We start from the raw sequence: 57,671 nt of genomic DNA on the forward strand, positions 1-57,671 counted from the left end.
TAAGAATTGTTCTTCAATAGATGTCCCGATATTAATCACTTTGTTACCCGCGATTAAACGCGTAATCATGAACAGTGACAAAGCTGGAATAAACGTGACTTGAATTCCAGAGAGTACGCCTTCTTTCGTCAAAGGTAAAATGACTTTTAAAAACGTCGTCCAACGATTGGCACCGAGGTCTGTAGACGCTTGAATTAAATTCTCAGGAATCGTCTTCATGCTATTGAAAATCGGTAAAATCATAAATGGGATATAAATATAACTCGCAACGATAATAAACGCAGACGCAGTAAATAATAGTTCCATATGAGGAAGATGCATCACATTTAATATTTGATTGATAATACCATCATGACTCAAAATCCCGATAAATGCATACGTCTTGAGAAGTAAATTAATCCACGTCGGAATAATTAATATTAAAATCCACATGTTTTGATGTACAGATTGACGAATAAAATAGGCTGCTGGATAACTGATAATCAATGTGACGAGCGTAATGATGGCCGCATATAGAATAGAAATCCCCATCATTTTGACATAACGCATACTTAAAATCTGTTGATAGTTCGTCAAACTGAAATGGCCTTGATTATCTAAAAATGAGAAATATACTAATAAAATTACTGGAATGATAATAAAACCTACCATCCAAATCATATAAGGAACCATTAAGTATTTATTTAATTTTGTCATCGTTTAGTCCTCATAACTTTCAATACGTTTATCAAATTCCGCTTCTGTTTCACCTGGCACCATGATATGAATCGCATCTGGTTCAAAATACAAACCGACTGTATCTCCAACCTTCGCTTTCTTTGTCGTTTGAATCATCCATTCATAACCTTCTTGGTCCTGACATGTGACTTCATAATGCACACCTCTAAACAAGGTAGACTTCACAACTGCTTTAAATAAACCTTGAGTTTGATTTGTAATTAAAATATCTTCAGGACGAATGACTACTTCGATTTTAGTCCCTTCAGGGATTCCCATATCCACACATTCAATTTCTTTATCATAAATATTTACTAAACGATCTCGCACCATCGTGCCTTCGATAATATTAGATTCACCGATAAAGTCAGCCACAAAGCGATTGACCGGTTCATCATAAATATTAATCGGTGTATCAAATTGTTGGATTTTACCTGCTTTGATAACCGCAATATAATCACTTAAGGCTAGTGCTTCTTCTTGATCATGTGTGACAAAGATAAATGTGATGCCTAAACGTTTTTGAAGTGCACGTAACTCATACTGCATTTCTGTACGCAACTTTAAATCTAAGGCAGATAGAGATTCATCTAACAATAAGATCTTAGGTTCATTCACAATGGCACGCGCAATGGCCACACGTTGTTTTTGTCCGCCACTCATTTCATCAATCGTACGTTGTTCATAACCTTCTAATTTTACGAGCTTCAACGCTTCAGCCACTTTCGATTTAATCGCTTTGTTTGATAGTTTTTTCAATTTCAAACCAAAAGCAATGTTTTCATACACATTTAAATGTGGAAATAACGCATAATCTTGAAAGACTGTGTTTACTTGACGTTTATTAGCTGGAATCCCATTGATATTACGGTTTCCGTATAATACGTCTCCTGAATCTGCTTGTTCAAAGCCTGCAATAATTTTTAAAATGGTTGTTTTACCACATCCCGAAGGACCTAGTAAGGTATAAAATTTTCCTTCTTCGAAATCAATAGAGATATCGTCTAAGATGGTTTTGCCATCGTATTGTTTACTCACTCCTAATAACGATAATAGCGACATATGTTCTTTCCTCCTATAAGTACGATGCAGTAACCACCATCATGGCTTTCGTTTCTGTATCAGTTTGATTAGACAACTGATGTTTATCATGTGCTTTAAAATAAAGCGCATCTCCTGCTTTGGCATGATAGACATGTTCTCCAAGTGTTAAAGTCAGCTCTCCTTCTAAACAATATATGAATGTATCTGAATCAGAAGGTTTAAAATTTTTATATGCAGTATGCGGATGTAATTGAATAAATAACGGTTCCATTTCAAATTCATTCGAACGGGCAATCGGCCACGTTAAAATATAACCTTCATCATATTCGTCATAGACCGTTTGTTCATCCTTTGGATACAACACCTTCTCAGCTTCTTTTTCTTTAAAAAAAGTCTCTGGTGATGTTCCGAGCACTTCTAATAATTGTAGAAAGGTTTCCATACTTGGTGAGGATTGTCCGCTTTCTATTTGTGAAATATAGCCTTTAGATAAATCTGTCCGCTCTGCTAATTCTTCTTGTGTCAGCTGTTTGATTTTACGTAAATTACGTAATTTCAATCCAATATTCATGAATGACCTCACTCTCTTGCTTAAAAAATGACATAAAAAAAGCACAGTTCTGTTTAGTATTAGTAAACTTTAAGTTTAACGCTTACTAAAAATAACAGAACTGCACCTGATTTACAATATAATTTTAATCATTTGCACTAAATTTTTTAGTTTCAGTTTCGTTTTTGATACGTTTGATCGCACGATAGCTATTATAGCCGCTGCCTTTTTCAAAATCATCTAAGATATTCTTCTCATCTGCTTTACCTGGAACGACCTTTTTAAAGTTGCGATAAGCATTCATAAAGTCATCTCTGTCGACTTGACGTTCATAATAATCTTCAACACGATTAAAGAAATGAATCACATCTATCATTTCTTCTTGAGACCAATCGACATCAATAGGATATTGATATTCCATATATATTCCTCCTATCTATTTGATTTCAGCCATATTATAACATGTATGATAAAAAAACCGCCGAGCTTAAAAGCCCGACGGTTTCAGTTTATATGCTTATTCTAATGTTGGGTGTTATTACATAGTGTGGATTGGTAATCCAAGTGCTTTTTCAGCTGCTTCCATGCTCATTTCACCTAATGTTGGGTGAGCATGTACTGTTAATGCGATATCTTCAGCATTCATACCAGCTTCAATTGCTAGACCTAATTCAGAGATGATGTCAGAAGCACCTGCACCAACAATTTGTGCACCTACTAATGTGTCATCTTCTTTAAGTGTGATCAATTTAACGAAACCAGTAGTATCGTTTAATGATAACGCACGGCCGTTTGCTGCGTAAGGGAATTTAGAAGCTTTATATTCTAAACCTTCTTCTTTCGCTTGCGCTTCAGAAAGACCTACTGTTGCGATTTCTGGTTCAGTGAAGCATACTGCAGGCATACCGATGTAATCAACTGCTGATTTTTCACCAGAGATTGCTTCAGCTGCTACTTTACCTTCATAGCTTGCTTTATGAGCAAGTGGTAAACCAGGAACGATATCACCGATAGCATAGATGTTATCAAGTGAAGTACGGCTTTGTTCGTCAACTTCTAATAAACCGCGGTCTGCGAATTTAAGACCTAATTCTTCAAGACCCATTTCATCAGTGTTTGGACGACGACCTACTGTAACTAATACGTAATCAGCGTCGATTGTTTTTTCTTCGCCTTTAGCTTCGTAAGTTACTTTAACGCCGTTTTCTGTTTCTTCAGCAGATTTAGCCATTGCTTCAGTAACAATTTCCATACCTTTTTCTTTCATTTTTTTCTTAACAGGTTGTGTTAATTGTTTTTCGAAACCGCCTAAGATATCTTTAGCGCCTTCTAAGATAGTAACTTCTGTACCGAAGTTCGCAAATGCTGTACCTAATTCAGAACCGATGTAACCGCCACCTACAACAACTAATTTCTTAGGTGCTTCTTGTAAGTTTAACGCACCAGTTGAATCGATTACGCGTTCGCCGAATTTGAAATTAGGAATTTCAATCGGTCTAGAACCTGTTGCGATAATCGCATGTTTGAAGTTGTAAGTTTGAGCGCTTTTTTCGTCCATTACACGTAAGCTGTTTTTGTCGTGGAAGTAAGCTTCACCTTTGACAATTTCAATTTTGTTTCCTTTTAATAGACCTTCAACGCCGCCTGTTAATTTGTTAACTACAGACTTTTTGAACTCTTGAACTTTTTCGAATTTAAGTTCAACGTCTTTAGCGATGATACCTAGATCTTCAGAGTTTTTAGACTCTTGGAATACGTGTGATACGTGTAATAACGCTTTAGATGGGATACATCCTACGTTAAGACATACACCGCCTAATTCGCCTTTCTCAACGATTGTCACTTTTTGACCTAATTGTGCTGCGCGGATTGCGGCAACATAACCGCCAGGACCTGCTCCGATTACAATAGTATCTGTTTCAATTGGAAAATCACCAACTACCATGTTTTACCCCTCCATTAATAATAATTCTGGATTATTTAATAAACGTTTGATGTGGTTCATTGCGTTTTGACCAGTAGCTCCGTCAATTTGTCTGTGGTCAAAGCTTAATGATAATGCTAATACAGGTGCTGCAACAATTTCCCCATCCTTAACAATAGGTTTTTGTGCAATACGACCAATACCCAAGATAGCAACTTCTGGGTGATTGATTACTGGTGTGAACCATTGGCCGCCTGCTGAACCGATGTTACTGATTGTGCATGATGCACCTTTCATTTCGTCAGAAGTCAATTTACCGTCACGTGCTTTAACAGCAAGTTCGTTAATTTCATCTGAGATTTCGAACATTGATTTACGATCAGCATGTTTAACAACCGGTACTAATAAACCGCGGTCTGTATCTGCAGCGATACCGATGTTCCAGTAGTGTTTGTGTACTACTTCACCGTTTGCATCATCAAATTCAGTATTTAATGCTGGGTATTTCTTAAGTGCTGATACTAATGCTTTAACAACATATGGTAAGAATGTTAATTTAGTACCTTGTTCCGCAGCAATTTCTTTGAATTTCTTACGGTGATCCCATAATGCTTGAACTTCCACTTCGTCCATTAATGTTACGTGAGGCGCAGTGTGTTTAGAGTTAACCATTGCTTTCGCAATCGCTTTACGCATTGCAGGGATTTTTTCACGAGTTTCTGGGTATTCGCCTTCAGCTGATACTGGTGCTGCAGCTGTTTCTTGTGATGCTGCTGCTTCAGTTGCTGGAGCTTCGCTAGTTTCTGCACTTGGTGCATCTCCGCTTAAGTAAGCTTCAACGTCAGCTTTAGTGATACGGCCGTTTTTACCAGAACCTTGAACTGCTTTGATATTTACATTATTTTCACGTGCAAATTTACGTACAGAAGGCATTGCTTTAACTCTTCTGTTTTCATCTACTTCTTCGTCAGCAGCTGGTGCTACGTTTGAAGTATCTTGTTCTGAAACTGATTGTGCTTGATCTTTAGTTTCTTCTTGGCCTGCATCTTCTTCTTGAGCAGAATCGTTACTGTGTCCGCCTTTGAATGACATTTCTTCAGCGTCTGGAGAATCAATTTTGATAATTGTGTCGCCAACGACTGCTACAGTTCCTTCTTCTACAACAACTTCTTCGATTGTACCGTTAACTGGAGAAGGGATTTCTACAACAGATTTGTCGTTTTGTACTTCACATAGAATATCGTCTTCTTGGATTTCGTCTCCAGCTTTTACAAACCACTTAACAATTTCACCTTCGTGGATACCTTCACCAATATCGGGTAATTTAAATTCAAATGCCACGTTCTTGTCCTCCTAAAAGTCAATTTAAGTCACATAAACCAGCACAAAACAATTGATTAAAACAAAAGTGTCTTCAAGTCTGTACATAAGCCTTGATTAAACTACTGATAATATAATCAATTTGATGTTCTAGTTTATAGTTTGACATAAAACTTGATTTCGTTTCAATGAAATCTATCTTCAATTTATTTTTACTACTTCATAACAAACCATTTGCCCTTGCAAAGTACATGAGATCGCAAGAGCAAATTTGGTTGTCTGACTTATGGAAAGCTGAAGTGTTGCTTCAACTATACCCATAAGTTCATTTAAATATGCCGACTCACGCTCTATTAAACAATTAGAAGTTTAAAGTAGCTTTTGCAGATTCGACGATATCGTTTTTGTTTGGTAACCAAACATTTTCCGCTTCAGTAAACGGATAAACAGTATCTGCTGCTGCAACACGTGCAATCGGAGCTTCTAATGAAAGGATTGTGCGCTCAGATAGTTCAGCTGCTACTTGTGCACCTACGCCAGCTTGACGTTGTGCTTCTTGAACTACTACTGCACGGCCAGTTTTTTCAACTGAAGCTACTAATGTATCGAAATCGATTGGTTGTACTGTACGTAAGTCGATAACTTCCGCTGATACACCATCTTTTTCAAGTTCTTCCGCTGCTTTTAATGATTCTTGAACCATTGCACCGTAAGCGATAATTGTGATGTCATCGCCTTCTTTTTTAACGTTCGCTTTACCAAGTTCAATTGTGTATTCCTCTTCAGGAACTTCTTCACGGAATGAACGGTATAATTTCATGTGCTCTAAATATACAACTGGGTCATTGCTTCTGATTGCAGAAATCAATAAACCTTTTGCATCATATGGGTTAGATGGGATAACTACTGTTAATCCTGGTGATTGTGCCAAGATACCTTCTAAGTTATCTGCGTGTAATTCTGGTGTGTGTACACCACCACCGAATGGCGCACGGATTGTAACAGGTGCAGTTTTTGTGTTACCTGAACGGAATCTTGTACGTGCAATTTGACCTGCAACAGAGTCAAATACTTCGAATACGAAACCTAAGAATTGGATTTCCATTACTGGACGGTAACCTTCTACCGTTAATCCAAGTGCTAAACCGCCGATACCTGATTCAGCAAGCGGAGTATCGAATACACGATCTTCACCGAATTCTTTTTGCAGACCTTCCGTTACACGGAATACGCCACCGTTAACACCAACGTCTTCACCAAAAAGCAAAACATTTTCATCGTTTTGAAGTTCAGTTTTAAGTGCGTTGTTAATCGCTTGTACCATTGTCATTTGTGCCATGGCTTACTTCGACTCCTTCTCTTTGTAAATTTCATACTGTTCTTTTAAGTTTTGAGGCATATCTTCGTACATGATTTCCATCAAGTCAGTAACAGTTTGTTTTTCAACTTTATCAGCTGCTTTAATTGCAGTTTTGATTTCGTCTTTTGCACGTTCGATTACTTCGTTTTCTTTTTCTTCATTCCATAAGCCTTTAGCTTCTAAGAATGCTCTGAAACGAACTAATGGGTCTTTTTTCTCCCAATCAGAATCTTCATCTGAAGTTCTGTAACGTGTTGGGTCATCCCCAGCCATTGTATGTGGACCATAACGGTAAGTCATAGTTTCAATTAATGTTGGGCCTTCACCGTTAACTGCACGATCACGTGCTTCTTTAGTTGCTTGATATACAGCTAATGGGTCCATACCGTCAACTTGAATACCAGGGATACCTACTGCGATTGCTTTTTGAGCTAATGTGATTGCAGCTGTTTGCTTGCTTCTTGGTGTCGAAATCGCGTAGTTGTTGTTTTGAATTACAAAGATTGCCGGCACTTTATAAGCCGAAGCAAAGTTAATACCTTCGTAGAAGTCACCTTGTGATGAACCGCCGTCACCTGTATAAGTGATAGCTACTGCTTTTTTACCGCGTTTTTTAAGACCTAATGCAACACCGGCAGTTTGAATATATTGTGCACCGATGATGATTTGAGGACTGAATGCGTTTACACCTTCAGGGAATTGGTTTCCTTTAAAGTGTCCTCTTGAGAATAAGAATGCTTCTGTAAGTGGTAAACCGTGCCAAATGATTTGTGGAACATCACGGTAACCTGGAAGAATCCAGTCTTCTTTCTCTAATGCATATTGTGAAGCTAGTTGTGAAGCTTCTTGACCAGCTGTTGGTGCGTAGAAGCCTAAACGTCCTTGTCTGTTTAAAGAAACAGAACGTTGGTCTAGGACACGAGTCCATACCATTCTTTCCATTAATTCAACTAATTGCTCATCAGTTAAATCAGGTACTAAGTCTTCATTCACTACTTTACCATTTTCGTCCAATACTTGGACCATCTTAAATTGTGCTTCAGTATCTTTCAATACTTGCTCAGCGTCGAATTGGGCTTGTAACTTCGGAGCCATTCAATTCACCATACCTTTCCCGTATAATAGAAAATTCATTTCATCCATAAATTAGTATAGCATAGTTTTGTATAACTGTTAAATGAATTGTAAAACTTCTGTATCACTTGTGTTAAGTACAGTTATAAGACCTGTACCAGTCATTATACTAAAACTGTATCAGTGTTGTTTATTTGATTTGTTGAGCCGCTTCCATTTGTTTTCCGCGCTCGTCACGAGTTTTGCTATATTTTTTAATTTTGTCATTTACCTCTTTATAAGAGTCGTCAATTGCTTTTGTTTTTTCATCAATCTGTGATTGTTCTGCTTGACCGTTAGTTTTTACAATGTATTCAAATAAATCTTTTTCTTTGTCTAAACTATTGTTGTAAGCTTTCGCATATTCATCATGCGCTTTATAGTTTTTCTCAAATGCTTTGTTTGTTTTTTCTATGCCGGATCTTCTTTTATCGTTTCTAATATCCTTTGTCCGCTTTTTAGCCTCTTCAAACTTTTTCTCAGATGCATCAAAAGCTTTTTCTTCTTTTTTAAATTCATCTTTACGTTCATTTACATTACTTACAATATCTTTAGAAGTTTTTACAACCTTCTGTGTATCTTTACCGTTGATTTTCTTAGCTAAATCATTTTTCTCGTTTGTAAGTTTATTTAGTTTTTCACCGACTTTTACGGCTTCGTCTTCTTTTTGTACGGCTTCTTTCAGTGTCTTGTTGTACTCTTTAATCTGATGGCTGTCTGTTGAACAAGCACCTAATAATAGAGAGGATGCAATCACTAAACCAAATGTGCTTTTAATTTTCATGCTTCAAATTACCTCCTTGGGGATTTCAATAATGATGTTAATTAATTTTAAGCGATTTCGCAAATACTTTTCTGTTCTATCCAGAAGTTTTTTGTTATATTTTATAATAAGGACGGTGTATGACATGATTACTATGAAAGATATAATCAGAGACGGACATCCGACACTTCGTGAAAAAGCTGAAGAAGTTAAATTTCCTTTATCAGATGAAGATCGTAATAAAATCAAAGAAATGCATGAATTCTTAGTCAATAGTCAAGATGATGAAATTGCACGTAAATACAATTTACGTTCAGGTGTAGGTATTGCTGCACCACAACTTAACATTTCAAAGCGTATGCTTGCTGTGCACTTGCCAGATGATGGTAACGGCAAATCATACGAGTTAATGTTAATCAATCCGAAAATCGTCAGCTACAGTGTACAAGAAGCATACTTGCCTACAGGTGAAGGCTGCTTAAGTGTAGATGAAGATATTCCAGGACTTGTGCATCGCCATCATCGTATTACAGTTAAAGCTAAAGATATTGATGGCAATGATATCAACTTACGACTTAAAGGCTATATTGCTATTGTTGTACAACATGAAATCGATCATTTAGACGGTATTATGTTCTATGACCACATTGATAAAGAAAATCCACTTCAACCTCACGAAGATGCTATCCGTCTGTTTGATGAATAAACATAAATTGAGAGGTCGCATAAAGTGGCCTCTTTTTTTGTATACACTGCTATTTCCTTATTATATGAAGATATCTTTACGACAATGATACGTAACATTTAAACGTTCTAAACCTTCTTTAAGTTCAGGCAGCATACTTTTATCCACCCACTCTGGATCATGGTTATGTCGTATAAAATGATGATTATCTGAGACATTATCTACAACTTCTTCGTATTCAAAGAACATCACGATTTCTTTCCCACGCTTTTCAAACAAAATACCTTGAAACAATTTATCTCGTCTTTCCTTTTCTCTTTTTACATCTTCAATAATTCTTTTAGCCTTACTCATTTTCCTCACCTGCTTTTAGTCACTAAATCATTGGACCCGCTTCGTTTTCTCTTTTATATATTTTACCACACTTATTTTGACTTTCTCTTTTTGATAAACATTCCCCTAGCTTTCCTTGTCGCTAAGTAAAACCGCTTTATTTATTGAATTACATCATGTAAAATAAATAATAACTGTATATGTATGGAGAAATCTTCATGCATGACTAACTAGAACGTCATTTATAACAAACCTAGCAAACATACTGGGCAGTTAAGCTGGTATGTTGTATTTATTTTAAGAAAGAACACAATGATGAAACAAACCACAAAGAATAAACTAGGCTTGTATGAACAATAAATTAAAACAACTGAACATATTTTTAGGAGGAAACAATATATTATGGCAATTTACAAAGTATTTTATCAAGACGACAGAGCAGAAGTAATCGTGCGTGAGAACACACAAACGATTTACGTAGAAGGAAATTCAGAAGAAGAAGTAAGAAAATATCTGAAAGACCGTAATTACAATATCGAGTTCATTACTAAATTAGAGGGCGCACATTTAGAATATGAACAAAAATCTCCAGACTATCAAGTGGAGCATATCCAATAATGAAACAACTCAAAAATAATGAGGTCGGTGTATACGCAATCGGCGGTCTCGGCGAGATCGGTAAAAATACGTATGCAGTGGAGTATAAGGATGAAATCGTCCTAATCGATGCGGGTATCAAATTCCCAGACGACAATCTATTAGGTATCGATTATGTCATCCCGGATTACTCATATCTTGTTCAAAACAAAGATAAAATTATCGGCCTATTTATTACCCACGGACACGAAGACCATATCGGCGGTGTGCCCTTCTTATTAAAAGAACTTAACGTACCGATTTATGGCGGTCCTTTAGCACTTGGGTTAATCAGAAACAAATTAGAAGAACATCATTTATTAAGAACAGCTGAATTGAATGAAATTACAGAAGACAGCGTCATCAAGTCAAAACACTTCAATGTTTCATTCTATTTAACAACACACAGTATTCCAGAAGCATACGGTGTTATCGTTGGAACACCTGAAGGTAATATTGTACACACGGGTGACTTCAAATTTGATTTCACACCTGTCGGTACACCAGCTAATATTGCGAAAATGGCGAAACTCGGTGAAGAAGGCGTTTTAGCCCTTTTATCTGATTCAACGAACTCACTCGTTCCAAACTTTACTTTAAGTGAACGTGAAGTCGGCCAAAACGTCGATAAAATCTTCCGTAAATGTACAGGAAGAATTATCTTTGCGACATTCGCATCTAATATTTACCGTGTTCAACAAGCTGTAGAAGCTGCGATTAAATATAACCGTAAAATTTTAGTATTCGGCCGTTCAATGGAAAACAACATTAAAATTGGTATGGAGCTCGGTTATATCAAAGCGCCACCTGAAACATTTATCGAACCAAGCAAAATCAACTCTGTTCCTAAACATGAACTCTTGATTTTATGTACAGGTTCTCAAGGTGAACCGATGGCTGCGTTATCACGTATCGCAAACGGTACACACAAACAAATTAAAATTATTCCTGAAGATACAGTCGTCTTCAGTTCATCACCTATCCCAGGTAATACGAAAAGTATCAACCGCACAATTAATGCTTTATATCGTGCAGGCGCTGATGTTATTCACAGCAAGATTTCAAACATCCATACTTCAGGTCACGGTTCTCAAGGCGATCAACAATTAATGTTACGCTTAATCCGTCCGAAGTATTTCATGCCGATTCATGGTGAATACCGTATGTTGAAAGCACATGCGCAAACTGGCGTTGAGTGCGGTGTAAATGAAGACAACATCTTTATTTTCGATAATGGTGATGTCTTAGCCCTAACAAGAGATTCAGCACGTAAAGCTGGACGTATTCCTTCTGGCGATGTATTGGTAGATGGAAGCGGTATCGGTGATATCGGTAATGTAGTCATCCGTGACCGTAAATTACTATCTGAAGAAGGTTTAGTAATTGTCGTTGTAAGTATCGACTTCAACACAAACACATTACTTTCAGGTCCAGATATCATCTCACGTGGTTTCGTTTATATGCGCGAATCTGGTCACTTGATTTACGATGCACAACGTAAGATCAAAACTGAAGTCATTTCTAAGTTGAACCAAAACAAAGACATTCAGTGGCATCAAATCAAATCATCAATCATTGAGACATTACAACCTTACCTGTTTGAAAAAACAGCACGTAAACCAATGATTTTACCAGTGATTATGAAGGTCAATGAGAACGGTGAACAAATCACACCGACGAAAAAACCTAAATCATCTAGACCTAAACGTACAAATAAAAAACAAAACCCAAAACAAAATCAAGAACCAAAACAACACAATAGTAAAGAAAATCATAAGCATGCGACAAACAAACGTCCTTCAAATAATGGTCAGAAAAACCGTAAACCAAGAAATCATAAACCACACCATAAAAAAGAAGGCAACGCTAAACCAAAACAACACGAAGAAAAGTCTAAACAAGACTAAGCTCCTATAAATTAAAGATAAATATAGGAAAAGCACATTCCACGCGGAATGTGCTTTTTGTTTGTATAAGGTTGTGTTAGTGGACAAGTTTTTTCTCGAAGCGATTTAAGTCGTTGTCGTGTCCAATCATAATTAAGATATCGCCAAGTTCAATATTCATATTCGGATCTGGAGAAATAATAACATCTTTATCACGTTTAATCGCGATAATATTGATACCGAAGTTTGCACGGATATCTAAATCTACAATCGTTTGACCCGCAATACGTTCATTCGCTTTGGCTTCAACAATTGAATATTCATCCGCAAGTTCCAAGTAATCCAAGACACTGGCACTCGCAATATTATGCGCAATTCGACGTCCCATATCTCGTTCAGGATGGACAACTAAGTCAGCACCGATTTTATTTAAAATCTTCGCATGGTAATCGTTTTGGGCTTTCGCAATAACCTTCTTAACGCCTAATTCCTTAAGAATCAGAGTTGTCAAAGTACTCGTTTGAATATTTTCACCAATCGCCACAATGACTTGATCAAAGTTACGAATCCCTAAACTTTTCATTACCGCTTCATCTGTTGTATCTGCGACTACCGCATGTGTCGCGATTTCACTATACTCATTTACGCGGGCTTCACTTAAGTCGATAGCCATCACGTCCATGCCTAACGCATTTAATTCTCGGACTATACTGCCGCCGAAACGACCTAACCCTATCACAACGAATTCTTTTTCCATTTCTCTTACAACCTCCGCAAAAATAAAGATGAGACAAGGCTCTGTTCAATCATAGACAACCTATGATTGTGCCTCGCCTCACCTTAGACTTAATATTAATAATAACCTTCATCATTCTTACCTTCAACATAATCTTTGTTGAAGATGAATAATCTCATTAAGAAAATCAGTGATGGAACAAGCATCAATAATCCAACGACCGCCGCAATGGTTAAGGCCCATGCCATCGGGTCATCTGTTTTGTGAATGTCTCCATTGATATATGGATACAAGATGTATGGCCATTTACTTAAACCATAACCTGTCACGGCTGTAGCCATTTGAATCACAACTAACATAAATGCTGTTCCCGGTGATTTTTTCATTATAGATAAAATCCAAGCTGCTAACAAGCATAATATACTGATTAAGAATAACCACCAGTATTGATTAACCGCAACATCAAAGTGTTGCTTGTTTTGACTGCGTAATGTGATGAAAGTAAATAATGATACTAAAGCCATCGGAGGACCCCAGAAAACAAACCACATACGAATAATATTATAGGCCTTCATGTTTTCTGCTTTACGCGCATAATACGCAAGGAATCCTGATGAAATATACATTACTGAAACTAAAGCTAAGAATACAACTGCCCACGCAAATGGACTAAAGAATAAATCTAACCAATTTAAATCGACACCTGTACCTGAGCTTGTTTTATGAATATAGCCGCCTTCTGAGATAACAAGTCCCATACTTAATGCAGCCGGAATGAATAATCCAGATACACTATGCAAGACGAGCCAAGAGAATTTCGAATCTGGTCCATAGTTTTGGAATGCATAGAAACTACCGCGAATCGTAAGTAAGATTAAAGCGATAGATCCTGGCACTAACAGAACCGAACCATAATAGTACGCGAAATCTGGGAAGAAACCGACAATTCCTACGGTAAAGAATACTAAGAATACGTTTGTGACTTCCCAAATCGGGTTCAGATAACGACCGATAATCGGTACTAATGTGCTTTCAGTACCTCTTAATTTCGATTGTAAAATGAAGATACCTGCACCAAAGTCAATTGAAGCAATAACGATATACAAGAATAAGAACAGATACAAAACGATCATTCCAAATGCTGTAATACTCATGATGCTTCACCTCGGCTCTCTTCTAATTTTTCCACATCTTTATATGGCGGGTTATTCTTGAACATACGGATTAATACATATGCTGCAGTGAATAAGATGATGAAGTATACGACACCAAATGCGATGGTAACACCTGGTAAACCGCCTGCATGTGTAGCTGCTTCAGACACTCTCATGTAACCTCTTAAAATCCAAGGTTGACGGCCCATTTCTGTTAGGAACCATCCGAACTCAATCGCAAGCATAGCTGCAGGACCTGTTAATAATATGCCATACAGCAATATTTTGTGTGTTGAGAACTTATGCCATTTCTTAACTAGTCGTGTTAAGACATAAATACCTGAAACAACGAAACAGAAGATACCGCTTGTCACCATTAAGTCAAAGAAGTAATGGACAATTAACGGCGGCTGTTCATTTTTAGGGAATTCATTTAATCCTTCAACTTCTGTATTGATATTGTTGTCAGATAAGAAGCTGAGTAATGCTGGAATTTTAATCGCACCATGCACTTCTTGATTTTTCTCATCTAGTACACCAAACAGAACTAAGTCTGCACGTTTTTCAGTATCATAATGCCATTCATATGCTGCTAGTTTTTCAGGTTGTTCATTGTGTAAGAACTTCGCTGATAAGTCCCCAGCAAGCATAGAACCTAGTGTAAAGACTAAACCGACAATCATAGTCAGTTTCAATGCTTTCTTATGATATTCTCTGTCTTTTTCAAATTTATTTTTCAATAATTTAAATGCTGCAATCGCCGCTAAAATAAAGGCCATTGTCATAATTGCTGTAGTAATTACGTGGAAGGCTCTGACACCAAATGATGAGTTGAACATTGCTGCTACTGGATCAACATGAATCATTTTGCCGTTTTTCAATTGGAAACCTTCAGGCGTATTCATAAATGAGTTCACTGATGTGATGAAGAAGGCAGATAATGTACCGCCTAATACCACTGGAATACTCATAATCAAATGTGTCCATTTGTTTTTGAATCGTTCCCAAGTGTAGAAATAAATACTAAGGAAAATTGCTTCAAAGAAGAATGCGAAGACTTCCATGAATAATGGCAAGGCAATCACGTGTCCTGCAATCTTCATAAATTGTGGCCAAAGCAATGACAGCTGCAACTCGATAATCGTACCTGTTACAACCCCTACCGCAACAGTTACCGCATAACCTTTGGCCCATCTCTTAGCTAATGTAATATATTTTGCGTCATTTCTTTTAACACCAAGAAATTCAGCAATTGCGAACATAAGCGGCATCCCCACACCGATAGTCGCGAAGATAATATGCACAGCTAAGGTCATGGCAGTTAAAAATCTGCTCAGTTCTACTGCTTCCATAATATCACCCTGTTTTTCTCTATATTTTTGTTACTGTCTAATGCCCGCAACGTCTCAGATGAAATGTGGAGGAAATTGTTTACACAAAATCCAAAAAAACTTGGAACATTCAAATATAGGCGATTGGCTTGATTTTTAATCGTTCCTTTAATACAGTAAACACATCAATAAAATGTAAAGGAAGATAAAACATGCCGAATGTAGTCATTTATACACAAAACGACTGTCCACCTTGTCAGTTTGTGAAAAATTATCTCGATCATCATCACATTGCATACACTGAGAAAAATATTTCAAACTCACAATACCGCAATGAAATGATAGATTTCGATGCATTTTCAACGCCATTTATCTTAATCGGTGACACACCTATGTATCAAGTGGACATAGATAAAATCAACACATTACTCGATATCGATAAAGACTGACTTAAAAATGAATGCACTCTATTTTAAATTACCTTTAAGGTAAATGATTCAAACAATTATGCTGTAATCTGCGTTCATAGACACAGTACCTTATATGTTACGCTCTCATATGCTAGTTTACAATTATTCTAATCAAGATTTTCATAATATTTATACAGAATTTAAATCTTTGTCACAAATTTGTAAAACACACAGTATATACCTCGCAATTAAATTCTTTGTAAGTTGATTACATTACTCGAATAATAAGTAAATGTTTGTACACTAATAAAACCGCGATGAAAATGAATTGGACATTCATTTCATCACGGTTTTTATTAATATTTTATCAATGATTATGCATGTTTCGTATAGTCTTCTACTAAAGCAACAACTTCTTCTGATGTTGCACAGTTCACTGCTTTCGCTGCTAAGTCTTTCATTTGCGCTTCGCTTAAGTTTCTGATTAAACGACGTGCTTTAAGGATTGAAGTTGCACTCATAGAGAACTCATCTAATCCAAGACCTAACAATAATGGAATTGCAGTTTGGTCTCCGGCCATTTCGCCGCACATACCTGTCCATTTACCTTCAGCATGAGACGCTTCGATAACACGTTGTACCAAGCGTAAAATAGCTGGGTTATATGGTTGGTATAAATAAGACACACGTTCTGACATACGGTCAGCTGCCATTGTATATTGGATTAAGTCATTTGTTCCGATACTGAAGAAGTCTACTTCTTTCGCAAAGACATCAGCAAGTGCTGCTGTCGATGGAATTTCAACCATGATACCGACTTCGATATCATCTGAAACTTCAACACCTTCATTTTTAAGGTTTTGACGTTCTTCTTCTAATAATGCTTTCGCATCACGGAATTCTTGAATTGTCGCAACCATTGGGAACATAATGTTTAATTTTCCGTATACTGAAGCACGTAATAACGCGCGTAATTGCGGACGGAAAATTTCTGGTTGTGCTAAGCACAAGCGGATTGCACGATAACCTAAGAATGGGTTCATTTCTTCAGGTAAGTCTAAATAAGGTAATTCTTTGTCTCCACCGATATCTAATGTACGAACAACCACACGTTTGCCTTTCATTGCTTCAAGAACTGCTTTGTATGCCTCAAATTGTTCGTCTTCAGTCGGCATTTGATCTCTACCCATATATAGGAACTCAGTACGGTATAATCCGATACCTTCTGCACCATTTTCAACTACACCAGGTAAATCGTTTGGTGTACCGATGTTTGCAGCTAATTCTACATGATGACCATCTTCTGTTACAGATTCAGCATCACGTAATTTTTGTAATTCTTGTTTATCTTTGAAGAAGTTATCACGTTTTTCTTGATATTGTGCTACAACTTCGTCACTTGGGTTAACAATAACATCACCTGTCATACCATCAACAATAATGATGTCGCCCGCTTCAACTTCCTCAGTAATCGTTTTAGTACCAACGACTGCTGGGATTTCTAAAGAACGGCTCATAATTGCAGAGTGAGATGTTCTGCCTCCAATGTTTGTCACAAATCCTTGCACATATTGTTTGTTCAACTGTGCAGTATCTGAAGGTGTCAAGTCATTCCCGATAATAACGACACTTTCATCAATGATACTTGGGTTTGGTAAATCCACACCTAAGATGTGTGCTAATACACGTTTAGAAACGTCGCGAATATCCGCTGCACGTTCTGCCATGTATTCGTTGTCCATTGATTCAAATATTGTGATAAATTGATTTGAAACATCTGTTAACGCTTGAGCAGCATTAACGTTTTCATTTTTAATTTTTTCTTCAATAGGTTGGATAAGTTCTGGATCTTCAAGCACTAATAAATGTGCATCGAAGATAGCCGCTTTATCTGCGCCTAATTGTTGTTCGGCATTGTTTCTGATTTTAGTCAATTCAACTTTTGATGTGTTAAGTGCGCCGTTAAATTTAGCAACTTCAGCCTCTGTATCAGTCACTGTTCCGTTATCAAACGATAGGTCAGGTTCTACTAATAGATAGGCTTTTGCGATTGCGACACCATCAGATGCCGCAATCCCTCTAATATTTTTAGTCATATTAGTTAGTTAAACCTTCTTTAGATAAAACGTCAGTGATAGCTTGAATTGCATCAGCTTCGTCGCTTCCGTCAGCATAGATAGTAATGTCAGCATCTTTACCTACGCCTAAGCTCATAACACCCATAATTGATTTTAAGTTGACTTTTTTACCGTTATATTCAAGTTGAATATCTGAATCAAATTTTGAAGCTGTTTGTACAAGCATTGTAGCTGGACGAGCATGAATACCTGTTTCGTCGATGATAGTGTATGATTGTTGTTCCATAATAATCTTTCTCCTTCGCATCCATTAATTGGTGAGTGACTCACCTGAACATTATTACACCTTAACATTACCAAAATATGACGCTAAATTCAATTTGTTTAATCCATACAGGGCAATGAATTTAGCGTTTTTGTGAAAATATGCACAATTTAATTGACAACTCGGTTTTAAATTAATTTTTTGGCAACGTTTTCACATTTATCGATGTGCTCGTCACCTAATTTTTTCATGAAATAATAACTGATTGATGCTGCGATCGCTTGACCGACAACCGGGAACCATCTTGTTTGTTTCGCAGCTGTACGTTTAGCAACATCTTTAACGACCATTTTCAAGATACCTTTTGAAACCGTACGTCCGATGAATTGACTGCCTTGGATTGATGCTGCGACTAATACACGTTCTTTTAAATCATCACTCATACGGTTCACTTCTTTATGATCTAAACCGTAAATTTTATTAATATCTTCTATAATATCTTTCATCAGCTTTAAATCGACCCCAAAATCTAATCCTGGAATCGGAATGACACTTGCTGAAGATGACAATAATGCTTTCTTTCTTACTAATTCTTCAGCGCGTTCACGTCTTTTTGCTAAATCCTTTTTATTCTTCGGTAAACGCCCTTTACCTACGACCGGATCAATTTTCAACATTTTATTTCCAATTTTGTCTGTAGATTTTTTTATGAATTTATCTTTAATCCCCATAATAGTCCTCCTCGATTATTACTTCTTCCACTTTTTCTGATACCCGAACAAAGACTACTTTTAAATATTTTGATGGTTTATAGTGCGGATGTGTTTTAAAATCTTTCGGAAGTCCCATTGCTTCTAAAATTTCAAAATCTACATCTTGTGCATCAAGCGTTCTCTTAATCATGTTTTTAAACGCTTTTGAAGTTAACGCACTTGAGTTTGTACTTAAAATTAAAGTACCTCCATCATTTAAAACAGGTAAAGCTTCTTCAATCAACTTATGATAGTCTTTTTGAACCGTAAAGACTTTCTTTTTATTACGCGCAAAACTTGGCGGATCAATAACAATCGTGTCATAAGCCTTATTGTGTCTTGCCGCATAATGATAGAAGTCAAACGTATCCATGACATAAATATATTGTGTTTTCGGGTCAATACCATTTACCCCAAAATTCTCCTCTGTCAAACCTCTAGAACGATTTGCAAGGTCGACACTAGTCGTTTCTGCTGCTGTTTGTGCTGCAATGACAGAGAATGCCCCTGTATAACTAAATAAATTCAAAACACTGCGGTCAGGTGCATAAACATCACGTAATTTTTTACGCACTTCTTTTTGGTCTAAGAAAATTCCTGTATCGGTCCATCATCTAAATCAACATTATAGAACGTAAAGTTTTCTTCAATAACAATTGGGAATTCCGGTGCTTCCCCTGTTACGAAACCACTAGATACTTCACTGTCTTTAAAACGTGTCTTCTCAAAAATTGAAGTATAAGGAAAAACAGCTTGAACAGCTTCTAAAATATCAGTTCTGAACTTATAAATCCCTTTTGAATACCATTGGATTAATAAATGACGATCGTAGTAATCAATTGTTAAACCGCCGACACCATCTCCTTCTGCATTAAACAATCTGAATGCATTTGTACCATCGATATCAAAGTAGTATTGACGATAATCTAAAGCTTCTTCAAATAGTGCTTCAAAAAATTCTTGATTAATTTCTTCTTCAGCATCATAGCTTAAGACCCAACCTAATCCTTTATGTTGACGCCCAACGTATGCTGTCGCAATGTATCGGCCATCATCAGTCACAATATGAAAAATATCACCATCTTCTAAATGACTATGTTCATAAATATCTTCTTCATCCACTAATGGATACTGATTTAAATACTTTTGTTCTTTACCTTTATTTAATACTGCTGTCTTCATATTATTATTCCGCCTTCTATGTGTAGTTACTTTTATCTTAACGTATCAGACGCTTCCTTTCTAAAAAGAACGTCTCAAATCCATTAAAAAAGCCGAGGAAACTTAAGTCCCTCAGCTTTTGTGTGTTTCTTCTTTAGCTGGCGTACGTAATTGAATAATAAATGCAATCGTAATCGCCACAAGCATAATAAATAAAATCGGTGTAATAAAAATGGATAATAATAATCCATGAATCATAATATTGACAAATTCTGTCAACAATTTAAAGAATAAAATACTCACCATAAACAACTGCGCATAATACAATTTACCGCGTAAGAAATGCGTCAATGTTGTAATGATATAAGCGATAATCACAAGCAACAATAAGAAGAGTGTGATCCACTCGATTACATATGATGTTTGTGATAATTCCCAATCACCTGACATAAACAAGCCATTACGGTTGTTTAATTCTAGTAAGGTAAATAGGAATAAAATCGCACCGCAAATCAATTCAACGATACCCGGTTTAATCCATTTTGGACGACGCATCCAAGTTGGGAAATCGTCTTCTTGCAGATTGACTTTATCTTTAACTGCTTTTTTGAAACTATCTCGTTTTCTTCTGATTTTCTCTAAATCAATACTTCTGCGTGTTCTGTATGTCAATTCTTGTGTACGTTCTTGAATTTCACGCAGCTGTTCTTTCGTTTGGCTAATTGTGCCGTTCTTGTCTGTACGTGAACACAACATTTCTTCGCCTAATTCTGCTTTAGTTAGCGGTAATGATCTTCTAAGGAATAAGAAATTCCAAATAGACATTTGACCTAAACACCACATGACAACGAAGAATGCATTGACACTTAAAATATCAATTAACGCAATTTCATGACTTTCGATTCTGCCATATAACGAAATTTGAGAAATTAAATAACTGATTCCGTACGTACAGATAATCCATAGATAGTGCTCTTTTTGGTGCGCACTGTTCAACTCATCCTTGTACACAATGTATCCGATATGCACAATAAACGGAACCACGAATACAATCGCAAAGAAGCCGTAAACTTGTGTCATAAAGACGATTGTGATGAGGAAGAAAAAGATTCCTATTATAAGGAAGAAAATTGAGATATCATAATCATATTTTGTAGTCATAAATAATAAATAGCCAATCCATAGCAATGCAACACCGAACAAGATAATCAAGATGGCGCTGACCACTGGGAAATGACCAATAAATTGACTCATAATCCGTATTATTTCAACAAAGAAAGCATTGATGAAATCCCACACATTATTAATATGTATGTCAACCTTGCTCCCCTTCGCAAGTTTATGGATAAATGATAGATTGAGTAATACAATGATTCCAATGAAAAGTGAAACAATGCCAATAATCAAACTATAAATGATTTCAGCGTGCTTCTTTATATACGACATGTTTTTCACCTCATAGTTATTATATATGAACAATTCCATTGTGTCTTTAAAAATTAAAGTAAATCATTCTATGGTAGTATATTAGACTCAGACGCTATGCTCAATCCTAAATACACAATTTAACGTAATCTTAATGTGAACTTGCCTTTTTCATACCCGTTCTCTCTGGCTTAAATCTAAAATCACCTTGACAGAACCTATGAAAAAGCATACATTTAGTATAAATCTAATAAAGAAATACACTAGGGGTGTTTCGAACTGAGATGAAGCACAAAGCTTCAAACCCTTCGAACCTGATCTAGCTGAGACTAGCGTAGGAAAGTGTAAAGAATGAACTGGTTTAGGATTTCAGGGTAGAACCAGGGTATTCTGATGCTTATTTTCACGCTGCTTGCTAGACAAGTTTGCGTGTTTTTTTGTTTATATAGGAGGAATTGACATTATGTCTAAAGGACTTAAGCTTTCAGATATCTTAGTTACTGTGTTAATCGCAGTTATCTTTGCTATCATTTACAACATTTGGAACTTAGTGTATAAAGCCATGCAAGTGACTGGCTTACACTTAGAAGAATTATCTTACGGTATGTGGTTTGCAGCTGCTGTTGTTGCTTACTTAATCATTCCGAAAGCCGGTATTGCACTGTTAGCTGAATTCGCTGCTGGTGCTGGGGAAACAATTGTTATGGGACGCTTTGATATTGCGACAATTGTTTACGGCTTACTACAAGGTTTAGCGTGTGAAATTATTTTTGCGATTTTCCGTTATAAATCACGCAAATTAATGGTAGCAGTGCTCGCTGGTTTAGCAGCCGCATTAGTTACTTTCCCTATCGACTTCTACTATGGTTATTTAGGTGAAGTTGCTGGATGGAACTTATTCTTATATGTATTCTTCCGTTGTATCAGCGGGATTGTACTTGCTGGGATTTTCCCATATTATCTTGTCAAAGCTCTGGATCAGACTGGGGTTACAAAATTATTCCGCCCTGCTTCCAAAAAGGATTATGACAATTTGTAAGGAGACATAAACGTGTTACTTGCTCAAAATTTACGACTTAAATATCCAAATGCACCAGATAAAATATTTGATGGTTTAGATATAGAAATACCTGATAAACAAAAGGTCTTATTACTCGGCCCTTCAGGCTGCGGTAAAAGTACCTTACTCAATGTATTAAGCGGCATTGTGCCGAACCTAATCGAGCTTCCAATGAAATATGACGCATTGGAAGTCGATTTAAATTGCGGCGTCATCTTCCAAGACCCAGACACACAATTTTGTATGCCGAAGGTTTATGAAGAACTCGCATTTGTGTTAGAAAATAAACAAGTGCCGAGAAAAGAGATGGACGCTTTAATTCAACAAGCATTAGCATCGGTCGACTTAGACGTTGGTCCTAAACAAACGGTTCAACAATTAAGCGGCGGTATGAAACAAAAATTAGCAATTGCTGAAACAGTGCTTCAAGAAGCAGATACATTATTCTTGGATGAACCGACTGCCATGTTAGATGTGGATGCGACAGAAGATTTATGGAATCAAATTAAAGACATGTGGCAAGAACAAACTGTCTTGATTGTAGAACATAAAGTGGAACACATTTGGGAACATGTGGATCGTGTTATTTTAATGAATCATCAAGGAGAAATCATCGCGGATGATACGCCTCAAGTGATTTTACACCAACACGAAGACTTGTTGACTGAATATGGAGTATGGCATCCAAAGGCTTGGGACCATGCACCTAAAGCTGAATTATTACCAAATAAAGACATAACGTCACGCTTCAAATATGAAAATGGCGAAGTCATACGTGGTAAGAAAACACTCATTCAAGTACCTGAACTCACAATCGGCGATGGTGAATGGATTACCATCACAGGTAAAAACGGTGCGGGTAAAACCACTTTACTTGAGTCTATGATGCAATTGATTAAATATCGCGGAGAGATGTCTTATGATGGGCAACCGCTTCATAAAATTAAAGAAGCAGCACAGCATATGTATCTGGTTTATCAAAATCCAGAACTGCAATTCATTACGAATTCTGTCTATGAGGAAATCTTCATCAACTTCAGCGGCGAAAGCGCAAAAGCTGAAACTGAAAAATTGATTGAATTATTGAATTTAGAAGCAGTTCGTGATCAACATCCCTTCGAATTATCAATGGGTCAAAAACGACGTTTAAGTGTTGCGACTGCTTTAAGTTCACGTGCTGATATTATTTTACTTGATGAACCAACATTTGGTTTAGACAGTCACAACACGTTTAATTTATTAAATCTTTTCCAACAGCGTGTTGCACAAGGTCAAACGATTATTATGGTTACGCATGACCCACATATCATTGAACGTTATCCGACAAAACGTATCGAATTACGTGACCACATGTTATGTGAAGATGTGCTATTTGAAATGGAAGGTGAAACAAATGTATGAAGCATGGAAAAAGTATTTCACCTTCGTAGATGAAGTTAATATTATCACGAAACTTGGTTTAGGTATTTTCTTATTCTTCTTTGTGATTTTCATTCACAACTTTGATGTGATGATTTACCTAACCGCTTTGATGTTTTTATTCTTACTGATTTTCGGCGGTATGAAATTGAAGGTCACTGCCCTATTCGTACTTTACACTGTGATATTCAGTATTATCTCAGCACTCTTTATGATTTTCTACGGAGATGGTACACATACCCTATTTAAATTAGGCTTTATTCATATCACAACTGAAAGTTTAGTGAGAGGACTGCATTTATCTATGCGTACGGATACCGTCACATTCTTCGGTATTGTGATGGCCTTTACGTCTCAAATTGTGATGATCTTCTACAGCCTGATGCAGCACTTGCGTGTAAAACCAAAAGTAGCCTATGCGTTTATGGCTGCCATCCGTATGGTACCGTTGATTATCAGTTCATTCATTCAACTACGTAAATCATTGAAGATGCGTTATCGTATGGTGGATAAATCAAATTATCGCGGTTTCAAGCGTGTGAAACATTTAATTATTCCGTTGTTAAGTCAAAATATACGAAAAGCACATCAACTTTCGGTTGCTATGGAGAAAAAAGGATTTAAAGATGGTAAAAGAACGTATTATTACTACGCACCATTTAGTTATCGCGACATCTTATTTATCTTATTATTCGCGGCGATATTAATTATTTCTGTAATGTTAGCTCATTATTTACCAATTACAGGAATTACTGACGTACGTGGTTGACACAAGCATTTATAGTTCTTAAAATTTTTATCGGGCTGTGGTTGTCGAGCTGCAGCCCAACCAATATTTACATTTTCATTCATCCATATTTTTCCCAGCAGTGAACGGTCACCGATTCAACCGTTTACTGCTTATTTTTATTTAACAAATATTATCGTTTAATTAAGTCAAAAGTCATATACATGTTATAATTGATATAATCAGATTCACACAGAAAGATTGGGGGCAAAATTTCATGAAAAAACGCAATGATGCATACGAAAAAGGCTATCAACAAGCCGTCAAAGAAATTGAAACCATGTCAAAACTAAAAAATAAAAAGCGCCGTTTAAAACGTTACATTAAGAGCCGTAAACGTTCTTGGCGTTTCCATCAATTATTCAAGAGACGCAGCTCTCGCTACGTTTCTGGATATAAACAAGCTTATATTGATATGGCGAAATCATTGCCTGAAGAGTAAGGAAGTTCTGCTTCCTTGCTTTTTTATTTTGTCCCTACAATTTCATAATTAGAAGATACACGACTTAACAATAATTTATTCAAGTATTTTTCTGCATACCAAAAAACAGCCATTACACAATGTACAGCTGTTTTTGTATGAATCTATTCTTTTAAATTACGCTTCATGTTTGATTGCTTTATCACTGATGTCACGACGATAGAATAAACCTTCACTATCAATGGCATCTGCTTTTTTATAAGCATTTGCTTTGGCTTCTTTAACTGTTTTGCCTTCACCGATCACTAAGATAACACGGCCGCCAGAAGTAACGTAATCGTCGCCTTCTTTTTTCAGACCGCTGACAAATGTAAGTCCATCTAAATCAAAGCCACTGACTTTCACACCTTTTTCATATGAGCCAGGATAGCCTTTAGACGCTAACATCACGCCTACAACAGCTTCGTCTTTCCATTTGTATTCAATCGGTTTACGTGCTTCTAGGTCTAAAATGTGCTGCATTAAGTCGCTTTCCATACGTGTTAAAAGCACTTGTGCTTCAGGATCTCCGAAACGTGCATTAAACTCGATAACTTTCGGACCTTCTTCAGTTAAGATTGCGCCAATATAAAGCACGCCAAAGAATGGATAGCCTTCTTCTTGCATTGCTTTCGCAACCGGTTGCGCAATTTCATCATTTGTACGTTTTAGTACATCTTCTGAAATATGAGGCACTGGGCAATACGCACCCATACCGCCTGTATTTGGTCCTTTATCGTCATCATACGCACGTTTATGGTCTTGTGCAATCGTATCGAAAGGTACAGCATAATCGCCATTCACAAAGGTCATGACAGAGTATTCTTCGCCTTCTAAGAATTCTTCGAATACAATTTTGCCTTGTTCTTCAGGATACAGTGTTTCGACTGCTTCTTTCGCTTCATCACGTGTCATCGCGATTATAACACCTTTACCTGCGGCAAGACCGTCTTTTTTCAAGACAACAGGAATCTTGCAATCTTCTACATATTTTAATGCATCAGATTTAGAATCCACTTCTACATATTCTGCAGTTGGGATGTCATATTTTTCCATAATACGTTTCGCAAATGATTTTGAACCTTCAATTTGTGCTGCTTTCGCACCAGGACCGAAAACTTTAACACCTGCGTCACGTAATTTGTCGCCTAACCCTTCAGTTAAAGGTTGTTCTGGACCGATGACTGCCCATTCAACTTCATGATCTACCGCAAATTTTACAATGTCATCATGTGCAGTTTCAGCAATTTCACCGTGCACTTCAGCGACAGTTTCCATTGCTGCATTTCCAGGAATTGCATACACTTGGTCAACAAGTTCAGATTGATTTAATTTGTGCGCAAGGACATGTTCACGTCCTCCGCCTCCGATTACTAATACTTTCATCTTTAGCATTTTCCTCCTGAATGATTAATGTTTGAAGTGACGTACGCCAGTCATTACCATCGCAATGCCGTGTTTGTCTGCCATATCAATAGAATCTTGGTCTTTAATAGAACCACCTGGTTGGATGATCGCTTTGATACCTGCTTTTGCAGCTAATTCTACTGTGTCATCCATTGGGAAGAAACCATCTGAAACTAATGCTACATTGTCATTAATTTCAATTGCACGTTCAATCGCAATTTCTGCAGAACCGACACGGTTCATTTGACCTGCACCGATACCTACAGTTTGATGGTCATTACTTAAGATGACAGCGTTACTTTTAACAGCTGCTACAACTTTCCAACCTAATTCCATTGCTTGCCATTGTTCTTCTGTCGGTTCAACTTTAGTCACAACTTTCATGTCATCACGTGAAATTGTTTTTGTATCTTTATCTTGAACTAAATAGCCACCTGATACAGATACAAATTCTTGTTCATCGTGATCCACTGCCATATCTACTTCTAATAAGCGAATGTTTTTCTTTTGAGTTAAGATTTCAAGCGCTTCATCTGTAAATGAAGGTGCAATCACTACTTCTAAGAAGATTGAATGTAATTTTTCAGCAAGTTCTTTTGAAACTGGACGGTTAACCGCAACAATACCGCCGAAGATAGATTGGCTATCTGCTTCATACGCATTTTGATATGCTTCTTCAATTGATTCGCCAACACCAACACCACATGGGTTCATATGTTTAACCGCTACTGCAGCTGGTTCTTCGAATTTTTTAACTAATGCTAATGTCGCATCAGCATCTTTAATGTTGTTAAAGCTTAATTGTTTCCCGTGTAATTGTTTAGCGCCTGCAATCGTATTGTTCGCATCTGATGTACGTACAAAGTAAGCAGTTTGTTGAGGGTTTTCACCATAACGTAATTGTTCTTTATTTTCTTTGAAGAAATTCACAATCGCATTATCGTAATCATTTGTATGTTCAAATACTTTAATCATTAATGATTTACGGAACGCTTCGTCTAATGTATTATTTTTAAGGTGTTCAATGACTGCGTCATAGTCAGCAGGATCTACCACAGTTGTCACATGCTTGAAGTTTTTCGCAGCTGCACGTAACATTGTCGGACCACCGATATCAATGTTTTCAATCGCATCCATTTCAGTTACGTCAGGGTTTGCGACAGTTTCTTTAAATGGATAAAGGTTCACGACAACCATGTCGATAAGATCGATGCCTTTTTCTTTTAATTGTTGTAAATGTTCAGGTTTATCGCGATCAGCTAAAATACCGCCATGTACTGCTGGGTGTAATGTTTTTACACGGCCATCCATGATTTCATCAAATTTCGTTAAATCAGAAACTGATTTTACAGGAACACCCGCTTCATCTAATGCACGCTTTGTGCCGCCTGTAGAATACAACTCATAGTCTAATTCAACTAATGACTTCGCGAAGTCTACAATGCCAGTTTTGTCTGATACACTTAAAATTACTTTTTTCATGTTAGAAATTGCCCCTCTTATCGAATAATTTTTGCGATGACTCTAGGATAAAGTTCATATTCTAAATTTTTAATACGTTCTTCTAGTTGTGCTTTTGTATCATCTGGATAGATGTCGCATTGACTTTGTTCAATGATTTCACCTGTATCCATGCCACTGTCTACATAATGAACAGTAGAACCTGTCACTTTATCTCCACTTTCAAAGGCTTGACCAATTGCGTCAATGCCTTTGTATTTCGGTAATAAAGCCGGATGAATGTTTAAAATACGGCCTTCATACGCATTCAATAAATCTGGACCGATTAAACGCATATAGCCTGCAAGTATAATCCATTCCACTTCTTCTTCTTTTAACAATTCTAATAAACGTTGTTCATAATCACTTTTAGAATCAAAAGTTTTAGGAAGTGTCACATGGACAGGAATGTTTAATTTCTCTGCACGTTCAATCGCGAATGCATCGTCGTGATCAACATAAAGCGCTGTGATTTCAATATTATCTAATCTGCCGTCTTGAACTCGTTGTGCAATATTTTCAAAGTTGCTGCCAGAACCTGACGCAAAGATGGCTACTTTAGTCACGCTTTAACCCCCGTTAACTCGATAGGTTCTTCTTTACCTTCAACGATTTTACCGATTTTGAACGCTTCAACATTTTGACCTTTTAAGATATCTAATGTTTTATCTGCGTCCGCTTCATCTACAACTAATGTGAAACCAATACCCATGTTGAAGATATTGTACATCTCTTCAGTTGCGATTTTGCCTGCTTCTTGTAACCAATCGAATACTTTAGGTGTATTGAATGATTGAACGTCAATTTCAGCAGTGACACCTTCAGGTAAAGCACGTGGAATATTCTCATAGAAACCGCCGCCTGTGATATGTGTCATCGCATGCAATTTCACTTGTTCTTTCACAGCTAATACAGGTTTAACATATAAACGAGTCGGTTCTAAGAAAGTGTCTAAATACGTACGACCATTATCGAATTCAGCATTTAAATCAACACCTGATTCTTTAATTAAATGACGTACTAAGCTGTAACCGTTAGAGTGAATACCGCTTGAAGCTAAACCAATAATTACTTGTCCTGGTTTAACTGTTGAACCATCGATGTATTCATCTTTTTCAACTGCGCCCACTGCGAAACCAGCTAAATCGTATTCACCTTCGTGGTACATTTCGCCCATTTCAGCAGTTTCACCGCCGATTAAAGCTGTATTTGTTTCTTCACAACCATCGCTGACACCTTTAACAATTTGTTCGATGACTTCAGGTACAACTTTGTTTGTTGCGATATAGTCAAGGAAATAAAGCGGCTCTGCACCTGTTGTTAAAATATCGTTGACACACATAGCCACTGCATCGATACCGATTGTGTCATGTTTGTTGTGATCAATCGCAAGTTTCAACTTAGTACCTACACCGTCTGTACCAGAAACTAAGACAGGTTTTTGCATGTTTAATTGTGATAAATCAAACGCTGCACCGAATCCTCCTAGTCCACCTAGTACTTCTTTACGCATTGTACGTTGCACATGGCTCTTCATTCGCTCAACTGCTTCATATCCAGCATGAATATCCACACCGGCATTTTTATAAGAATCTGCTGCCACAGCTTTACACTCCTCTTCTTTTCAGTTCTTTAACTTCTGGTAATTGATGATCTACAATTTCAATTGGATAATTGCCTGTAAAGCAAGCGTCACACTCGCCTTTTGAGTCAAATTCTTTAAACACTTCATGCATGCCTTCTACAGATAAATACGTAAGTGAGTCTGCACCAATCATGTCTTTGATTTCATCGACACTATGTTGTGCTGCCATTAATTCTGCATGTGTAGACACATCGATACCGTAATAACATGGATCGACTAATGGTGGTGATGAAATACCCATATGCACTTCTTTCGCACCAGCAGATTTTAATGCTTTCACAATGTATTTACTTGTCGTACCACGCACAATAGAGTCATCAATGACAACGACACGTTTGCCTTCAATGACGTCTCTGATCGGCGCATGTTTCATACGTACTTGTTTTTCACGAACGCTTTGGTCTGGTGTGATAAACGTACGGCCGATATAACGGTTTTTCAATAAACCTTGTTCGTTTGGAATACCTGAGTATTCAGAGAAGCCTTTTGCTGCTTGTAATGATGAATCTGGTACACCGATAACAATATCAGCGTCAATACCCATCTCACTTGCTAGCTTCTTACCTAAAGCTTTACGCACATTATAGATAGAGTGTTTATGGAACTCTGAATCTGGACGTGCAAAGTATACATATTCCATTGAACACATATTATGGTGAATTTGGTTCGTGTACGTATCATAATCTATGTCATGGTCACCGCTGAATGTAATTAATTCACCTGGTTCGATGTCACGAATATATGTTGCACCGATTGCTTGGAACGCACATGTTTCACTTGCGACACAATACGCACCATCTACTTCACCTAACATGAGTGGACGTACACCATTGTTATCTCTAACCGCAGCAAGTTGATTAGTATTCAGCATGACACAGCTGAATGCACCTTTAACTTGATTCAATGCTGCTTTTTGGTTTGATTTAATGCTTGGAGATTTGCCTCTGATTAATAAATGCGCTAATACTTCTGAATCACTTGTTGTTTGGAAGACGCTGCCTTCAGATTCTAAAGCCTTACGAATTTGAACAGCATTCGTTAAGTTACCATTATGCGCAAGTCCTAAATCACCTTTTGAATGCTTGAACAAGAAAGGTTGAACATTGGCGATTTCACTGGCACCTGTTGTCGCATAGCGTACATGTCCAATCGCATGTTGGAATCCTTGTAAAGATTCTAATTGCGCGTCTGAAATAGCTTCAGTTAATAAACCCATGCCGCGTGCCCCAAACAGCGATTCGCCGTTTGAGCACACGATCCCAGCACCTTCTTGACCACGGTGCTGCAGACTATGCAACGCCATATAAGTTAAAGTTGCTGCATGGGGGTGATTCCAAATTCCAAAGACTCCACATTCTTCGTTTAATCCGCGGATGTCATACATTGAGGAATTGCTCCTTCCCAAATTTCGTTTAACGTCGACACGTTTTCTTCTACAGTTGTTTGACCGTTTGTAACTTTGAACTTGTCATCCTCAGTGATAGTTCCGATTTCTTGTGCATTAGGAATATCTAATGATTGTCCTGCTTTAACTGCAACAATGTAACGACCTTGTGATTCACTGAATAATTGTGCATCAGTCACGTCTAATGTTGCATCTACACCTAAACCGTAGTGTGCACTGATTCGTGCTAACGAAATCAATAAGCCGCCTTTACCGACAGTTTGTACATGAGACGCTTTGCCGCTTCTGATTGCTTCTTTGATTTGTTCGCCTTTTTCAACTTCATTTGATAAGTCAAGTGCTTCTGATTCATGGTTGACTTTACCATATAATAATTTTTCGATTTGGCTGCCGCCGAAGTCATCGCGTGTTTCACCAACAACATACAATTTATCGCCTGCATGTGGGTGGAAATCATTTAAGTAATCGATGTCTTCAATTAAGCCGACCATACCTACTACAGGTGTTGGGAAGATAGAAGTACCTTTTGTTTCGTTATAAAGTGAAACGTTACCTGAAACAACTGGTGTTTTCAGAACTTCACATGCTTCTGCCATACCTTTTGTAGAATCAGTTAATTGTTGATAGATTTCTTTTTTCTCTGGTGAACCGTAGTTTAAGCAGTCTGTCATTGCTAATGGTGTTGCACCTACAGCAATTAAGTTGCGGTATGCTTCAGCAACGACCATTTTACCGCCTTCGTATGGTTGGTTGAATACATAACGTGCTTCGCCATCGATTGTAGAAGCGATTGCTTTGTTTGTACCTTCAACACGTACTACAGATGCTTGTAAACCAGATTTAACAACTGTGTTTGCACCAACTTGTTGGTCATATTGTTCGTATAAATAACGTTTTGACGCAATTGTCGGATGTGCTAATAATTTATGGAATACATCTTTAACATCTACATTGCTGTAGTCGTTTTTAGATGTGTTATATTCTTTTGCTTCACCTTCTAAAATATATACAGGTGATTCATCTGCTAATGGTTGTACTGGGATGTCTGCATAAACTTCATCATCATAAGTTAATACGAAACGATCTGTATCCGTAACTTCACCGATAACAGCACTATCTAATTCACGTCTGTCAAATAAGTCTAAGAATTTTTGTTCCGTACCTTTTTCAACAACAAGCAACATACGTTCTTGTGTTTCAGAAAGCATCATTTCGTATGGAGAGATTCCTTCTTCACGTACAGGTACTTTTTCTAACTGCATGTGTAAACCACTGCCGCCTTTAGCTGCCATTTCTGAAGAAGATGATGTTAAACCAGCTGCACCCATATCTTGGATACCGACTAATTCTGGGTAAGTGATTGCTTCAAGTGTTGCTTCCATCAATTTTTTACCTACAAATGGGTCACCGATTTGTACTGATGGGCGTTTGCTTTCACTTTCTTCACTTAATTCTTCAGATGCGAAAGTTGCACCATGGATACCGTCACGGCCTGTTTTTAAACCAACGTAAATGACTGAGTTGCCGACACCTTTAGCTGTACCTTTTTGAATTTTATCGTGATCAATGATACCTACGCACATTGCGTTAACTAATGGGTTACCATCATAGCGCTCATCGAATTCGATTTCACCTGCTGTAGTTGAGATACCGATACAGTTACCGTATCCGCCGATACCTGCTACAACACCACGTAATAATGTACGGTTTTGGATTTCATCTAATTCACCGAAACGTAAACTGTTTAATAAGTTGATTGGACGTGCACCGATTGATACGATGTCACGAATAATACCGCCGACACCTGTTGCTGCACCTTGGTAAGGTTCAATCGCAGATGGGTGGTTATGTGATTCAACTTTGAATACAACCGCTTGGTTATCACCGATATCTACAACACCAGCACCTTCACCAGGTCCCATTAAGACATGTTCGCCTGTTGTAGGGAATTGTTTCAAGAATGGTTTTGAGTGTTTGTATGAGCAGTGTTCACTCCACATTACAGAGAAAATACCAATTTCAGTAAAGTTTGGTTGACGACCTAAAATTTCGACAACTTTATCATATTCAGCGTCTGTTAATCCCATATCACGGTATAAATGTTCTGATTTAATTTCTTCGATACTTGGTTCAATAAACTTAGGCATTTTGTTCCCTCCAACTATTTACCATTGACTCAAATAATTTCACGCCATCGTCTGTTCCTAAAATTGATTCTAATGCACGTTCTGGGTGAGGCATCATGCCGCACACATTACCTTTTTCGTTAACAATACCAGCAATATCGTGGTAAGAACCATTTGGATTATCTTTATATTTCAAGATAATTTGATTATTATCTTCTAATTCTTTGTACATATCTTTTGTACAGTAGTAGCTGCCTTCACCATGAGCTACTGGGTATACTACTGTTTCACCTTCAGCATATGCTTTTGTGAATGGTGTGTTGTTATTTACAACTTCTAATGATTCGTTACGGCTCACAAATAAATGTGAACTGTTGTATAATAACGCACCTGGTAATAAACCGATTTCTGTTAAGATTTGGAATCCGTTACATACACCTAATACTGGTTTGCCTTCATCTGCAAAACGTTTCACTTCTTTGATAACTGGTGCAACACTCGCCATCGCACCTGAACGTAAGTAGTCACCAAATGAGAAACCGCCAGGGATTAACACCCCATCAAATCCTTCTAATGATGTCTCACGATAATCAACATACTCTGCGTCTACGCCTGTTTTCAAAGCTGCGTTCAACATATCTCTGTCACAGTTTGATCCAGGGAATACAAGTACTGCGAATTTCATTATGCATTCTCCTTTTCGTCAACTACTTTATAGCTGTACTCTTCAATGACTGTGTTCGCAAATAATTTTTCACTTAAAGTTGTAACGATATTATGAACCGCTTCATCTGTTGCTTCGTCCACTGTCATGTAAAGTAATTTACCTACACGGATATCATTCACTTGGTTATAGCCTAAGTCATGTACGGCACGGTTAAGTGCTTGTCCTTGTGTATCTAATACCTGTGGTTGTAATGTGATGTGCAATTCGATAGTTTTCATTATTTAAGATCCTCCAGTTTATTTAAGAAAGTTTGATAAGTCTCGATAATTGAACCGCGGTCTTCACGGTATACGTCTTTGTCAAAATTAGTGTCACTGTCTTTTTCCCAAATACGACAAGTATCTGGTGAAATTTCATCTGCTAAAAGAATTTGACCATCTTTTGTACGGCCGAATTCTACTTTAAAGTCAATCAAACGTAAGTTGATACTATCAAGCAATTCAACTAACGCTTTATTAACGCCTAATACCATTTCTTTCAATTGTGCAATTTCTTCAGTTGTTGCGATGTTTAATAATCTTACATGGTCATCTGTCACTAAAGGGTCATTTAAAGCATCATTTTTATAGAAGAATTCTACAAGTGGTGTTTCAAATTTTTGTCCTTTTTCAAAACCTAAGCGTCTTGTGATAGAACCTGCCGCAATATTACGTACGACCACTTCTAACGGAATGATTTCTACAGATTGAACAAGTTGTTCAGTCTCAGACGTTTGTTTGATAAAGTGGCTTTTGATTCCTTTTTCTTTAAGGTGTTCAAACAAGATTGAAGTGATTTTATTATTTAAGCGGCCTTTACCGTCAATATGGTCTTTTTTCGCACCATTGCCGGCAGTCACTTCATCTTTGTATTCCACGCGTAATACGCCGTCTTCATCTGTTGAGAAAATTCGTTTTGCTTTACCTTCGTATAATAATGACATTATTTTGCTCCTCCTCTAAAGGTTGCCAACATGTCTTGTTCAGTTTTATCAATGTCATCAGTTAAAACTGTCATGTGACCCATTTTTCGTGCTGGTTTTCTAGATGCTTTGCCATAAATATGAACATGCCATTCAGGATGATCGCCGAATTCATCTTCAAGTAAATCTAAATCCTTACCAAGCAAATTCATCATGACAGCTGGTTTTAAAATTTCAATGCGTTCTGGTAATTTTTGACCCGTAACCGCTAAGATGTGTGTATCAAATTGTGAGAAGTCACAAGCTTCAATAGAATAATGACCAGAATTGTGAGGTCTTGGTGCAATTTCGTTTACATATAAGTTGTTATCTTTATCAATAAAGAACTCTACTGTAAATGTACCCACAAAATGCACTTTTTCTTTAATTTTATCTACTTCTGCACGTGCTTCTGCTTCTTTATCAGAACGTGCGGGTACGATTGTTTTAAATAAAATTTGGTGACGATGTTCGTTTTCTTGTAATGGGAAATAAACGATTTGACCGCCATTTCCAATTGTCACAGTTAATGACACTTCTTTATAAAGGTCTAAGAATTTTTCTGCTACACATTCTTGTACTTTGATTAATGATTCGGCCTCTGCTAAATCTTCTTCTGAACGTACTAGCACTTGACCTTTACCGTCATAACCGCCGAAACGTGTTTTCACCATAAATGGATAACCTAATTTTTCAACAGCATGCTCTAAATCTTCAGCATTTGTGATTTGTGCATACGGAACGATTTTCGTACCTGCTGATTCTAATGTTTGTTTTTCAGTTAAACGGTCTTGTAATAAATGGATGGCTTGATAGCCTTGAGGAACATTAAATTCTTTTGTGAGTGTTTCTAATTGATCTGCAGCAATGTTTTCAAATTCATATGTTACAACATCAGAAGCTTCACCAAGTTGTCTTAATGCATCTAGGTCATCATAAGCTGCATTAATAAATTCGTGTGCTACATATTGACACGGTGCTTCTTTGTCTGGATCTAAGACGATGACTCTAAAGCCCATTTTTTGAGCAGATTGTGCCATCATTTTGCCAAGTTGTCCGCCGCCAATAATACCGACAGTTGATCCAAACTTTAATTTACTGAAGTTCACTTTGCATCTCTCCTACTTTATCTACTAGTGATTGCTGATAAGCTTCTAATTTCTCTTTCACTTCATCGCTTTGAATACTTAAGATTCTCGCTGCAAGGATTCCAGCATTTTTCGCACCTGCTTTACCAATTGCAGTAGTTGCAACTGGAATTCCGCCAGGCATTTGGACGATTGAAAGTAATGAATCTAAACCTTTCAAACTCTTAGATTCAATCGGAACGCCGATTACTGGTAATGTCGTCATTGAAGCAACCATACCAGGCAAGTGTGCTGCACCGCCTGCGCCTGCAATAATAACGTCATAACCGTTCAATCTTGCTTCTGTCGCAAAATCAAACATCAGTTTTGGTGTACGATGTGCTGAAACGACTTTCTTATCGTACGGGATTCCAAATTGATCTAACATCTGACAACTTTCTGACATCATATCCCAGTCAGATGAGCTGCCCATAATAACTGCCACTTTCAAATTGAACACCCTTTCAATTATTTGAAATTTTAATCTAGTAAGTTGTATATTACAGATATAGCATAACAAATCAAGTCATGCTTTTTCAATCAAAAATCGAACTTTCTCATGAAAATTCAATTAAAATTCCGGATTTTCATGTAAAATAGTTGTATTACACTTCAAAACACTAATGAAAGTTCGAAAAATTATTAGGAGGAATTTACACATGGTTGCAAAAATTTTAGATGGCAAACAAATTGCTAAAGATTATCGTCAAGGATTGCAAGATCAAGTTGAAGCGTTGAAAAAAGAGGGCTATACGCCGAAACTATCAGTTATTCTTGTAGGTAACGATGGCGCAAGCATGAGCTATGTAAGATCAAAAAAGAAAGCTGCTGAAAAAATCGGCATGATTTCTGAAATTGTTCATTTAGAAGAAACAGCTTCAGAAGAAGAAGTATTAAATGAATTAGAACGTTTAAACAACGATGACTCTGTCAGCGGTATCTTGGTTCAAGTACCTCTTCCAAAACAAGTCAGCGAACAAAAAGTTCTAGAAACTATCAACCCAGCAAAAGACGTTGACGGTTTCAACCCAGCAAACATCGGTAAATTGTATATTGATGAACAAACATTCGTACCTTGTACACCACTAGGTATTATGGAATTATTGAAAAATGCGGATATTGATTTAGAAGGTAAAGAAGCAGTTGTTATTGGACGTTCTCATATCGTTGGACAACCTGTTTCAAAACTATTATTACAACAAAATGCGACAGTGACTATCTTACACTCTCGTTCAAAAGACATGAGCAAACATCTTAAAAATGCAGACGTTATTGTCAGCGCTGTAGGTCGTCCAGGTTTAGTCACAAAAGACGACGTTAAAGAAGGCGCAGTTGTCATTGATGTGGGTAACACACCAGATGAAAACGGCAAACTTAAAGGTGACGTTGAATATGATGAAGTAAAAGAAATTGCTGGCGCAATCACACCAGTTCCAGGTGGCGTTGGCCCAATGACAATTACAATGGTGTTAAACAATACGTTATTAGCTGAAAAAATGCGTAGAGGTTTAGATAAATAAAATCTTAACTTTTCAGTAAAGGTACATTGAGGGGTACCTAAAGAAAAGAGCGGTCGGCTTGCTTTCATGTTGAAGCAAGTACCAACCGCTCTTTTTTATTTATAATCATTTGCGCGAAATAGACGATTGAAAAATTGTTTACCAAATAATTTGTTCGATTGTTTCGTCGTCTAGTGATTTAGCGATTTCTGTCACTAATTGTACAGCGTTCAAGTAGTCTTGTTTATGCATAACAGAAACATTTGAATGCATGTAACGAAGCGGAACACCCACAACGATTGAAGGAATACCTTCATGTGCTAAATGGATACTGCCTGCATCTGTGCCGCCGCCTGGCGTTGTATCCCATTGGATTTCAATACCTTTGTCTTGTGCTACTTTTTTCACGTGCTTTCTAAATCCAGAATGACCGATTGCTGTCGCGTCCATAAGTACGACTAATGGTCCTTTGCCAAGTTCAGCTTCATGATCACCGCCGCCCATTCCTGGTGTATCATAAGCAATGCCGACATCCACTGCAATAGCTAAATCTGGTTTGATTTTATTCGCCGCAACTTTCGCACCACGTAAACCAACTTCTTCTTGAACAGTTGCACCTGATACTAAGTTAACATTGATTGCGTCGTCTTTTAGATTGTTTAAAGTATCTACAGCAAGTGCACAGCCGAAGCGATTATCAAACGCTTTTGCTGTTAAGTAGTTCTCATCACCTAATACTTCGAACTCAGAGTATGGTGTTACCATGTCACCGATATCAATACCAAGTTTTTCAGCTTCTTCTTTTGAAGCTACACCTACATCAATAAACATATCCTTGATATCAATTGGTGTTTTACGTTGTTCAGGCGTTAAGACATGTGGAGGTTTAGAACCGATGATCCCTCTGATCTCTTTGTCATCATCTGTTGTTACAGTTACTTTTTGAGATAACATTACTTGGTTCCACCAACCACCTACAGGTGTGAATTTCAAATAACCTTTGTCGTCGATTTTAGTCACCATAAATCCAACTTCATCTAAATGACCGGCAAGCATTAAAGTTTTTGAACCTTTCTCTGCTTTTTTCTTTCCGAAGATGCCACCTAAATTATCTTCAACCAGTTCATCTGAAACAGGTTTCAAATAATCTTTCATCAGTTGTTTTACTTTGTATTCGTGACCGGCAATTCCGTTCACGTCTGTTAAGTCCTTTAATAATTTAACTGTTTTATCCATGAATATGTCCCCCTTCTTTTCTTATCATCATATCAATATTCAAGACGTGTGAACACTTTTTATGCTCGATTCATGAACCAAACAAAAAGGAGCTGTCCCTTCCGAAAATTCGGAATGAACAGCTCCTTCTCTATCATTCAGATTATTATTTCAGTAAAAATTAAACGTCTACGCTTAAACGTGGAATGAATGTTTCGAAATGAATTTGTGATTTGTCTAAACCTAATTCATATAATTCATTGACGATTGATTTCAAGAATGAAATACCGCCACATACATAAACTTCTGTATCTTCTGTAACATATTGTTTTAAATCTTCTTGAGTGATGTAGCCATTTGATTTGCGATCATGGATTTCATAAGTCACATTATCATTTTCTGCTGCATCGTTAGATAAACGTTGTGAGAATGGTACATCATTAACATCAGTTGTATTGTGAATGAATTGAATGTTCGGTACACCGACTTCAATTGCTTTTTCATACATTGACACTAATGGTGTTACACCAATACCTGATGCTAAGAATAACTGGTTTTTGTCAGTGTTATGCAATCTGAATGCACCTACTGGCGCAGTTAAGTTGATATCATCTCCAACTTTCACTTCGTCATGCAAGATAGTTGAAACTTCACCTTCACTGTCTTCAGAAACATCACGTTTAACTGCGAATGTTAACGTATCTTCGTCTCCGCCAACGATTGAATAGTGACGTTTTGCTCTGTATGGTAATTTATCACTTGAAACATCAACTGTAATATATTGACCTGCTTCAAAGTTGCGTAAATCATATTTATCTGATGAAACTGTAAATGCTTTAATATCTGAAGCGACATTTTCAATGTTTGTAACTGTGAATGGTTGGAAACCATCCCATAACATTTCAGCATACATGTCTTTCTCTACTTGAATGAATACATCTGCAATTTCCCAGTATGCGTTAATCCAAGCTTGAATCACTGGATCTTCTTCTTTTAAATCTAAAACGTGCATAATTGCTGCGATTAAATTTTCACCAACAATTTTGTAACCTGATTCAGGTACTTGTAATGCAACGTGTTTGTAAGCAATCTCTTTAACTACAGGCATAATTGCACCTAACTGTTCAATGTTTGCTGCTGCAGCTAAGACTGTTTGAGCTAAGGCTGTGGATTGCAAACCTTTTTTCTGGTTAGTTTGGTTGAACATGTTGCGTAACTCTGGGTGTTCATTGAACATTCTATTGTAGAAGAATGACGTAATTTCCACACCTTTTTCTTGAAGAACTGGTACTGTTTGTTTAATAATATCCATATCTTTTTCAGATAACATTTAACTTCACTCCCTCTTCGACTCAATTTCATCATAATACGAATATGACGAAATTAAAACAATTAAGAACCTAGTTCACATAATAGACAATTTTATTTCATATTTCTTCATATTCTTTTCACAATTAAGTATAAACAATATGACAAACTTAAAACGTATTATAATGATTTTTATTTAAAGCATTCTTCTTACATGTGCGGGACTCAAAATCCCGTGTTAGTAATGAAATAAAGTACGACCCCCATTATTATTTAGCATAAATCCCCCCTTTAACTTCTTTCCTATATAGTGTTTCTAAATATTTCCGCTTTTTTCTCAGTAAATATTTGACAACTGAGAAAACTTAACGTTATTTTAATCTGATTTTCATAATTATTCTGTAAAATTAGTCTTGTGATAAAGATTAGGTCCGTAGTAGGATGTAATAAAGAAACAAACACGGTATATTGAACCTAATACAAAGTTCAATCGCAAATATTCGTGATTGAACTGATTAATATGACGCTTTAATGATTAGCCATTGAATACGGAGGTCTAAACAATGAACAAACTATTACAGTCACTTTCAGCACTTGGTGTGTCTGCTACATTAGTAACACCCAATTTAAACGCTGAAGCTACAGATAACTCTGTACCAAAGCTTAAAGGTGTTGAAGATGCGATTATTCAAAAAGGCGAAAATTACAACTTACTGAATGGAATCAGCGCTTATGATAAAGAAGACGGAGATTTGACTGATCAGATTATCGTCAATGGTCATGTCGATACAAATAAAATTGGTAAATACAAAGTCGAATATCAAGTCATTGATTCAGATGGAGCGAAAGATATTTCTGAACGCTACATAGAAGTCAAGTAACTTGTCGATAAAATCTATTTAAAAATAATTATTTTGTTTTTTGGCGCTAGCGCTTTCAACCCCTTAATTGATAAGCATTCTCAACTACAGCGCCCTTTTTTGTGCTTTCTGTCATTTTTTGTCAGTATTCACAAAATGGACACATAAATTTAACAAATCTGTGAAAGCCCGTCAGGCCTAGTGTCTGTAAGGCTTTCTTTATTTTTATGTAAAAAAGTTGCGGATACCCACTTGTAAATATTGCATAATAAACTAAAATTATTGTTAAGCCCTACAATTGTAGTATTAGGAGGTCAATAAAGTGTCAAAAATTAAGTCTTTGCTTCTATTGTTCGGCTCACTGATTTTACTCAGTGGTTGTGAACATATGGAAGTACTTAACCCAAAAGGGCCAATGGCAAGCAGTTTAAAATGGCTGATCATTTATTCAATCATCTTTATGCTTGTTATTGTTGCGGTTGTATTTATTCTATTCGCTGTATTTGCTTACAAATACCGATACACAAATACAACACAATCAGGTAAAGTACATCACAGTGCTTTATTAGAAACTATTTGGTTCACCGTACCATTTATCATCTTACTTGCTTTGGCTATTCCAACAGTCAAAACACTTTATGAGTACGATGCACCGCCTGCAAAAGACAAAGACCCTGTCGTCGTTTATGCAACAAGCGCAGGTTTCAAATGGTTCTTTGCTTATCCAGAGCAAAAAATTGAAACAGTGAATCACATTACGATTCCAAAAGATCGTCCGATTGTATTCAAGTTGCAATCTATGGATACAATGACAAGTTTCTGGATTCCACAACTTGGCGGTCAAAAATATGCAATGACTGCAATGACAATGGAATGGACATTAGAAGCTGACCAAGAAGGTACGTTCCGTGGACGTAACTCAAACTTCAATGGTGAAGGTTTCGCTCGTCAAACATTCCCAGTACATGCAGTAAGCAACTCAGAATTCAACAAATGGGTAGAAAAAGCTAAGAAAGAACCTAAACTTTCTCAAGATACTTTCGATAAACAATTACTACCTACAACTAAGAATGAAGAGTTGACATTCAGTGGTACTCACATGGACTTCGTAGATCCAGCTGCTGACCCTGAATACATCTTCTACGCTTATAAACGTTTCCATTACACTCCAAAAGATCCAAACTTCTATGATGTAACTGAAGGCGTATTAAGCAAACCAGATTCAAAATATCCTGCTCGTAAATCTCAAATTACAAACGCTATGTATAAGAGACACGGTATGGATGCTATGATCTTACCTAACGACAAACCATATAATAATGAATTCAAGAAAGAAGAATCTCATAATATGGACGAAATGGAAAAAGCTCAAAAAGGCGCTAAAGATGAAAAAGCTGAAGAGCTTAACAAGAAAAATCATGGAGGTGAACATTAATGAATTTCCCATGGCATGAATTACTCGTTCAAGGTAACTGGATGATCACAATGGCACAAATTGGTGCGCCATTCCTAGTTATCGGGGTAATCGCAGTAATCACGTACTTTAAGTTATGGAAATATCTTTACAGAGAGTGGTTTACAACAATTGACCACAAGAAAATCGGATTAATGTATCTGATTTGTGCTGTATTAATGTTCGTCCGTGGTGGTATTGATGCAATTTTAATTCGTACGCAATTAACAATTCCGAACAACCCGTTCTTGGAATCAAACCACTATAACGAAATCTTTACAACACACGGTGTTATCATGATCATCTTCATGGCAATGCCATTCATTTTCGGTTTATGGAACGTAGTTGTACCTTTACAAATTGGTGCACGCGACGTTGCATTCCCTGTAATGAACAACATTAGCTTCTGGTTATTCTTCGGAGCAATGTTACTATTCAACATGTCATTCATCATTGGTGGTTCACCTGCTGCAGGTTGGACAAACTATGCACCACTTGCTGGTGAGTTCAGTCCAGGTCCTGGTGTTAACTACTACCTATTAGCTATTCAGCTTTCAGGTATCGGTACATTAATGACAGGTATTAACTTCTTCGTAACAATTTTACGAATGAAAACACCAACTATGAAATTTATGGAAATGCCAATGTTCACAGTAACAACTTTCGTTACAGCATTGATCATTATCCTAGTATTCCCTGTATTCACAGTTACATTAGCATTGATGACAATTGACCGTATCTTCGGTACTCAATTCTTCACAGTTGCTAATGGTGGTATGCCAATGCTTTGGGCTAACTTCTTCTGGGTTTGGGGGCACCCTGAGGTTTACATCGTTGTCCTTCCAGCATTCGGTATTTTCTCAGACGTTATTTCAACGTTCGCACGTAAACACTTATTCGGTCATAAGAGTATGATCTGGGCAACATCAGCAATCGCATTCTTGAGTTTCTTAGTATGGGTTCACCATTTCTTCACTATGGGTAATGGTCCTTTAATCAACTCATTCTTCTCAATCTCAACAATGTTAATCGCTGTGCCTACCGGTGTTAAAATATTCAACTGGTTAGCTACGCTATACCAAGGTCGAATTTCTTTCGAATCGCCAATGCTATTCTCATTAGCGTTCATCCCAACGTTCACAATCGGTGGGGTAACAGGGGTAATGTTAGCAATGGCTTCAACAGACTATCAGTACCATAATACGTACTTCTTAGTAGCCCACTTCCACTACACATTAGTTTGTGGTGTTGTGTTCGCTTGTTTAGCAGCACTTATCTTCTGGTATCCTAAGATGATGGGTTACAAATTGAATGAACGCTTGAACATTCCGTTCTTCTGGTTATTCGTAATCGGATTCAACGTATGTTTCATGCCACAATTCATTCTTGGTTTAGACGGTATGCCACGTCGTTTATACACTTACATGCCATCAGATGGTTGGTTCATGTTAAACGTAATTTCTACAATCGGTGCACTATTAATGTCAATCGGCTTCTTATTCTTAGTAGCTAACATTGTTTACAGTCACCTTAAATCACCACGTATCGCTTCAGGCGACTCATGGGGTATCGGACGTTCACTTGAGTGGAGTACAGCTTCATCAATTCCACCAGTGTACAACTTCGCAATCACTCCAGACTGGGATGATTTAGACACATTTGTAGATATGAAAAAACAAGGTCGTCATTACTTAGACAACCATAATTATAAAGATATCCACATGCCGAACAACACACCAGTTGGTTTCTTCATGGCTATCTTCTTAACTGTTGGTTGCTTCTTCTTAACATTCGAAACTATCGTACCAGCGATTATCTGCTTAATCGGTACATTAGGTACAATGGTTTACAGAAGTTTCCAAGTCGACCATGGTTACTATATCCCAGCTTCTGAAGTAGCTGCTACTGAAGCAAAACTTCGTGAAGCTCGTGAAAAAGAACGGGAGGCTGAAAGTCATGCATGATACAAAAACAATTGATGCGCAATCGCATGAAGGTAATTTGAACAAGTTTGGCTTCTGGATCTTCCTAACAGCTGAATTCTCTTTATTCGGTACACTATTTGCGACGTTGCTTATCATGCAACACGGCGGTGATTACGCTGGTAAGTTAACAACTGATTTATTCGAAATGCCTTTAGTATTATTAATGACATTTGCGTTATTAATCAGTTCATATACATGTGGTATTTCAATTTATTACATGAGAAAAGAAAAGCAAAAACTAATGATGATCTGGATGATTATCACATTATTGCTTGGTATCTTATTCGTAGGTTTAGAAATTTACGAGTTCGCACACTATGCACACCAAGGTGTAACACCACAAATCGGTTCTTACTGGTCAAGTTTCTTCATCTTGTTAGGAACACACGGTGTCCACGTTTCGTTGGGTATCGGTTGGGTGATTTGTCTATTAATCCAAGTAGCAATGCGTGGACTTAATAAAGACAATGCGCCAAAATTATTTATCGTAAGTTTATACTGGCACTTCTTAGATGTTGTTTGGGTCTTCATCTTTACTGCAGTATACTTGATAGGGATGGTGTATAGCGGATGAATACAATAGCAAAACATACAGTTGGCTTTTTTGCCTCAATTGTCTTGACACTATTAGCAGTATACGTGACGATTTACACATCTTTAGCACTTAACGCTAAGATTACAATTATCTTTGGATTTGCTTTCATCCAAGCTGCCCTTCAATTATTAATGTTCATGCATTTAACTGAAGGTAAAGATGGACGCACACAATTATTCAAAGTTATCTTCGCCATTATCATTACCCTAATTACTATTATCGGTTCTTATTGGGTTATGGTCGGCGGACACAGTGCTCATATGTAATATCAGTATTTATATGATGCACAAAAAACTGGCTGGGGTTTCTCCCCTGCCAGTTTTTTTATACATAATTTTAGACTATTTTGCAGAAGGATTATAAAATATATAAGTAGCTTATTTTATTTTTAAAAGGAGGAAGAAAGAGATATGACAACCCCTATTATCATAGATACTGATCCAGGTATTGATGACGCAGCAGCTATTAGTATTGCACTGAATCATCCTGAGATTGATGTGAAGATGATTACTACCGTACATGGTAATGTCAATATAGATAAAACTACACGAAACGCCCTACAACTCAAAGCATTCTTTGAAAGCGATGTTCCAGTACACCGTGGTGCAGTCGCACCTTTAATCAATGCACCGATTGATGCTTCTCACGTACATGGTGAAACAGGTATGGGTGGTTATGAACTTCCAGAACCCTCACCAGAATTGCTTGCCTCTAATCGAGCTATAGAAGATATGCGAGAAACTATTCTAGAATCTGATGAACCCATTACACTTGTGCCAATTGGTCCTCTAACAAATATCGCTTTGCTTTTTAAAACGTATCCAGAAGTTAAATCTAATATCAAAGCGATTGTTTTAATGGGTGGCAGTGCTGGACGCGGTAATGTTACACCTGCTGCTGAATTTAATATCTACTGTGATCCTGAAGCTGCAGATATTGTCTTTAAAGCAGGTCTCCCTATCACAATGGTTGGACTTGATGTAGCAAGAGGTGCTAGTTTATCAAGTACTGCAATCAACGAGTTGAAATCTATTAATCAAACTACCCATATGTTGTATCATATGTTTAATCATTACCACGGCGATGAATTCGATACAGGCATTGCTGTATACGATGCTTATACCATGCTTTACCTACTGCATCCAGAACACTTTAAAACTGCAGATGCAGCAGTTGCGATTGAATTAAACGGCACTTACACACGCGGTGCTACTGTTGTGAATTACAATGCTCAAGAAAAGTCAGTTAACGTTGTTTTAGCAGTAGACAAAACTCGCTTTAAACAGCTGTTCTTTGAGGCACTCTCATATGCAAAATAAAACCAAATATGGTACATTCCCAATAAATTATTATGCTATAATAATGACGAAATCGAAAAAATATACAGGTTGTGAAATATAATGAATTTAAAAGAAGCGCGACATCAAAAAATACTATCCATCTTAAAAGAAAACGGAAGCGTCAGCGTCAGTTATTTATCTAATGATATGGACGTGGCTGCAATGACTATCCGACGTGATTTAAAAGAGCTTGAACATAAAGCCTTACTTGTACGTGTTCACGGCGGAGCTGTCTTACCTCATACCTTTTATAACGAGCTTGCAAATGAAGAAAAACAACAGCTGAATAGTGATAAAAAACGTATGATTGCTGAAAAAGCCAGCCGACTGATTCAAAATGAAGATACGGTATTTATTGGCTCAGGTACAACAAATGAAGCCATCTTCCCTTTCATTAAAGATATGCGTTTACATATCATTACCAATTCACTGTATATTTTTGAACAATATGAAGGCTTAGAACATATGGATATTGTTTTAATCGGTGGTCGTTATCGAAAGAAAACAGGTTCATTTATCGGACGTCTCGCAAATACAATGCTGGAGTCATTACATATTGATAAAGCATTTATTGGCGTCAATGGTATCAGCGATAATGATGCGACAACTGCGAATGAAGAAGAGGGAAAAGCCAATGAAATTATTTTGAACCAATCTTCGAAAAAATATCTTGTTTCGGATAGTTCAAAATTCAATACACGTGCTTTTTCAGTTTTCTATCAAATCGATCATTTAGATGCGATTATTACAGATGACGATATTTCGCAAACAATCAGAGAGAATTATCAAAACTATACTGATATCTTATAATTTAATACGAACATTAACGCACACGAAACGTGTGCGTTTTCTTTTTGTCTAATTATTGAAATATCCCCTCTTATCTTCTTATAAATTCCCTTTTATCAATAGATTTACTTATTTTTTACAATCTATCAAATTGACAAATTACCCCTTGAAGTGTATATTCTAGATAAGAACAAAATCAAACATTTTCGAACAGGAGGATTTATTATGTCTATTGTTATTCATAGTGATTCACAGTCAAAAGAATTAAAAGATTTCATTTTAGAATCTTTAGCAGATGCTGAGTACGAAATCGAGGACTTATCAGTAAACAGTAAAGCAACTAACATTGCTGAAATTACACTTGAGGTTACTAAATATGTCCAAGAACACGAAGGTACTAAAGCCATTGTCATCGACAAATACGGTATTGCACCTTTCAACTTTGCGAACAAACAAAAAAATATTATTGCAGCAACGGTTTCAGATGAGCAATCAGCAAAAATGACTCATAGACACAATAATACAAACGTTATCGTATTAGGTAGCGAAGTTGTAGGTAAATTAAACGCATTAAACTGCGTAAAAGCATTCTTAAAAGCAGGCTACGACGCTGGACGACACCAAATCAGAGTAGATATGTTGAATTCTTTATGTTAATAGGAGGATATTAAATTATGAAAATTGCTATTGGTTGTGACCATATTGTTACAAATATTAAAGCAGAAGTTGCTACTTATTTAAAAAATAACGGACATGAAGTTATTGATGTCGGTACTTATGACTATGTACGTACACACTACCCTATCTACGGTACACGTATCGGTCATTTAGTTGCTACAGGTGAAGTAGACTTTGGTGTTGCATTATGTGGTACTGGTGTAGGTATCAGTGCAAGTGCAACTAAAGTACCTGGAACTCGTGTTGCATTAGTTCGTGATGCAACAAGTGCACGTTTAGCAAGAAGCGAATACAACTGTAATGTCATCGCAGCTGGCGGTATGGTTACAGGTGTTGACTTAATCAAAAACATCGTTGATACATTTGCAGAAACAGAATATGAACCAACTCCAGAAAAAGAAGCGATCATCAAAGCAATGGATGAAACTTTAAAACCTGAAGATGTTCATTACACTCCAGATATGTTCGATGATTTCTTAACTAAATGGAATAACGGAGAATATCACGACTAATGACATTCAAACTATTAACCGTTACATTAAATCCTGCAATTGATATCAATTACCCATTAGAACACTTCGAAATCAATTCAGTTCAACGTGCAACCGAAGATTACAAATCAGCTGGTGGTAAAGGCATCAACGTAGCACGTGTTGCGAGTGAACTAGGAATTGATGTTACATGTACAGGAATTATCGGCGGTAAATTCGGCGAGTGGTTAACTAACAACTTAGATGAAACAAAAATCCAACATGATTTCACTGTTTCTCCAGCTTCAACTCGTTTATGTATCGCCGTTACAAGCGAAAATAGTCAAACTGAAATTCTAGAAAGCGGTGCATTGCAACCAGAAGAAATTCAAATCCGCTTCTTAGAACACTTCAATTCGATTATCTCTAACTTTGACTTAATTACGATTTCAGGCAGCTTACCTAAAGGCTTCCCTGAAGACTATTACGTCAAATTGTTAGAAGTCGCAAATGAACAGAATGTACCAGTTTGTTTAGATACTTCAGGACAAGTATTAAACTATACTGTTAATCATTCAAAACATTGCCCTCCTCTCTTGATCAAACCAAACGATGAAGAGATCAAAGCAATTACTAATTCAGACAACATCGACTTAGCCAATCAATTATTAGACGAAAGCTTAGCGCATATTCCATATATCTTATTATCTTTAGGTAAAAATGGTGCATTACTACGTCATGAAGCACAAGTCTATAACGTTGATATTCCTAAAGTCGTTGCGATTAACCCAGTAGGTTCTGGAGATAGCAGTTTAGCTGGTTTCAGCTATGGCATCTCTAAAGACGCTTCTATCCAAGAATCAGCAACATACGCTATGGCTGCTGGTATTTCCAATGCATTAGAAGCACGAACTGGCCACATTGACTTAAATAACTTTGAGAAATTCAGTAATCAAATAACTATTGAAAAGGTGGAGCATTCATCATGACAAAATCAATTAAACCTTTATTAAACGACAAAAACTACATCGCTGCATTAGCAATCGACCAACGTGGCGCTTTAAAACGCTTATTAGGTGAAGATGCTAAAACAGAAGATTTAGAACAATTCAAAGTACATGTATCTGAAGAGTTAACACCATACGCTTCAAGTATCTTATTAGACCCTGAATATGGTCTTCCAGCAACTAAAGTTCGTGCTAAAAATGCTGGTTTATTATTAGCTTATGAAAAAACTGGTTACGATGCTTCAGAACCAGGACGTTTACCTGACTTATTAAATGTATGGTCTGTTAAACGTTTAAAAGAAGCTGGCGCAGATGCGGTTAAATTATTAGTTTATGTTGACATCGACGAAGACAAAGCAATCAACGATCAAAAAGAAGCTTTCGTTGAACGTGTTGGTGCTGAATGTATAGCTGAAGGTTTACCATTATTCTTAGAAATCGTTTCTTATGACGCTAACAACGCAGACAGCGGTTCTGAAGAATATGCGAAAGTAAAAGCACACAAAGTAAACGAAGCAATGAAAAAATACTCTGAACCTCGTTTCAACGTAGACGTATTAAAAGTAGAAGTTCCTGTAAACATGAACTATGTTGAAGGTTTCGGTGAAAAAGCATTATTCACTAAAGAAGAAGCTGCTCAAGCATTCAAAGAACAAGCTGCTTCAACTAACTTACCTTACATCTACTTAAGCGCAGGTGTATCTGCAGACTTATTCCAAAAAACTTTATACTTCGCTAAAGAATCTGGTTCTACATTCAATGGTGTATTATGTGGCCGTGCTACATGGAGAGGTGCTACTGATCACTTCTCAGAAGGCGAAGACGCTGTTGTAGAATGGTTCCGTACTGAAGGTAAAGCAAACATCGAAAGCTTAAACAAAGTATTAGATGAAACTGCTAACCCAGTTAAATAATAAATCGAATCACTATCTTGCCTAGCAACTTTTGGTTGCTAGGTTTTTTTATGTTTTCTATATAGACAGTTATCTATATAGTTGATACTCTATTAAAGAAAGGATGATTTAATGGACTATCAAACATTATCTACATACTTAAAAGCGATATCGAGCCCTATTCGCTTAGAAATACTCAATTTACTGTCTTGTGGTGAATTATGTGCTAATGATTTATTGACCTACTTTCAAGTGACACAACCTACCTTAAGTCATCATATGAAAGCTTTAATGGATAATCATTTAGTTAATAAACGCAAAGATGGTAATAAACATTACTATCATTTGAATACAGAAACCTATACTTCCCTCTTAGATCAACTCCATGATATAGGTACATCTCAACCTAGTTGTGCATGTCACAACATTCATAAAGGAGTAGAACGACTTTGACTTTTCTAGCCATTACGATTTTTATACTTACCTTAATCTTTGTGATATGGCAGCCTAAAGGGCTGGATATTGGTATTACAGCGCTTGTAGGTGCTGTGCTTGCCTTGATCACTGGTGTTGTCACATTAAGCGATGTCGGTGAAGTGACACAGATTGTATGGAATGCGACACTCACATTCATCGCATTAATCATCATTTCTTTAATCTTAGATGAGATTGGTTTCTTTGAATGGGCAGCTTTACACATGGTAAAAGCATCACAAGGTAACGGGATTAAGATGTTTGTTTATATCATGTTATTAGGTGCTGTGGTTGCGGCACTTTTTGCCAATGATGGTGCAGCATTAATATTAACGCCTATCGTTCTTGCGATGGTGCGACATTTGAACTTTAATCAACGTGTAATTTTTCCGTTCATTATCGCAAGTGGTTTTATTGCGGATGCGACTTCCCTACCGTTGGTCGTTAGCAACCTAGTCAATATTGTCTCTGCTGACTACTTTAATATTGGTTTTGTTGAGTATATGAAACATATGATGCTTCCTAACCTTTTTGCGCTTGTAGCCAGTATTATCGTGCTTTATCTATATTTTAAGAAAGCCATCCCAACACATTTCGATGATACAACACTCAAGTCACCCCGTAGTGCGATTAAAGATGATAAGTTATTTAAAATAGCTTGGATTGTGCTTTTAGTATTACTCATAGGTTATGTCATCAGCGAGTCATTAAATATTCCTGTATCATTCATCGCAGGCGTAGTTGCGTTAGCTTTCTTAGTACTCGCAAAAGGCTCTAAAGCTGTACACACAAAACAAGTTATTAAAGGCGCACCTTGGAACATTGTCTTATTTTCACTTGGTATGTATTTAGTTGTCTTCGGACTTAAAAATGTAGGCATTACTGCGTTGTTAGGAAACATCATAGATAACTTCTCACAACATGGTTTATTGAGTGGTATTATGGGCATGGGCTTCTTATCAGCTGTCTTATCCGCAATTATGAACAATATGCCAACTGTCATGATTGATGCGATTGCGATTAATCAAGCACATGCCTCAGGTATCATCAAAGAAGGTTTAATTTATGCGAATGTGATCGGTTCTGATTTAGGGCCGAAAATGACCCCTATCGGTTCGCTCGCAACATTACTTTGGTTACATGTTCTAGCCCAAAAAGGCGTCAAAATCTCATGGGGTGTTTACTTTAAAACAGGTGTGATTGTGACATTACCTGTCCTATTCATCACACTTATCGGTCTATATCTCTCACTACTACTTAATTAGAAAAGAGGAACACATATGGATAAACCTATTATTTACTTTATTTGTACAGGCAATGCATGTCGCAGCCAAATGGCAGAAGGTTTCGGAAAAGTGATACTTGGAGACGACTGGACTGTTATGTCTGGGGGGATTGAAGCACATGGTGTGAATCCTCTTGCGGTTAAAGCGATGCAAGAAGTTAACATTGATATCAGCGATCAAACCTCTGATAAAATCGATATTGATTTATTAAACAAAGCCAAACTCGTTGTGACGTTATGCGATCATGCGGAAGCACATTGCCCTGTCGTCCCTAATCATGTTAAAAAAGTACATTGGGGCTTTGAAGATCCTGCCGGCAAAGATTGGTCTGTTTTCCAACAGGTCAGAGACCAAATTGGTCAACGTATTCTGCAGTTTAAAGATACGAAGCAATAACTTTCAAACATATATTCTATACCAACTTATATAACAAAACCCCTCAGAATTTTCTGAGGGGTTTTGCCTTACTTATTTACTTTCCATAAATGTCGTCTGATAATTGTTTATACCATTTCGCACTGTCTTTAACATAACGTTTTTGAGTTTCGAAATCGATATAGAATAAACCATAACGTTTATTGTAGCCGTTTGACCAGCTGAACATATCTTGTAGTGACCAGATGAAGTAACCTTTAACGTTGATACCGTCTGCGTATGCACGTTCGATTGCTTCAATATGTTGTCTTACATAGTCAATACGTTCGTCATCATGTACTTCACCGTTATCTTCAAGTACATCTTTGTAGCCTAGGCCGTTTTCAGTAACATAGATTTTTTTGTAGTTAGGATAGTCGTTTTTAATACGTTCCATCATGTCATATAGACCTTCTGGATAAATGTACCAATCCCAGTCATTTGTAGGGATTGCTTCATTTTTAACAACTTCTCCGATACCTTTAACACGGAAGACAGAAGTTCCTTTATCGCCTGTACCATTATGGTGAATATAGCTTTCTTCATTATGGTATTTGATCCAGTTACTTTGGTAATAGTTAATACCTAAGAAGTCAAGTTGTGGTGCAGCTTTACGGATTTCTTCTAGTTCTTCTTCGCGAATATCTAATTGTTCGAATTCTTCACCTAAGATTTCTCTTACTACAGTTAATTTAGCTGGAGTATAGTAACCTAGGAATGTTCCGTCTAACATGAAACCATTCATAAAGATATCATGTTTGTAAGCAGCGATTTGGTTATGTTGTGCTTGTAAACATTTTAAAGTGTTGTACTGTTCATCAGGAGGGAAAGCACCTGTGATGTTTCTACCAATACAGAATTTATAGATGTTCGGCACGATGAATGCGACTAAGAATGCTGCGATTAATCCTTTAGTACCTAATAATTCAATGCTGATACCATCTTTGATTGGTTTAACTGCTAAGATTAATAACGAAGCTTCAGCAGCTACGAAAGTTGAAATTACGTTGATTTGGTTCGTTTTAGGTAATTTCAAGTTTCTGTTGTCGGTAAGTGATTTAGTTACAGTACCTGCCATGAAGACGGCTAACATACCCATCGTGAAGTTATAAACTTTCATGATGATGTCTTCAATATTTTTAGGCCAGTGGAATCCCCATACGTTTGGTACATAAGCTACCAAGATAAATAAAGATGAGAATAAAACGACTGGCATTAAAGCTACGAAACCATCACGGATTGCAGTTAAATACGGGTTAGATGCAATCTTTTCAAAGAAAGGTTTCATTTTTTCAATCATTTTAATAATTTTATTCATGCTGTCACCTGCTTATTAGTGTTTTAAATCACGGAGTTGTTCATATAAGTCAATCATGTAGTTTGCTGCGTCTCTCAAAGCCATTGTAGTCATCAAATGGTCTTGACCGTGAACCATGATAAAACTAATATCAGATGCTTCTCCTGCTGCTTCTTTCGCTAACATTTGCGTTTGTTCCTTATGTGCTTCTGTGATAAAGTTGTTGGCTTCAACAATGTGTTGACGTGCTTGTTCAAAATCGTTTTCTTTAGCAGCGGCTAAAGCTGCCATTACTTCTCGACGTGCATCACCTGCAATCGCAACGATTGTGAAACCAATCATCATGTTTTCTTCTTTGTTGCTCATGGTGTTTCCCCCTTAGGTTGAATTAAAATGTGTAATTTACAATTATCAACGCCAACGATACAACATGAACATATAAAAAATTATCGCAGCTTTTTATGTTCGTTATTGTTCGTTTTTGTTCACAATAATAATGTAACTTTTTAACTCGTACTAGTCAATTCAAATTTTAAAAATTATAGTTGTTTCAAGCGATTTATGACAAATAAGTTACATAATCTACATAAAATTGACAGCGCTTTAAAGATTTGAATGAATTCCCTTTCATTTTGACGTAAAAAAAGACTACCTAGGCATTAACCTAAGTAGTCCATTTCGTATTTAAAGATTAGTCATCTTTTTCATTTTTTAAAATTTTAGCTGTTTTCGCATCTAAGCTGAACTCTTGTTTAGAGTTGCCTTTTTGTAAGTCTACATCGTAAACGAATTTACCTTCGTCACTATCTCTTGATAATGACCATTCATGGATATCACCATTGAAGTTGTCTTTCGCTTTTTTGATGATTTCATCATAAGGTTTGAAGTCTTCATATTTGAATGATTTTGCTTTGTCATAATCATCTTCTTTTTCAGTTGATTTATTCATGACTTTGCCATCTTTACTGTTGATGATAACTTCTCCTTCTTCACCTTGTTTTTGTAAATCGATTTTATATGCCCATTTGCCTTGTTCTTTTTCAAATGAGATTTCTTTTAATTCACCATCATATTCTTTCTTAGCAGTTTTTACTGCATCTTCAGGTTGAGTTTTAATATCTCCTAGTTTAATAACGTTACTGTTTTTACCAGTCTCGCTTGTACCAGAAGTATCACCTTTTTGTTTTTGTTCTGTATTGGCTTTTTGTTCTGAATCATTTTTGTTTTCATCGCTTGATCCGCCTTGTCCACATGCAGCAAGGACTATTCCGGAAGCGACTAATAAAGAAAGCATTTTTTTCTGCATATCGATTCCTCCTTGTATTTATATACCCGTTACGCCATGAATTATTTAAATTATTCCCAATATTTTGTGTTATTATACATTTAAATATATTGTTTTCTCTTTATTTGAGAAATTGTTTCCAAACAAAATAGACTGTCTCGCTCTACATATCACTGTAGATGAAACAGTCTATTACTTCACTTTTTTATTTTACTGTTTTGCTTTTTTAGTAGGATCTGGTTGTTTCAGATAATCCATAAAAATCTTTTTCATTAATGTTTCATTCTTACCAACTGGTTTTTGATAGTTAGTGCCCATCACTAATATATAATCCTTATTGAAGTAGCAAGTAAATTGTTGCCCATAAAAGATACCATTCGCGCGCGCACTCTGACCAAAACTGTAAAAACCATAACGATATGCATGTGGAAACTCTTTGGTGTTCAATTCATGTAAGAGTTGATTTGTAGTATGAGCATTAAACATCTTCTGATTTTGTAATGCTAAGACAAATTTCCCCATGTCTCTAGGTGCCATATACAAATTACCTGCCCCATAATATTGATCCATGTATGCAGGAAACTCTGGTATTTTTAATTCATTATAGCCTTTAGCCATATAAGGTTTATAAGCAGTGTTATTGTAAAAGGCTGTTTGGTTCAATTCATATGGTTGCACAAAGTTTTGATTGAAATAATCTGCATATGACATCTTAGTAACCGCTTCAATCACCCGCGCTAACACAATATAATTCGCATCATTATATTGATGCTTTCTAAACATATCCGGCTGCAACCCTTGTTCCTGCAACATATGAACTGCTCCATCTATACTATGGATATTCGTTTTCGGGCGAAACATTTGTATACCGCTTTGATGCAGCATAAAATCACGCAGAATCAAAGGTTCATTGGTTTGAAACCAAGGTAGATATTTTGTCACTTCATCGTTGATGTTGAGTTTACCTTCTGTTTCTAACTTTTTAAGCATCATACCTGTCATAAACTTTTGCGCTGACCCAATCAAATACATTGAATTAGGATTCGTCTTTTTACGATTGATAAAGTCTTGATAACCATATCCTTTATCCATCACGAGTTTACCTTGGTAATATATCGCAATATCACCATTGAACTTTTGTTTTTTCAAATATTCATCAATGGCTGTATAGCGCACATTCTTTTCATTCATTACAGTTTTATAACTTCCAACTTGAACTGATGGATGATTTTCTTTAGTTTTCAAAAGGTTATGATGATGTCTGTATTGTTGAAAATGTTTCCAATTTAATAAATAGGTTATCACACCGGCTATAAGTGCAACCATTAGTATAAATATCATTATCTTTATTAGTTTTCTCTTCATTGTTGTCCTCTTCACTTGATGTCACGTCTTGAAATGATACGTTAGTTGATTTGATATCGTTTTTGTTTTGATATTAAAAAACGGTTTAAATCAAATGACTCCGCTTTTTTTAGTTGGATCTGGCTGATGTAATTGTTTCACAAAAATATCTTTCATATAGTGTTCATTAACGTATTTCGGATATTGATAGTTCGTTCCCATTACCACGATATAATCTTTGTTAAAATAGCTGGTCATTTGATGACCGAAAAACATACCATTAACACGATTACCATTATCATAACTATAAAAGCCGTAACGATAAGGTTCATTGTAAGTTGGTGTGTGTAATTCGTATAATAACCCTTCCGTATCTTTTGGAGATAAGATTTTATTTTCTTGCAAGTTTGCGATCAGCTTTGCCATATCTCTCGTTGACATAAACAAATTACCTGCACCGTAGTAATGGTCCATAAATTTTAAAGTCATCGGTTGTTTTTCAGCATTGTAACCTTGTGCCATAAACGGTTGATATTGTGTTTCATTATAGAAAGCTGTTCTATATAATTGGTTCGGATTTTTTAATTTTTCATCAAAGTATTGATCAAATGACTTGTGTGTCACTTTTTGGATAACATCAGACAATATAATGTAGTTCCCATCATTATATTGATGTTTATGATATTTACCCGGTTGAATGCCTGCACGTTGTAACTCTCTCGCAACATCTTCATTACTGTGTGCTGTATTGCTGCCAGTAAATTTCTTTAAACCGCTTCGATGCAGCATTAAATCCTTCAAATAAAGGGGTTGCTCTGTTTTAAACCACGGCAAATATTTATCCAATCGATCATTAATATTTATTTTGCCTTCACTTTCTAATTGTTTCAATAATAAGCCTGTTGTGAACTTTTGAGAAGAACCGATCAAATACATAGAGTTCGGTGTATTTTTCTTATTCTCTTCAAAATTTTGATAGCCATACGCTTTGTCCATAATTAACTGACCCTTATGAAAAATCGTAATTGTACCGTTAAAACCTTTTCCTTTTAAATATGCATCAATTTTAGGGTCTACTGCATTATCTTTCATTACAGTATAGTAATTTGCTTTTTCTTTTGACTGTGCGTTTCCACTTATTTTCGGTAGTTGATGCTGACTATAGCTTTGATGATGTTTCCAATTTAAATAAATCGAAAATACACCAACCAACAACGTAACTACAACGACAAA

Annotated in this window: 58 protein-coding genes, 1 pseudogene and 1 riboswitch (2 of these 60 running past the window's edge); of the genes and pseudogenes, 23 read left to right on the forward strand and 36 right to left on the reverse strand. The window is 36.7% G+C overall.

The features are described 5' to 3' along the window. The 9 genes from HMPREF2603_RS05920 to HMPREF2603_RS05960 form a co-directional block, all read right to left on the reverse strand. Nucleotides 1–696, reverse strand: the 5' portion of a protein-coding gene (locus HMPREF2603_RS05920; RefSeq protein ID WP_002480530.1) for an ABC transporter permease. It extends 111 nt beyond the left edge of the window; 696 of the gene's 807 nt are visible here — the first part of the coding sequence; its start codon is at nt 694–696; the stop codon falls past the left edge of the window. Nucleotides 697–699: 3 nt separating this feature from the next. Further along, on the reverse strand, nt 700–1,779 hold the full coding sequence (locus tag HMPREF2603_RS05925; RefSeq protein WP_057510357.1) for an ABC transporter ATP-binding protein: 1,080 nt from the start codon (nt 1,777–1,779) through the stop codon (nt 700–702). A 13-nt stretch (nt 1,780–1,792) separates the two neighbouring features. Continuing rightward, nucleotides 1,793–2,332, reverse strand: coding sequence for a helix-turn-helix domain-containing protein (locus tag HMPREF2603_RS05930; protein ID WP_002480528.1), 540 nt, complete (start codon nt 2,330–2,332; stop codon nt 1,793–1,795). Nucleotides 2,333–2,456: 124 nt separating this feature from the next. Further along, complete coding sequence (locus HMPREF2603_RS05935) at nt 2,457–2,732, reverse strand: UPF0223 family protein (protein WP_002480527.1); 276 nt, start codon at nt 2,730–2,732, stop codon at nt 2,457–2,459. 117 nt (nt 2,733–2,849) lie between these two features. Further along, the gene (gene lpdA, locus HMPREF2603_RS05940; protein ID WP_002480526.1) at nt 2,850–4,256 is read right to left on the reverse strand and encodes a dihydrolipoyl dehydrogenase; all 1,407 of its coding nucleotides are present in this window, start codon (nt 4,254–4,256) and stop codon (nt 2,850–2,852) included. 3 nt (nt 4,257–4,259) lie between these two features. Then, a complete protein-coding gene (locus tag HMPREF2603_RS05945; protein ID WP_002480525.1) occupies nt 4,260–5,576 on the reverse strand; it encodes a dihydrolipoamide acetyltransferase family protein in 1,317 nt (438 codons plus the stop codon). Nucleotides 5,577–5,916: 340 nt separating this feature from the next. Continuing rightward, nucleotides 5,917–6,894, reverse strand: coding sequence for an alpha-ketoacid dehydrogenase subunit beta (locus tag HMPREF2603_RS05950; RefSeq protein WP_002480524.1), 978 nt, complete (start codon nt 6,892–6,894; stop codon nt 5,917–5,919). A 3-nt stretch (nt 6,895–6,897) separates the two neighbouring features. Further along, nucleotides 6,898–8,010 carry a pyruvate dehydrogenase (acetyl-transferring) E1 component subunit alpha gene (gene pdhA, locus HMPREF2603_RS05955; protein WP_002480523.1) on the reverse strand — a complete coding sequence of 371 codons (1,113 nt, stop codon included), beginning with the start codon at nt 8,008–8,010 and terminating at the stop codon, nt 6,898–6,900. Between the two features lie 169 nt (nt 8,011–8,179). Next, nucleotides 8,180–8,812, reverse strand: coding sequence for a YkyA family protein (locus HMPREF2603_RS05960; protein WP_002480522.1), 633 nt, complete (start codon nt 8,810–8,812; stop codon nt 8,180–8,182). Between the two features lie 124 nt (nt 8,813–8,936). Between HMPREF2603_RS05960 and def the strand changes: the two genes are divergently transcribed. Continuing rightward, nucleotides 8,937–9,497 carry a peptide deformylase gene (gene def / locus HMPREF2603_RS05965; protein ID WP_002480521.1) on the forward strand — a complete coding sequence of 187 codons (561 nt, stop codon included), beginning with the start codon at nt 8,937–8,939 and terminating at the stop codon, nt 9,495–9,497. A gap of 60 nt (nt 9,498–9,557) precedes the next feature. Here the strand turns inward: def and HMPREF2603_RS05970 are convergent, their stop codons facing one another. Next, nucleotides 9,558–9,830 (reverse strand): hypothetical protein, encoded by a 273-nt coding sequence (locus HMPREF2603_RS05970; RefSeq protein ID WP_002480520.1) that lies wholly within the window; start codon nt 9,828–9,830, stop codon nt 9,558–9,560. A gap of 381 nt (nt 9,831–10,211) precedes the next feature. Between HMPREF2603_RS05970 and HMPREF2603_RS05975 the strand changes: the two genes are divergently transcribed. Next, a complete protein-coding gene (locus tag HMPREF2603_RS05975; RefSeq protein WP_002480519.1) occupies nt 10,212–10,427 on the forward strand; it encodes a DNA-dependent RNA polymerase subunit epsilon in 216 nt (71 codons plus the stop codon). After that, complete coding sequence (gene rnjA / locus HMPREF2603_RS05980) at nt 10,427–12,352, forward strand: ribonuclease J1 (protein WP_060803906.1); 1,926 nt, start codon at nt 10,427–10,429, stop codon at nt 12,350–12,352. The genes HMPREF2603_RS05975 and rnjA overlap by 1 nt, the downstream gene beginning before the upstream one ends. Before the next feature lie 76 nt (nt 12,353–12,428). On the opposite strand, the gene HMPREF2603_RS05985 is transcribed toward rnjA, so the two are convergent. From HMPREF2603_RS05985 to HMPREF2603_RS05995, 3 genes are all read right to left on the reverse strand, one after another. Beyond that, entirely contained in the window at nt 12,429–13,088 is a 660-nt protein-coding gene (locus HMPREF2603_RS05985; RefSeq protein ID WP_002480517.1) for a potassium channel family protein, read from the reverse strand. A gap of 95 nt (nt 13,089–13,183) precedes the next feature. After that, entirely contained in the window at nt 13,184–14,221 is a 1,038-nt protein-coding gene (locus HMPREF2603_RS05990) for a cytochrome d ubiquinol oxidase subunit II (RefSeq protein ID WP_002480516.1), read from the reverse strand. After that, a complete protein-coding gene (locus HMPREF2603_RS05995; protein ID WP_060803905.1) occupies nt 14,218–15,573 on the reverse strand; it encodes a cytochrome ubiquinol oxidase subunit I in 1,356 nt (451 codons plus the stop codon). The genes HMPREF2603_RS05990 and HMPREF2603_RS05995 overlap by 4 nt, the downstream gene beginning before the upstream one ends. Nucleotides 15,574–15,764: 191 nt before the next feature. Here HMPREF2603_RS05995 and HMPREF2603_RS06000 point away from each other — a divergent pair, with 191 nt between their 5' ends. Further along, nucleotides 15,765–16,001 carry a glutaredoxin family protein gene (locus HMPREF2603_RS06000; RefSeq protein ID WP_002480514.1) on the forward strand — a complete coding sequence of 79 codons (237 nt, stop codon included), beginning with the start codon at nt 15,765–15,767 and terminating at the stop codon, nt 15,999–16,001. A 335-nt stretch (nt 16,002–16,336) separates the two neighbouring features. On the opposite strand, the gene ptsP is transcribed toward HMPREF2603_RS06000, so the two are convergent. From ptsP to auxA, 5 genes and pseudogenes are all read right to left on the reverse strand, one after another. Then, nucleotides 16,337–18,058 carry a phosphoenolpyruvate--protein phosphotransferase gene (gene ptsP, locus HMPREF2603_RS06005; RefSeq protein WP_023015945.1) on the reverse strand — a complete coding sequence of 574 codons (1,722 nt, stop codon included), beginning with the start codon at nt 18,056–18,058 and terminating at the stop codon, nt 16,337–16,339. Nucleotide 18,059: 1 nt separating this feature from the next. Continuing rightward, nucleotides 18,060–18,326 (reverse strand): phosphocarrier protein HPr, encoded by a 267-nt coding sequence (locus tag HMPREF2603_RS06010; protein WP_002480512.1) that lies wholly within the window; start codon nt 18,324–18,326, stop codon nt 18,060–18,062. Nucleotides 18,327–18,493: 167 nt separating this feature from the next. Further along, on the reverse strand, nt 18,494–19,036 hold the full coding sequence (locus tag HMPREF2603_RS06015) for a hypothetical protein (protein ID WP_002480511.1): 543 nt from the start codon (nt 19,034–19,036) through the stop codon (nt 18,494–18,496). Continuing rightward, a pseudogene (locus HMPREF2603_RS06020) lies at nt 19,026–20,239 on the reverse strand (class I SAM-dependent rRNA methyltransferase). Before HMPREF2603_RS06020 ends, HMPREF2603_RS06015 begins: the two are co-directional and overlap by 11 nt. 111 nt (nt 20,240–20,350) lie before the next feature. Beyond that, nucleotides 20,351–21,664, reverse strand: a complete 1,314-nt coding sequence (gene auxA, locus HMPREF2603_RS06025) for a lipoteichoic acid stability factor AuxA (RefSeq protein WP_060803902.1) — start codon at nt 21,662–21,664, stop codon at nt 20,351–20,353. A 234-nt stretch (nt 21,665–21,898) separates the two neighbouring features. Then, nucleotides 21,899–22,001, forward strand: a riboswitch (TPP riboswitch). A gap of 105 nt (nt 22,002–22,106) precedes the next feature. Between auxA and HMPREF2603_RS06030 the strand changes: the two genes are divergently transcribed. The 4 genes from HMPREF2603_RS06030 (at nt 22,107) to HMPREF2603_RS06045 (ending at nt 25,351) form a co-directional block, all read left to right on the forward strand. Then, complete coding sequence (locus HMPREF2603_RS06030; RefSeq protein WP_002480508.1) at nt 22,107–22,682, forward strand: ECF transporter S component; 576 nt, start codon at nt 22,107–22,109, stop codon at nt 22,680–22,682. A gap of 12 nt (nt 22,683–22,694) precedes the next feature. Beyond that, complete coding sequence (locus HMPREF2603_RS06035; RefSeq protein WP_060803901.1) at nt 22,695–24,104, forward strand: ABC transporter ATP-binding protein; 1,410 nt, start codon at nt 22,695–22,697, stop codon at nt 24,102–24,104. Then, nucleotides 24,097–24,891: an energy-coupling factor transporter transmembrane component T family protein gene (locus HMPREF2603_RS06040; RefSeq protein WP_002480506.1), complete on the forward strand. Its 795-nt coding sequence runs from the start codon at nt 24,097–24,099 to the stop codon at nt 24,889–24,891. The genes HMPREF2603_RS06035 and HMPREF2603_RS06040 overlap by 8 nt, the downstream gene beginning before the upstream one ends. 235 nt (nt 24,892–25,126) lie before the next feature. Then, nucleotides 25,127–25,351: a hypothetical protein gene (locus tag HMPREF2603_RS06045; RefSeq protein ID WP_002480505.1), complete on the forward strand. Its 225-nt coding sequence runs from the start codon at nt 25,127–25,129 to the stop codon at nt 25,349–25,351. A gap of 156 nt (nt 25,352–25,507) precedes the next feature. Here the strand turns inward: HMPREF2603_RS06045 and purD are convergent, their stop codons facing one another. The 11 genes from purD to purE are packed head-to-tail and all read right to left on the reverse strand — an operon-like array spanning nt 25,508 to nt 36,697. Continuing rightward, on the reverse strand, nt 25,508–26,755 hold the full coding sequence (gene purD / locus HMPREF2603_RS06050) for a phosphoribosylamine--glycine ligase (protein WP_060803900.1): 1,248 nt from the start codon (nt 26,753–26,755) through the stop codon (nt 25,508–25,510). Between the two features lie 24 nt (nt 26,756–26,779). Further along, the gene (gene purH, locus HMPREF2603_RS06055) at nt 26,780–28,258 is read right to left on the reverse strand and encodes a bifunctional phosphoribosylaminoimidazolecarboxamide formyltransferase/IMP cyclohydrolase (RefSeq protein ID WP_060803899.1); all 1,479 of its coding nucleotides are present in this window, start codon (nt 28,256–28,258) and stop codon (nt 26,780–26,782) included. Nucleotides 28,259–28,275: 17 nt separating this feature from the next. Next, entirely contained in the window at nt 28,276–28,842 is a 567-nt protein-coding gene (purN, locus tag HMPREF2603_RS06060) for a phosphoribosylglycinamide formyltransferase (protein ID WP_023015953.1), read from the reverse strand. Then, on the reverse strand, nt 28,839–29,879 hold the full coding sequence (gene purM, locus HMPREF2603_RS06065; protein WP_060803898.1) for a phosphoribosylformylglycinamidine cyclo-ligase: 1,041 nt from the start codon (nt 29,877–29,879) through the stop codon (nt 28,839–28,841). The genes purN and purM overlap by 4 nt, the downstream gene beginning before the upstream one ends. Nucleotides 29,880–29,883: 4 nt before the next feature. Then, entirely contained in the window at nt 29,884–31,305 is a 1,422-nt protein-coding gene (gene purF / locus HMPREF2603_RS06070; RefSeq protein WP_002480500.1) for an amidophosphoribosyltransferase, read from the reverse strand. Continuing rightward, nucleotides 31,284–33,473 (reverse strand): phosphoribosylformylglycinamidine synthase subunit PurL, encoded by a 2,190-nt coding sequence (gene purL, locus HMPREF2603_RS06075; protein ID WP_060803896.1) that lies wholly within the window; start codon nt 33,471–33,473, stop codon nt 31,284–31,286. Before purL ends, purF begins: the two co-directional genes overlap by 22 nt. Continuing rightward, on the reverse strand, nt 33,466–34,137 hold the full coding sequence (purQ, locus tag HMPREF2603_RS06080; protein WP_060803895.1) for a phosphoribosylformylglycinamidine synthase subunit PurQ: 672 nt from the start codon (nt 34,135–34,137) through the stop codon (nt 33,466–33,468). The genes purL and purQ overlap by 8 nt, the downstream gene beginning before the upstream one ends. After that, a complete protein-coding gene (gene purS, locus HMPREF2603_RS06085; RefSeq protein WP_002480497.1) occupies nt 34,137–34,397 on the reverse strand; it encodes a phosphoribosylformylglycinamidine synthase subunit PurS in 261 nt (86 codons plus the stop codon). Before purS ends, purQ begins: the two co-directional genes overlap by 1 nt. Continuing rightward, on the reverse strand, nt 34,397–35,101 hold the full coding sequence (gene purC, locus HMPREF2603_RS06090) for a phosphoribosylaminoimidazolesuccinocarboxamide synthase (RefSeq protein WP_002480496.1): 705 nt from the start codon (nt 35,099–35,101) through the stop codon (nt 34,397–34,399). Before purC ends, purS begins: the two co-directional genes overlap by 1 nt. Further along, complete coding sequence (gene purK / locus HMPREF2603_RS06095; RefSeq protein ID WP_002480495.1) at nt 35,101–36,228, reverse strand: 5-(carboxyamino)imidazole ribonucleotide synthase; 1,128 nt, start codon at nt 36,226–36,228, stop codon at nt 35,101–35,103. Before purK ends, purC begins: the two co-directional genes overlap by 1 nt. Beyond that, a complete protein-coding gene (gene purE, locus HMPREF2603_RS06100; RefSeq protein ID WP_002480494.1) occupies nt 36,215–36,697 on the reverse strand; it encodes a 5-(carboxyamino)imidazole ribonucleotide mutase in 483 nt (160 codons plus the stop codon). The genes purK and purE overlap by 14 nt, the downstream gene beginning before the upstream one ends. 208 nt (nt 36,698–36,905) lie before the next feature. Here purE and folD point away from each other — a divergent pair, with 208 nt between their 5' ends. Next, nucleotides 36,906–37,766, forward strand: a complete 861-nt coding sequence (folD, locus tag HMPREF2603_RS06105) for a bifunctional methylenetetrahydrofolate dehydrogenase/methenyltetrahydrofolate cyclohydrolase FolD (protein ID WP_002480493.1) — start codon at nt 36,906–36,908, stop codon at nt 37,764–37,766. A 138-nt stretch (nt 37,767–37,904) separates the two neighbouring features. Here folD and HMPREF2603_RS06110 read toward each other — a convergent pair whose 3' ends face one another. Continuing rightward, nucleotides 37,905–38,981 carry a M42 family metallopeptidase gene (locus HMPREF2603_RS06110; protein WP_060803894.1) on the reverse strand — a complete coding sequence of 359 codons (1,077 nt, stop codon included), beginning with the start codon at nt 38,979–38,981 and terminating at the stop codon, nt 37,905–37,907. A gap of 160 nt (nt 38,982–39,141) precedes the next feature. Continuing rightward, complete coding sequence (locus HMPREF2603_RS06115) at nt 39,142–40,290, reverse strand: globin domain-containing protein (protein ID WP_002480491.1); 1,149 nt, start codon at nt 40,288–40,290, stop codon at nt 39,142–39,144. Nucleotides 40,291–40,831: 541 nt separating this feature from the next. Here HMPREF2603_RS06115 and HMPREF2603_RS06120 point away from each other — a divergent pair. The 14 genes from HMPREF2603_RS06120 (at nt 40,832) to arsC (ending at nt 52,494) form a co-directional block, all read left to right on the forward strand. Further along, the gene (locus tag HMPREF2603_RS06120; RefSeq protein ID WP_002480490.1) at nt 40,832–41,149 is read left to right on the forward strand and encodes a DUF5011 domain-containing protein; all 318 of its coding nucleotides are present in this window, start codon (nt 40,832–40,834) and stop codon (nt 41,147–41,149) included. Nucleotides 41,150–41,450: 301 nt separating this feature from the next. Further along, nucleotides 41,451–42,563 (forward strand): cytochrome aa3 quinol oxidase subunit II, encoded by a 1,113-nt coding sequence (gene qoxA, locus HMPREF2603_RS06125; protein ID WP_002480489.1) that lies wholly within the window; start codon nt 41,451–41,453, stop codon nt 42,561–42,563. Next, the gene (qoxB, locus tag HMPREF2603_RS06130) at nt 42,563–44,545 is read left to right on the forward strand and encodes a cytochrome aa3 quinol oxidase subunit I (RefSeq protein ID WP_060803893.1); all 1,983 of its coding nucleotides are present in this window, start codon (nt 42,563–42,565) and stop codon (nt 44,543–44,545) included. The genes qoxA and qoxB overlap by 1 nt, the downstream gene beginning before the upstream one ends. Continuing rightward, nucleotides 44,538–45,140: a cytochrome aa3 quinol oxidase subunit III gene (qoxC, locus tag HMPREF2603_RS06135; RefSeq protein ID WP_002480487.1), complete on the forward strand. Its 603-nt coding sequence runs from the start codon at nt 44,538–44,540 to the stop codon at nt 45,138–45,140. Before qoxB ends, qoxC begins: the two co-directional genes overlap by 8 nt. Next, a complete protein-coding gene (qoxD, locus tag HMPREF2603_RS06140; protein ID WP_060803892.1) occupies nt 45,137–45,427 on the forward strand; it encodes a cytochrome aa3 quinol oxidase subunit IV in 291 nt (96 codons plus the stop codon). The genes qoxC and qoxD overlap by 4 nt, the downstream gene beginning before the upstream one ends. 144 nt (nt 45,428–45,571) lie before the next feature. Beyond that, nucleotides 45,572–46,480, forward strand: a complete 909-nt coding sequence (gene rihC / locus HMPREF2603_RS06145; RefSeq protein WP_060803891.1) for a ribonucleoside hydrolase RihC — start codon at nt 45,572–45,574, stop codon at nt 46,478–46,480. A gap of 81 nt (nt 46,481–46,561) precedes the next feature. Then, entirely contained in the window at nt 46,562–47,311 is a 750-nt protein-coding gene (locus HMPREF2603_RS06150) for a DeoR/GlpR family DNA-binding transcription regulator (RefSeq protein ID WP_060803890.1), read from the forward strand. A 204-nt stretch (nt 47,312–47,515) separates the two neighbouring features. Further along, a complete protein-coding gene (locus HMPREF2603_RS06155; RefSeq protein ID WP_002480482.1) occupies nt 47,516–47,947 on the forward strand; it encodes an RpiB/LacA/LacB family sugar-phosphate isomerase in 432 nt (143 codons plus the stop codon). A 17-nt stretch (nt 47,948–47,964) separates the two neighbouring features. Then, the gene (lacB, locus tag HMPREF2603_RS06160) at nt 47,965–48,480 is read left to right on the forward strand and encodes a galactose-6-phosphate isomerase subunit LacB (protein WP_002480481.1); all 516 of its coding nucleotides are present in this window, start codon (nt 47,965–47,967) and stop codon (nt 48,478–48,480) included. Beyond that, entirely contained in the window at nt 48,480–49,427 is a 948-nt protein-coding gene (locus HMPREF2603_RS06165) for a 1-phosphofructokinase family hexose kinase (protein WP_002480480.1), read from the forward strand. Before lacB ends, HMPREF2603_RS06165 begins: the two co-directional genes overlap by 1 nt. Then, a complete protein-coding gene (gene lacD / locus HMPREF2603_RS06170; RefSeq protein ID WP_060803889.1) occupies nt 49,424–50,359 on the forward strand; it encodes a tagatose-bisphosphate aldolase in 936 nt (311 codons plus the stop codon). The genes HMPREF2603_RS06165 and lacD overlap by 4 nt, the downstream gene beginning before the upstream one ends. Nucleotides 50,360–50,470: 111 nt before the next feature. Then, nucleotides 50,471–50,791 carry an ArsR/SmtB family transcription factor gene (locus HMPREF2603_RS06175; protein WP_060803888.1) on the forward strand — a complete coding sequence of 107 codons (321 nt, stop codon included), beginning with the start codon at nt 50,471–50,473 and terminating at the stop codon, nt 50,789–50,791. Further along, complete coding sequence (arsB, locus tag HMPREF2603_RS06180; protein WP_060803887.1) at nt 50,788–52,077, forward strand: arsenite efflux transporter membrane subunit ArsB; 1,290 nt, start codon at nt 50,788–50,790, stop codon at nt 52,075–52,077. The genes HMPREF2603_RS06175 and arsB overlap by 4 nt, the downstream gene beginning before the upstream one ends. A 15-nt stretch (nt 52,078–52,092) precedes the next feature. After that, entirely contained in the window at nt 52,093–52,494 is a 402-nt protein-coding gene (arsC, locus tag HMPREF2603_RS06185) for an arsenate reductase (thioredoxin) (protein WP_002480476.1), read from the forward strand. A gap of 76 nt (nt 52,495–52,570) precedes the next feature. Here arsC and HMPREF2603_RS13615 read toward each other — a convergent pair whose 3' ends face one another. The 5 genes from HMPREF2603_RS13615 to HMPREF2603_RS06210 form a co-directional block, all read right to left on the reverse strand. After that, a complete protein-coding gene (locus HMPREF2603_RS13615) occupies nt 52,571–53,830 on the reverse strand; it encodes a family 1 glycosylhydrolase (protein WP_231724095.1) in 1,260 nt (419 codons plus the stop codon). 15 nt (nt 53,831–53,845) lie between these two features. Then, nucleotides 53,846–54,175, reverse strand: a complete 330-nt coding sequence (locus tag HMPREF2603_RS06195; RefSeq protein WP_002480473.1) for a PTS lactose/cellobiose transporter subunit IIA — start codon at nt 54,173–54,175, stop codon at nt 53,846–53,848. A 325-nt stretch (nt 54,176–54,500) separates the two neighbouring features. Then, the gene (locus HMPREF2603_RS06200) at nt 54,501–55,115 is read right to left on the reverse strand and encodes a PepSY domain-containing protein (RefSeq protein ID WP_060803886.1); all 615 of its coding nucleotides are present in this window, start codon (nt 55,113–55,115) and stop codon (nt 54,501–54,503) included. Between the two features lie 189 nt (nt 55,116–55,304). Beyond that, a complete protein-coding gene (locus HMPREF2603_RS06205; RefSeq protein WP_261676370.1) occupies nt 55,305–56,339 on the reverse strand; it encodes a serine hydrolase domain-containing protein in 1,035 nt (344 codons plus the stop codon). Between the two features lie 210 nt (nt 56,340–56,549). After that, nucleotides 56,550–57,671 carry the 3' portion of a serine hydrolase domain-containing protein gene (locus HMPREF2603_RS06210; RefSeq protein WP_060803884.1) on the reverse strand. The gene runs 30 nt beyond the window's last position, so 1,122 of the gene's 1,152 nt are visible here — the last part of the coding sequence; the start codon falls outside the window, past its right edge; it ends in the stop codon at nt 56,550–56,552.

It is taken from the genome of Staphylococcus sp. HMSC055C03 (assembly GCF_001809385.1).
GTDB lineage: Bacteria > Bacillota > Bacilli > Staphylococcales > Staphylococcaceae > Staphylococcus > Staphylococcus simulans.

Bases quoted from the DNA above. Each gene is read 5' to 3' on its own strand.
- HMPREF2603_RS05925 (WP_057510357.1), bottom strand. From the start codon at position 1,779: ATGTCGCTATTATCGTTATTAGGAGTGAGTAAACAATACGATGGCAAA.
- HMPREF2603_RS05930 (WP_002480528.1), bottom strand. From the start codon at position 2,332: ATGAATATTGGATTGAAATTACGTAATTTACGTAAAATCAAACAGCTG.
- HMPREF2603_RS05935 (WP_002480527.1), bottom strand. From the start codon at position 2,732: ATGGAATATCAATATCCTATTGATGTCGATTGGTCTCAAGAAGAAATG.
- lpdA (WP_002480526.1), bottom strand. From the start codon at position 4,256: ATGGTAGTTGGTGATTTTCCAATTGAAACAGATACTATTGTAATCGGA.
- HMPREF2603_RS05950 (WP_002480524.1), bottom strand. From the start codon at position 6,894: ATGGCACAAATGACAATGGTACAAGCGATTAACAACGCACTTAAAACT.
- pdhA (WP_002480523.1), bottom strand. From the start codon at position 8,010: ATGGCTCCGAAGTTACAAGCCCAATTCGACGCTGAGCAAGTATTGAAA.
- HMPREF2603_RS05960 (WP_002480522.1), bottom strand. From the start codon at position 8,812: ATGAAAATTAAAAGCACATTTGGTTTAGTGATTGCATCCTCTCTATTA.
- def (WP_002480521.1), top strand. From the start codon at position 8,937: ATGATTACTATGAAAGATATAATCAGAGACGGACATCCGACACTTCGT.
- HMPREF2603_RS05970 (WP_002480520.1), bottom strand. From the start codon at position 9,830: ATGAGTAAGGCTAAAAGAATTATTGAAGATGTAAAAAGAGAAAAGGAA.
- HMPREF2603_RS05975 (WP_002480519.1), top strand. From the start codon at position 10,212: ATGGCAATTTACAAAGTATTTTATCAAGACGACAGAGCAGAAGTAATC.
- rnjA (WP_060803906.1), top strand. From the start codon at position 10,427: ATGAAACAACTCAAAAATAATGAGGTCGGTGTATACGCAATCGGCGGT.
- HMPREF2603_RS05985 (WP_002480517.1), bottom strand. From the start codon at position 13,088: ATGGAAAAAGAATTCGTTGTGATAGGGTTAGGTCGTTTCGGCGGCAGT.
- HMPREF2603_RS05990 (WP_002480516.1), bottom strand. From the start codon at position 14,221: ATGAGTATTACAGCATTTGGAATGATCGTTTTGTATCTGTTCTTATTC.
- HMPREF2603_RS05995 (WP_060803905.1), bottom strand. From the start codon at position 15,573: ATGGAAGCAGTAGAACTGAGCAGATTTTTAACTGCCATGACCTTAGCT.
- HMPREF2603_RS06000 (WP_002480514.1), top strand. From the start codon at position 15,765: ATGCCGAATGTAGTCATTTATACACAAAACGACTGTCCACCTTGTCAG.
- ptsP (WP_023015945.1), bottom strand. From the start codon at position 18,058: ATGACTAAAAATATTAGAGGGATTGCGGCATCTGATGGTGTCGCAATC.
- HMPREF2603_RS06010 (WP_002480512.1), bottom strand. From the start codon at position 18,326: ATGGAACAACAATCATACACTATCATCGACGAAACAGGTATTCATGCT.
- HMPREF2603_RS06015 (WP_002480511.1), bottom strand. From the start codon at position 19,036: ATGGGGATTAAAGATAAATTCATAAAAAAATCTACAGACAAAATTGGA.
- auxA (WP_060803902.1), bottom strand. From the start codon at position 21,664: ATGTCGTATATAAAGAAGCACGCTGAAATCATTTATAGTTTGATTATT.
- HMPREF2603_RS06030 (WP_002480508.1), top strand. From the start codon at position 22,107: ATGTCTAAAGGACTTAAGCTTTCAGATATCTTAGTTACTGTGTTAATC.
- HMPREF2603_RS06040 (WP_002480506.1), top strand. From the start codon at position 24,097: ATGTATGAAGCATGGAAAAAGTATTTCACCTTCGTAGATGAAGTTAAT.
- HMPREF2603_RS06045 (WP_002480505.1), top strand. From the start codon at position 25,127: ATGAAAAAACGCAATGATGCATACGAAAAAGGCTATCAACAAGCCGTC.
- purD (WP_060803900.1), bottom strand. From the start codon at position 26,755: ATGAAAGTATTAGTAATCGGAGGCGGAGGACGTGAACATGTCCTTGCG.
- purH (WP_060803899.1), bottom strand. From the start codon at position 28,258: ATGAAAAAAGTAATTTTAAGTGTATCAGACAAAACTGGCATTGTAGAC.
- purF (WP_002480500.1), bottom strand. From the start codon at position 31,305: ATGTATGACATCCGCGGATTAAACGAAGAATGTGGAGTCTTTGGAATT.
- purL (WP_060803896.1), bottom strand. From the start codon at position 33,473: ATGCCTAAGTTTATTGAACCAAGTATCGAAGAAATTAAATCAGAACAT.
- purQ (WP_060803895.1), bottom strand. From the start codon at position 34,137: ATGAAATTCGCAGTACTTGTATTCCCTGGATCAAACTGTGACAGAGAT.
- purS (WP_002480497.1), bottom strand. From the start codon at position 34,397: ATGAAAACTATCGAATTGCACATCACATTACAACCACAGGTATTAGAT.
- purC (WP_002480496.1), bottom strand. From the start codon at position 35,101: ATGTCATTATTATACGAAGGTAAAGCAAAACGAATTTTCTCAACAGAT.
- folD (WP_002480493.1), top strand. From the start codon at position 36,906: ATGGTTGCAAAAATTTTAGATGGCAAACAAATTGCTAAAGATTATCGT.
- HMPREF2603_RS06110 (WP_060803894.1), bottom strand. From the start codon at position 38,981: ATGGATAAAACAGTTAAATTATTAAAGGACTTAACAGACGTGAACGGA.
- HMPREF2603_RS06115 (WP_002480491.1), bottom strand. From the start codon at position 40,290: ATGTTATCTGAAAAAGATATGGATATTATTAAACAAACAGTACCAGTT.
- HMPREF2603_RS06120 (WP_002480490.1), top strand. From the start codon at position 40,832: ATGAACAAACTATTACAGTCACTTTCAGCACTTGGTGTGTCTGCTACA.
- qoxB (WP_060803893.1), top strand. From the start codon at position 42,563: ATGAATTTCCCATGGCATGAATTACTCGTTCAAGGTAACTGGATGATC.
- qoxC (WP_002480487.1), top strand. From the start codon at position 44,538: ATGCATGATACAAAAACAATTGATGCGCAATCGCATGAAGGTAATTTG.
- qoxD (WP_060803892.1), top strand. From the start codon at position 45,137: ATGAATACAATAGCAAAACATACAGTTGGCTTTTTTGCCTCAATTGTC.
- rihC (WP_060803891.1), top strand. From the start codon at position 45,572: ATGACAACCCCTATTATCATAGATACTGATCCAGGTATTGATGACGCA.
- HMPREF2603_RS06150 (WP_060803890.1), top strand. From the start codon at position 46,562: ATGAATTTAAAAGAAGCGCGACATCAAAAAATACTATCCATCTTAAAA.
- HMPREF2603_RS06155 (WP_002480482.1), top strand. From the start codon at position 47,516: ATGTCTATTGTTATTCATAGTGATTCACAGTCAAAAGAATTAAAAGAT.
- lacB (WP_002480481.1), top strand. From the start codon at position 47,965: ATGAAAATTGCTATTGGTTGTGACCATATTGTTACAAATATTAAAGCA.
- HMPREF2603_RS06165 (WP_002480480.1), top strand. From the start codon at position 48,480: ATGACATTCAAACTATTAACCGTTACATTAAATCCTGCAATTGATATC.
- lacD (WP_060803889.1), top strand. From the start codon at position 49,424: ATGACAAAATCAATTAAACCTTTATTAAACGACAAAAACTACATCGCT.
- HMPREF2603_RS06175 (WP_060803888.1), top strand. From the start codon at position 50,471: ATGGACTATCAAACATTATCTACATACTTAAAAGCGATATCGAGCCCT.
- arsC (WP_002480476.1), top strand. From the start codon at position 52,093: ATGGATAAACCTATTATTTACTTTATTTGTACAGGCAATGCATGTCGC.
- HMPREF2603_RS13615 (WP_231724095.1), bottom strand. From the start codon at position 53,830: ATGAATAAAATTATTAAAATGATTGAAAAAATGAAACCTTTCTTTGAA.
- HMPREF2603_RS06195 (WP_002480473.1), bottom strand. From the start codon at position 54,175: ATGAGCAACAAAGAAGAAAACATGATGATTGGTTTCACAATCGTTGCG.
- HMPREF2603_RS06200 (WP_060803886.1), bottom strand. From the start codon at position 55,115: ATGCAGAAAAAAATGCTTTCTTTATTAGTCGCTTCCGGAATAGTCCTT.